The organism is Lederbergia wuyishanensis, from assembly GCF_022900255.1.
Classification (GTDB): domain Bacteria; phylum Bacillota; class Bacilli; order Bacillales; family Bacillaceae_C; genus Lederbergia; species Lederbergia wuyishanensis.
The window spans coordinates 1-57,671 of the sequence record NZ_JALIRM010000011.1; the positions used below are offsets into that span (position 1 = coordinate 1).

The 57,671-nt window shown below is 36.9% G+C and carries 57 protein-coding genes, 1 rRNA gene and 1 riboswitch (1 of these 59 running past the window's edge); of the genes, 7 read left to right on the plus strand and 51 right to left on the minus strand.

From position 1 onward, the window contains the following. The 12 genes from MT489_RS14870 to MT489_RS14925 form a co-directional block, all read right to left on the minus strand. Nucleotides 1–77, minus strand: a 16S ribosomal RNA gene (locus MT489_RS14870); the annotation flags it as partial. 321 nt (nt 78–398) lie between these two features. Next, nucleotides 399–1,952, minus strand: a complete 1,554-nt coding sequence (gene guaA / locus MT489_RS14875; protein ID WP_244682350.1) for a glutamine-hydrolyzing GMP synthase — start codon at nt 1,950–1,952, stop codon at nt 399–401. A gap of 263 nt (nt 1,953–2,215) precedes the next feature. Next, nucleotides 2,216–2,317, minus strand: a riboswitch (purine riboswitch). Nucleotides 2,318–2,379: 62 nt separating this feature from the next. Further along, nucleotides 2,380–4,554 carry a transglutaminase TgpA family protein gene (locus MT489_RS14880; RefSeq protein ID WP_244682351.1) on the minus strand — a complete coding sequence of 725 codons (2,175 nt, stop codon included), beginning with the start codon at nt 4,552–4,554 and terminating at the stop codon, nt 2,380–2,382. Further along, nucleotides 4,551–5,654, minus strand: coding sequence for a DUF58 domain-containing protein (locus MT489_RS22330; RefSeq protein ID WP_244682352.1), 1,104 nt, complete (start codon nt 5,652–5,654; stop codon nt 4,551–4,553). Before MT489_RS22330 ends, MT489_RS14880 begins: the two co-directional genes overlap by 4 nt. 120 nt (nt 5,655–5,774) lie before the next feature. Beyond that, entirely contained in the window at nt 5,775–6,731 is a 957-nt protein-coding gene (locus MT489_RS14890; protein ID WP_244682353.1) for an AAA family ATPase, read from the minus strand. Nucleotides 6,732–7,321: 590 nt separating this feature from the next. Continuing rightward, nucleotides 7,322–8,149 (minus strand): ammonia-dependent NAD(+) synthetase, encoded by an 828-nt coding sequence (gene nadE, locus MT489_RS14895; protein ID WP_244682354.1) that lies wholly within the window; start codon nt 8,147–8,149, stop codon nt 7,322–7,324. A gap of 16 nt (nt 8,150–8,165) precedes the next feature. Continuing rightward, nucleotides 8,166–9,635, minus strand: a complete 1,470-nt coding sequence (locus tag MT489_RS14900; protein ID WP_244682355.1) for a nicotinate phosphoribosyltransferase — start codon at nt 9,633–9,635, stop codon at nt 8,166–8,168. Nucleotides 9,636–9,653: 18 nt separating this feature from the next. Further along, nucleotides 9,654–10,211 (minus strand): cysteine hydrolase family protein, encoded by a 558-nt coding sequence (locus MT489_RS14905; RefSeq protein WP_244682356.1) that lies wholly within the window; start codon nt 10,209–10,211, stop codon nt 9,654–9,656. After that, nucleotides 10,208–10,801, minus strand: coding sequence for an HAD hydrolase-like protein (locus MT489_RS14910; protein WP_244682357.1), 594 nt, complete (start codon nt 10,799–10,801; stop codon nt 10,208–10,210). The genes MT489_RS14905 and MT489_RS14910 overlap by 4 nt, the downstream gene beginning before the upstream one ends. Before the next feature lie 419 nt (nt 10,802–11,220). Beyond that, nucleotides 11,221–12,039 (minus strand): carbohydrate ABC transporter permease, encoded by an 819-nt coding sequence (locus MT489_RS14915; protein WP_280518643.1) that lies wholly within the window; start codon nt 12,037–12,039, stop codon nt 11,221–11,223. Beyond that, nucleotides 12,032–12,907: a carbohydrate ABC transporter permease gene (locus MT489_RS14920; protein WP_244682358.1), complete on the minus strand. Its 876-nt coding sequence runs from the start codon at nt 12,905–12,907 to the stop codon at nt 12,032–12,034. Before MT489_RS14920 ends, MT489_RS14915 begins: the two co-directional genes overlap by 8 nt. A 111-nt stretch (nt 12,908–13,018) precedes the next feature. Beyond that, complete coding sequence (locus MT489_RS14925; protein WP_244682359.1) at nt 13,019–14,308, minus strand: ABC transporter substrate-binding protein; 1,290 nt, start codon at nt 14,306–14,308, stop codon at nt 13,019–13,021. A 148-nt stretch (nt 14,309–14,456) separates the two neighbouring features. On the opposite strand from MT489_RS14925, the gene MT489_RS14930 reads away from it, so the two are divergent. Further along, a complete protein-coding gene (locus MT489_RS14930) occupies nt 14,457–14,714 on the plus strand; it encodes a hypothetical protein (RefSeq protein ID WP_244682360.1) in 258 nt (85 codons plus the stop codon). A gap of 218 nt (nt 14,715–14,932) precedes the next feature. Here MT489_RS14930 and lacZ read toward each other — a convergent pair whose 3' ends face one another. Then, nucleotides 14,933–18,067, minus strand: coding sequence for a beta-galactosidase, LacZ type (gene lacZ / locus MT489_RS14935; protein WP_244682361.1), 3,135 nt, complete (start codon nt 18,065–18,067; stop codon nt 14,933–14,935). 233 nt (nt 18,068–18,300) lie between these two features. Here lacZ and MT489_RS14940 point away from each other — a divergent pair, with 233 nt between their 5' ends. Together MT489_RS14940 and MT489_RS14945 are read left to right on the plus strand one after the other, a co-directional pair. Then, nucleotides 18,301–18,804, plus strand: a complete 504-nt coding sequence (locus tag MT489_RS14940) for a DUF3231 family protein (protein ID WP_244682362.1) — start codon at nt 18,301–18,303, stop codon at nt 18,802–18,804. A 185-nt stretch (nt 18,805–18,989) separates the two neighbouring features. Beyond that, nucleotides 18,990–19,448: a hypothetical protein gene (locus MT489_RS14945; protein ID WP_244682363.1), complete on the plus strand. Its 459-nt coding sequence runs from the start codon at nt 18,990–18,992 to the stop codon at nt 19,446–19,448. A gap of 22 nt (nt 19,449–19,470) precedes the next feature. On the opposite strand, the gene MT489_RS14950 is transcribed toward MT489_RS14945, so the two are convergent. The 13 genes from MT489_RS14950 to MT489_RS15010 form a co-directional block, all read right to left on the minus strand. Further along, nucleotides 19,471–20,403, minus strand: a complete 933-nt coding sequence (locus tag MT489_RS14950; protein WP_244682364.1) for a hypothetical protein — start codon at nt 20,401–20,403, stop codon at nt 19,471–19,473. An 18-nt stretch (nt 20,404–20,421) separates the two neighbouring features. Next, nucleotides 20,422–20,703 carry a hypothetical protein gene (locus MT489_RS14955; RefSeq protein ID WP_244682365.1) on the minus strand — a complete coding sequence of 94 codons (282 nt, stop codon included), beginning with the start codon at nt 20,701–20,703 and terminating at the stop codon, nt 20,422–20,424. Between the two features lie 26 nt (nt 20,704–20,729). Further along, a complete protein-coding gene (locus MT489_RS14960; RefSeq protein ID WP_244682366.1) occupies nt 20,730–22,097 on the minus strand; it encodes a hypothetical protein in 1,368 nt (455 codons plus the stop codon). A gap of 27 nt (nt 22,098–22,124) precedes the next feature. Then, entirely contained in the window at nt 22,125–23,492 is a 1,368-nt protein-coding gene (locus tag MT489_RS14965; RefSeq protein WP_244682367.1) for a vWA domain-containing protein, read from the minus strand. Nucleotides 23,493–23,516: 24 nt separating this feature from the next. Further along, on the minus strand, nt 23,517–24,293 hold the full coding sequence (locus MT489_RS14970) for a pilus assembly protein TadG-related protein (protein ID WP_244682368.1): 777 nt from the start codon (nt 24,291–24,293) through the stop codon (nt 23,517–23,519). Next, a complete protein-coding gene (locus MT489_RS14975) occupies nt 24,293–24,676 on the minus strand; it encodes a TadE/TadG family type IV pilus assembly protein (protein ID WP_244682369.1) in 384 nt (127 codons plus the stop codon). The genes MT489_RS14970 and MT489_RS14975 overlap by 1 nt, the downstream gene beginning before the upstream one ends. A 20-nt stretch (nt 24,677–24,696) precedes the next feature. After that, entirely contained in the window at nt 24,697–24,909 is a 213-nt protein-coding gene (locus MT489_RS14980; RefSeq protein WP_244682370.1) for a hypothetical protein, read from the minus strand. Nucleotides 24,910–25,034: 125 nt separating this feature from the next. Continuing rightward, entirely contained in the window at nt 25,035–25,970 is a 936-nt protein-coding gene (locus MT489_RS14985; protein WP_244682371.1) for a type II secretion system F family protein, read from the minus strand. Nucleotides 25,971–25,976: 6 nt separating this feature from the next. Beyond that, nucleotides 25,977–26,909, minus strand: coding sequence for a type II secretion system F family protein (locus tag MT489_RS22335; RefSeq protein WP_244682372.1), 933 nt, complete (start codon nt 26,907–26,909; stop codon nt 25,977–25,979). Beyond that, nucleotides 26,906–28,177: a TadA family conjugal transfer-associated ATPase gene (locus tag MT489_RS14995; RefSeq protein WP_280518659.1), complete on the minus strand. Its 1,272-nt coding sequence runs from the start codon at nt 28,175–28,177 to the stop codon at nt 26,906–26,908. The genes MT489_RS22335 and MT489_RS14995 overlap by 4 nt, the downstream gene beginning before the upstream one ends. Nucleotides 28,178–28,242: 65 nt before the next feature. Then, entirely contained in the window at nt 28,243–29,370 is a 1,128-nt protein-coding gene (locus MT489_RS15000; protein ID WP_244682374.1) for a CpaE/TadZ family protein, read from the minus strand. Between the two features lie 163 nt (nt 29,371–29,533). Then, nucleotides 29,534–30,379, minus strand: coding sequence for a Flp pilus assembly protein CpaB (gene cpaB, locus MT489_RS15005; RefSeq protein ID WP_244682375.1), 846 nt, complete (start codon nt 30,377–30,379; stop codon nt 29,534–29,536). Nucleotides 30,380–30,423: 44 nt separating this feature from the next. Then, nucleotides 30,424–31,155 (minus strand): hypothetical protein, encoded by a 732-nt coding sequence (locus MT489_RS15010; RefSeq protein WP_244682376.1) that lies wholly within the window; start codon nt 31,153–31,155, stop codon nt 30,424–30,426. 873 nt (nt 31,156–32,028) lie between these two features. Here MT489_RS15010 and MT489_RS15015 point away from each other — a divergent pair. Beyond that, complete coding sequence (locus MT489_RS15015; protein ID WP_244682377.1) at nt 32,029–32,145, plus strand: YjcZ family sporulation protein; 117 nt, start codon at nt 32,029–32,031, stop codon at nt 32,143–32,145. 74 nt (nt 32,146–32,219) lie between these two features. On the opposite strand, the gene MT489_RS15020 is transcribed toward MT489_RS15015, so the two are convergent. Further along, entirely contained in the window at nt 32,220–32,804 is a 585-nt protein-coding gene (locus tag MT489_RS15020; RefSeq protein ID WP_244682378.1) for a uracil-DNA glycosylase, read from the minus strand. A 7-nt stretch (nt 32,805–32,811) separates the two neighbouring features. Further along, nucleotides 32,812–32,955, minus strand: a complete 144-nt coding sequence (locus MT489_RS15025; RefSeq protein ID WP_244682379.1) for a hypothetical protein — start codon at nt 32,953–32,955, stop codon at nt 32,812–32,814. A gap of 139 nt (nt 32,956–33,094) precedes the next feature. Here MT489_RS15025 and MT489_RS15030 point away from each other — a divergent pair, with 139 nt between their 5' ends. Further along, nucleotides 33,095–33,694: a DUF421 domain-containing protein gene (locus MT489_RS15030; protein WP_244682380.1), complete on the plus strand. Its 600-nt coding sequence runs from the start codon at nt 33,095–33,097 to the stop codon at nt 33,692–33,694. 183 nt (nt 33,695–33,877) lie between these two features. Here MT489_RS15030 and MT489_RS15035 read toward each other — a convergent pair whose 3' ends face one another. From MT489_RS15035 to MT489_RS15065, 7 genes are all read right to left on the minus strand, one after another. Beyond that, nucleotides 33,878–34,807 carry an alpha/beta hydrolase gene (locus tag MT489_RS15035; RefSeq protein WP_244682381.1) on the minus strand — a complete coding sequence of 310 codons (930 nt, stop codon included), beginning with the start codon at nt 34,805–34,807 and terminating at the stop codon, nt 33,878–33,880. A 29-nt stretch (nt 34,808–34,836) separates the two neighbouring features. Further along, nucleotides 34,837–35,190, minus strand: coding sequence for a hypothetical protein (locus MT489_RS15040; protein WP_244682382.1), 354 nt, complete (start codon nt 35,188–35,190; stop codon nt 34,837–34,839). Nucleotides 35,191–35,256: 66 nt separating this feature from the next. Continuing rightward, nucleotides 35,257–35,409 carry a hypothetical protein gene (locus tag MT489_RS15045; RefSeq protein WP_244682383.1) on the minus strand — a complete coding sequence of 51 codons (153 nt, stop codon included), beginning with the start codon at nt 35,407–35,409 and terminating at the stop codon, nt 35,257–35,259. A gap of 60 nt (nt 35,410–35,469) precedes the next feature. Then, on the minus strand, nt 35,470–36,738 hold the full coding sequence (locus tag MT489_RS15050; RefSeq protein ID WP_244682384.1) for an alkaline phosphatase: 1,269 nt from the start codon (nt 36,736–36,738) through the stop codon (nt 35,470–35,472). 168 nt (nt 36,739–36,906) lie between these two features. Continuing rightward, nucleotides 36,907–37,770 carry an aldose epimerase family protein gene (locus MT489_RS15055; RefSeq protein WP_244682385.1) on the minus strand — a complete coding sequence of 288 codons (864 nt, stop codon included), beginning with the start codon at nt 37,768–37,770 and terminating at the stop codon, nt 36,907–36,909. Between the two features lie 23 nt (nt 37,771–37,793). Beyond that, nucleotides 37,794–38,612 (minus strand): histidinol-phosphatase, encoded by an 819-nt coding sequence (locus MT489_RS15060; protein WP_244682386.1) that lies wholly within the window; start codon nt 38,610–38,612, stop codon nt 37,794–37,796. 198 nt (nt 38,613–38,810) lie between these two features. Beyond that, nucleotides 38,811–40,160, minus strand: a complete 1,350-nt coding sequence (locus MT489_RS15065; RefSeq protein ID WP_280518645.1) for an aminotransferase-like domain-containing protein — start codon at nt 40,158–40,160, stop codon at nt 38,811–38,813. A gap of 134 nt (nt 40,161–40,294) precedes the next feature. On the opposite strand from MT489_RS15065, the gene blaOXA reads away from it, so the two are divergent. Beyond that, nucleotides 40,295–41,107, plus strand: coding sequence for a class D beta-lactamase (blaOXA, locus tag MT489_RS15070; protein ID WP_370876399.1), 813 nt, complete (start codon nt 40,295–40,297; stop codon nt 41,105–41,107). Nucleotides 41,108–41,157: 50 nt separating this feature from the next. On the opposite strand, the gene MT489_RS15075 is transcribed toward blaOXA, so the two are convergent. From MT489_RS15075 to MT489_RS15140, 14 genes are all read right to left on the minus strand, one after another. After that, nucleotides 41,158–41,514 (minus strand): hypothetical protein, encoded by a 357-nt coding sequence (locus MT489_RS15075; protein ID WP_244682388.1) that lies wholly within the window; start codon nt 41,512–41,514, stop codon nt 41,158–41,160. A 156-nt stretch (nt 41,515–41,670) separates the two neighbouring features. Continuing rightward, complete coding sequence (locus MT489_RS15080) at nt 41,671–42,651, minus strand: SPFH domain-containing protein (RefSeq protein ID WP_244682389.1); 981 nt, start codon at nt 42,649–42,651, stop codon at nt 41,671–41,673. 83 nt (nt 42,652–42,734) lie between these two features. Next, the gene (locus MT489_RS15085) at nt 42,735–43,508 is read right to left on the minus strand and encodes a TPM domain-containing protein (protein ID WP_244682390.1); all 774 of its coding nucleotides are present in this window, start codon (nt 43,506–43,508) and stop codon (nt 42,735–42,737) included. Next, nucleotides 43,502–44,530 carry a TFIIB-type zinc ribbon-containing protein gene (locus MT489_RS15090; RefSeq protein ID WP_244682391.1) on the minus strand — a complete coding sequence of 343 codons (1,029 nt, stop codon included), beginning with the start codon at nt 44,528–44,530 and terminating at the stop codon, nt 43,502–43,504. The genes MT489_RS15085 and MT489_RS15090 overlap by 7 nt, the downstream gene beginning before the upstream one ends. A 67-nt stretch (nt 44,531–44,597) precedes the next feature. Continuing rightward, nucleotides 44,598–45,278, minus strand: a complete 681-nt coding sequence (locus MT489_RS15095) for a PspA/IM30 family protein (RefSeq protein WP_244682392.1) — start codon at nt 45,276–45,278, stop codon at nt 44,598–44,600. Between the two features lie 75 nt (nt 45,279–45,353). Continuing rightward, the gene (locus MT489_RS15100) at nt 45,354–45,668 is read right to left on the minus strand and encodes a DMT family transporter (RefSeq protein WP_244682393.1); all 315 of its coding nucleotides are present in this window, start codon (nt 45,666–45,668) and stop codon (nt 45,354–45,356) included. A gap of 1 nt (nt 45,669) precedes the next feature. Then, nucleotides 45,670–46,008 (minus strand): DMT family transporter, encoded by a 339-nt coding sequence (locus tag MT489_RS15105; protein ID WP_244682394.1) that lies wholly within the window; start codon nt 46,006–46,008, stop codon nt 45,670–45,672. 116 nt (nt 46,009–46,124) lie between these two features. Further along, nucleotides 46,125–47,192, minus strand: coding sequence for a phosphotransferase enzyme family protein (locus MT489_RS15110; RefSeq protein ID WP_244682395.1), 1,068 nt, complete (start codon nt 47,190–47,192; stop codon nt 46,125–46,127). Nucleotides 47,193–47,424: 232 nt separating this feature from the next. Further along, on the minus strand, nt 47,425–48,114 hold the full coding sequence (locus MT489_RS15115; protein ID WP_244682396.1) for an LrgB family protein: 690 nt from the start codon (nt 48,112–48,114) through the stop codon (nt 47,425–47,427). Beyond that, nucleotides 48,107–48,475 carry a CidA/LrgA family protein gene (locus MT489_RS15120; RefSeq protein ID WP_244682397.1) on the minus strand — a complete coding sequence of 123 codons (369 nt, stop codon included), beginning with the start codon at nt 48,473–48,475 and terminating at the stop codon, nt 48,107–48,109. Before MT489_RS15120 ends, MT489_RS15115 begins: the two co-directional genes overlap by 8 nt. 2 nt (nt 48,476–48,477) lie before the next feature. Then, nucleotides 48,478–49,491, minus strand: a complete 1,014-nt coding sequence (locus tag MT489_RS15125) for an AI-2E family transporter (protein ID WP_244682398.1) — start codon at nt 49,489–49,491, stop codon at nt 48,478–48,480. A gap of 121 nt (nt 49,492–49,612) precedes the next feature. Beyond that, nucleotides 49,613–51,433: an ABC transporter substrate-binding protein gene (locus MT489_RS15130; RefSeq protein WP_244682399.1), complete on the minus strand. Its 1,821-nt coding sequence runs from the start codon at nt 51,431–51,433 to the stop codon at nt 49,613–49,615. A gap of 60 nt (nt 51,434–51,493) precedes the next feature. Continuing rightward, on the minus strand, nt 51,494–53,002 hold the full coding sequence (locus MT489_RS15135; RefSeq protein ID WP_244682400.1) for an ABC transporter permease: 1,509 nt from the start codon (nt 53,000–53,002) through the stop codon (nt 51,494–51,496). 13 nt (nt 53,003–53,015) lie between these two features. Further along, nucleotides 53,016–54,398 (minus strand): ABC transporter permease, encoded by a 1,383-nt coding sequence (locus MT489_RS15140; protein WP_244682556.1) that lies wholly within the window; start codon nt 54,396–54,398, stop codon nt 53,016–53,018. 233 nt (nt 54,399–54,631) lie between these two features. Here MT489_RS15140 and MT489_RS15145 point away from each other — a divergent pair, with 233 nt between their 5' ends. After that, entirely contained in the window at nt 54,632–56,371 is a 1,740-nt protein-coding gene (locus MT489_RS15145) for an ABC transporter ATP-binding protein (RefSeq protein ID WP_244682401.1), read from the plus strand. 416 nt (nt 56,372–56,787) lie between these two features. On the opposite strand, the gene MT489_RS15150 is transcribed toward MT489_RS15145, so the two are convergent. Together MT489_RS15150 and MT489_RS15155 are read right to left on the minus strand one after the other, a co-directional pair. After that, nucleotides 56,788–56,976: an FIMAH domain-containing protein gene (locus MT489_RS15150; RefSeq protein ID WP_244682402.1), complete on the minus strand. Its 189-nt coding sequence runs from the start codon at nt 56,974–56,976 to the stop codon at nt 56,788–56,790. 7 nt (nt 56,977–56,983) lie between these two features. Continuing rightward, nucleotides 56,984–57,671 carry the 3' portion of a family 16 glycosylhydrolase gene (locus tag MT489_RS15155; RefSeq protein ID WP_244682403.1) on the minus strand. Its footprint extends 107 nt past the window's final position, so 688 of the gene's 795 nt are visible here — the last part of the coding sequence; its start codon lies beyond the right edge, outside the window; its stop codon occupies nt 56,984–56,986.

Consider the following 57,671-nt stretch of genomic DNA (forward strand, 5'->3'; position numbering starts at 1 on the left):
CCATCCATTCGCTCGACTTGCATGTATTAGGCACGCCGCCAGCGTTCGTCCTGAGCCAGGATCAAACTCTCATTGAAGTTTGTAGCTCATTTGCTGGCAATGGTTTAAAACCATTGTTTAAAAATATTTTTGACGTTTGTTTCGTTCAGTTTTCAAAGATCAATCTCAATCACTTCGTTCAGAAGCGACTCTATTAATATATCATCTTTACTATCAGCAGTCAACCTTTTTTGAATAATATTTTTAAAGCGATGTGTTTCGTTGACTGTTTAACTATAGTACCATTTGAGATGAGTTCCGTCAATTAATTTATTAAAAAAACTTATTTCCTTTATTATCCTAATATAATAAAAAGACCTATCAGTCAAAACTAATAGGTCTCCTCTAGTATAAACCTCTTATTCCCACTCAATTGTAGCAGGTGGTTTGCTTGTAATATCATAAACTACACGGTTTACATGTTCTACTTCATTAACAATCCTTGTAGAGATTTTTTCGAGCACGTCCCATGGAATTCTAGCCCAATCTGAAGTCATCCCATCGATTGAAGTTACTGCTCTGATTCCGATTGTGTGATCATACGTACGGGAGTCGCCCATTACACCGACACTTCGAATATCAGGTAGCACCGTAAAGTATTGCCAAATTTCTCTTTCTAAGCCAGCTTTTTTAATTTCTTCGCGTAAAATAAAATCTGATTCGCGAACAATTTCTAATTTTTCATCTGTTACTTCACCTAAGACACGAATTCCAAGTCCAGGACCTGGGAATGGTTGGCGCCATACAATCTCATCTGGTATACCAAGTTCAGTTCCAAGTGCTCGTACCTCATCTTTGAACAAAGTATTAAGTGGTTCGATTAATTTAAATTGCATATCTTCAGGCAAACCGCCTACGTTATGATGGGATTTGATAGTTTGAGCTGTTGCCGTTCCACTTTCAATAATATCCGTATACAGTGTCCCTTGAGCTAAGAAATCAATGCCTTCAAGCTTAGCTGCTTCATCATCAAAAACGTAAATAAATTCATTTCCAATAATTTTACGTTTTTGTTCTGGATCTGATACGCCTTTTAACTTGCCAAGGAAACGGTCGCTTGCATCAACCTTTATGACATTCATATGGAAACCTTCAGTAAATGTCTTCATAACGCTGTCAGCTTCGCCTTTACGCAGTAAACCATGATCGACAAAAATACATGTCAATTGATCGCCGATAGCTTTATGAATCAATACCGCTACTACAGAAGAATCTACCCCTCCGCTAAGTGCACATAAAACTTTCTTCCCACCAACTTCTTGACGAATTTTCTCCATTTCTATTTCAATGAAGTTTTCCATAGACCAGTCACCTTTACAGCCACAAATTTCAAACACAAAGTTTTTCAAAATTTCATTACCGTGAATGGAGTGGCGTACCTCTGGATGGAATTGAACAGCATACAATTGCTTTTCAACATTGCTCATGGCAGCAATTGGACAAGATGGACTAGTGGCATCTACAGAAAATCCTTCAGGGGCTTCCTGAACTAAATCACCATGACTCATCCAAACGACTTGTTCATTCGGCAATCCTTTAAATAAAGACGCGCCTTCTTCGATTTGAATTAACGCTTTCCCGTATTCACGATCTTTTGCTCTTTCTACATGGCCACCATAATGAACTGTCATAAGTTGCATGCCATAGCAAATTCCAAAGACTGGTATTCCTAAGTCAAATAGTTTTTCGTCACAACGAAAGGCGTTTTCGGAGTAAACACTATTTGGTCCACCCGATAATATAATCCCTTTCGGATTCATTTCTTTAATTTCTTCAACAGAAATAGTATGAGGGTGCAATTCACTATATACACCAAACTCTCGAATCCTTCTGGTGATTAATTGATTGTATTGACTTCCAAAGTCTAGGACTACAATCATTTCCTGATCATGCAATTCCGCTTTTCCTGACATGTTAGACCCTCCATAATATTAAGATAGGCTGTATTAAACTAAAATGATATCCTCTTCGACGCACGAGGTGTGCTGTAAAATGAGGTATTGTCACAGGACGAGCACCCTTAGCAAGCTAAACTTCGCTCTAAACAAGGTGTTGGCAAAATCAATCTTCTACTTTAATATAGCCAAAAAATAAAAAAAACTGAAATCCAGCCCTCTTTTACTAAGAAGGCAGAATTCCAGTATAAAAGAAGACAGAACAAATAGGATGCTCGTCCCATGGAAAGACCTGCCTTCATAGTAAGGTCATTTAAGGTGACCTCGTAGAGACTCCCATACCATATTAATGGGATTATATGAAGTTTCGCCGGATAACCAGGCGTCGTCATGTATTTTATTCGATTTAACCTGCGTTTTATTTTAAACCTGATTTAAATCATGGTCAACCAGTTGTTTTTTTAATTAAATTTTCCCATAACTCACTAGCATATTCCCATTCTGATTCGAGCGTATCTCCTCTATAGATTGCTCTCTCATAACATTGTGTCAAAGTGCTCATATCTTTTGTATCAAAATGAAAGTCTACATAGTTCGCATATTCACGCAGGGTCTGCCCAATATTTCGTTTTACACCGAAACGATCTAGCTGTTTTAATAACTCTTCATATGCATGAACGAGGGTGTCACTACTATTCTTTCCTTTATATTTCCACAAAAGTACATACGGTATCCACTTACTTCTTTGCCAATAGAGCCAAGACACTATAACAATTGCTAAAAATATAATCAAAATAATAATATATTTACTTTCCCCAATAAAGGAAGAAACTTTAGCAGTACTTTTTCTTGTTGTTTTATCCTTTTTTACTTGTTTATTATTTTCTTTTTCAAGATTCTCTTTCTTTTCCAAATCAACTGGGTTCGAAGGCTGAATTGCTGGTGTTATTGGGGTAGTATCCTTTTTTTCGTCATTGAGGACAGTAGCAAAGCTTGTGAACCCAATTGTAGGTTCAAATGGAACCCACCCTTGTGTTGGGAAAAAAACCTCTACCCATGAATGTGCTTCATTATTCGTCACTTTGTATACTCGATCCGTACCATCAGTCTCTCCATAGTATTGTCCTGCAGCGTAACCTTTTGCCCATCTTGCAGGGATTCCAATTGAACGAAGCATTACAACCATGGAGGTTGAAAAATTATCGCAATAGCCTATTTTCGTATCAAATAAAAACTGATCAACGTAATCTTGATCTTCCTCTGGAATTGCAACATCGGTTTGATCGTATACAAATTCACCACTTTTAAAATACCTTTCAATTGCTTTTGCCTTATCATAAAAATTATCGTGATCTTTCGTTATTTCCTCCGCCAAATCACGAACTCGATCAGGTAAAGTTTTCGGGACTTGAGTATATCTCAATGTAAATACATAATCTAAGTCACTTGTCGAATGAGTCTCACGCATTTCTTTTAAACTAAAAGCTGTTCTTACGTAATCTATCTCGTATTGCTTAAGCTTAGTAGGATTATTATCAGCATCAAATGATTCAAGCTTTTCTCCTGAATCGAATTTAAAATAACCATCTTCATTGCCATATACCGATAAAAAACCATAAGGCAGGACGATATGGGGATAGGTAATTTTAAAGTCAAATCTTGCTTTTCGAACCGGTTCATCTGAAGGATTTAATTTATAGATATCTCCAGATAAAAATTGACCATGTCCCGGTTCACCGATTTTCTCCCATCCTTTTCCCGTATATTCATCTTTCGTTTCCACTTTCCAATATTGCTTCGTAGGAGTTTTTACGATAAAAACAACTCGGTTATCTCCTAAAAAAGGACCGCCTAATTTCGAATCATTTGGGCTATATCCAATCCTTGAAACTCCGGATTGTCTCGGAAAAACGTTCTCCGCTTTCGATTGAATAAATGGAACGGGATCCGGCCAAATCGGACCTGCTTTAGGAGAAGCATAACCAATAAAAACACTCGCTACAATCATAACAATAAGGGGAATGACCCACTTACTCAATAGATTGCTTCGGTTTCGAATTTGCTCTTTCTCAAGCAACCTCTGAAAAAATAATATACCTAGTAATGCAAAACCGATGCCCACAATTCGAACAATAGCCCACTCAGCGTTATAAACGGTAAATGTATCTAAAACAGTCACATAAAGAATGGTCATAATATAAAAAATAAATATTCTTTTCCTGATCATAAGCCAATATGAAAGCAAGTAAGTCATAATCCATAGCAAAACAAAGAAAAGCAGCGTTCGAAACATATCCGATAAATCATCTACATTCCAAGACAGCAACATTTTTACGTTCATATATATGTCATTGAAAAAGACATAAATCCATTCAGTAAAAGTTGTATGCCCACGACCAAAAACGATATAAAGAAATACGATGATTAAGCCCGTCTTTAACAATTGACGAAACCAAGTGTAGACCGGAAGAATATTTAAGGAAAGAGAAGCAGCGATAAAAATAACGAAATAATGGATTTCACCCGTATGGGTAATCTGATCAAGTGGACGAATCCATTCCCACACTAAGAAAAATCCCAGAATATATAAGATTAAGGTCGATTGGAAATTCTTATTCACGCACGCTTCACCTCCGAAAAAGCTGTTCGAAACTCATCTTCATACAACGAGATCATAATGATGCCTTTTTGCATAGCCGAAGATTTTATTATCAATTCCTCTTGGCTAATAGGATCATTCTGCTTTTTAATGTAGTAAACAATAAAGGTCCCCCTGCGCCGCATATAAACACCAGCTTGGTCAACCAATTCTTTACTTAAAACGGAAGTAACAACAATCATGACAGCTGGCTGTGTAAAAAGAATCGATTCTGTTTCAATGATATTTGCTAAAGGAACAGAACTATCCGCTTTTACTTTTGCTAAATGAAGGAATATCTGCTGTTGTTGCTGATCCCCGCCTCTAATAGGGAAAAATGTTTTATCATCCCCCGCTGAAAAAAGACCGATCTGCCCTCCGTATTTAAGAACGGATTTTGTAATAGATGCTACAAATTTAACCGTTTCTTCAAAGTTTTTCGTTTTTGTTCGATCTAAAATAATCAGAAGGTCATTCGTTTGCCTAATCTCAAATTCCTTTGTCATCATATCATTCGTACGTGCAAATGCCTTCCAATCGATCCATGAAAAACGGTCACCTGGTTGGTATTGTCTAATCCCAGCAACAAGAGAGGTGTCCTTTTGAAATTGCATAGCAGAAACAGTACCACCTTGTTCAAATTGACTTTCCAATGAGCGATATTCAATTTCCTCATGTTGTGGGTAGACTAATAATACTTCCCGGCAATCAACCCACTTTTCTTTTTCTACTAACCCAAGAGCATCTCCAGTTTTAAAACGTATCGCTTCAAAAACATGTTCCCCTCGCGGAATTTTATCAATTTTATAATAAAATTCTAAATTTCTTTTAAACCCAGGGAATAGAATTTTCTTACTTTCTCGATAATAAAATTCATCCGGAACCCAATCTGCAACCACTAAAAAAAGCAATGGAAACGGGAACTTTCGATTCAATGAAATTTTTACTGTCACTTGATCCCCAGCCGTCAATTGCAACGGAGAAAAGACTCTCTTAAGTTGAAAATCATTTAATGGATAAATTAATAGAGCAATAGAATAGATGGCAAAAGGAAGAAAGCTGAAAAATAAAAACCAGCTCACAAATCCTCCTTGAAACATCGCAAATGAATAAGTTAAAACTAAAAGCAAAAATAAGAAAATCAGACCAAAAAAAGGTTTGAATCTTGCTAAAAGACGATTCCGTTTAAATAACGATTTCATTTACTTAACAGCCCTTTTAATTGGGACGTGTGTTCTTTCAATGATTTCTTCCAAGATGTGTTCGGTTGTGATTCCTTGATATTTTGCATCCGCCCTTAAAATGAGTCGGTGAGAAAATACAAATGGCGTCAAATACTGTATGTCATCCGGAATGACATAATCACGTCCAGATAAAAATGCAAGTGACTGGGAAGCTTTCATAAGTGCAATAGAAGCACGAGGGCTTGCACCTAAATACACATTTGGATGATTTCTCGTTCGATTCGCGAGTTCAACGATATATTGTTTTAATGTTTCTTCTACAAATGTTTCTTTTACATGTTGCTGAAGCTCTCTTAATTCATCTAGCGAAATAACTGGTTGTAAGTCTTCAATTGGCGGTACTTTTTGTGAGCGCGTTAAAACTTCTACCTCTTCTTTAGCCGTTGGATAGCCCATTTTCATTTTTAATAAAAAACGATCCAACTGAGCTTCAGGCAATGGATAAGTACCTTCATATTCAATCGGGTTTTGCGTAGCCATGACAAAAAACGGCTTTTCTAATTGTAAAGTGACACCATCAACAGTAATACTTTTTTCTTCCATACTCTCCAAAAGGGCTGATTGTGTTTTAGGGGAGGTACGATTGATTTCATCCGCAAGAATGATATTTCCTACAATTGGTCCAGGTCTAAAAGTAAATTCCATCTCTTTTTGATTATATATTGATACCCCTAATACATCGGAAGGAAGTAAGTCAGGGGTAAATTGTATACGTTTAAAAGAAGCGTTTACAGATTTAGCTAAAGCCCGTACCATCATCGTTTTCCCCACTCCAGGAACGTCCTCAAGCAGTACATGACCTTCTGCTAAAAGGGCTAAAAGACTAAGTCGTGCCACGTCTGTCTTTCCGATCATAACTTTTTCAATATTTTGTAAAATCTTTTTAATTTGCTGTTGCATCATATCGCTGTTCATCTACATCCACCCGCCGTCTCTATTTTTTGTCTTGCCAAAGCAGCTCACGACTGCAAAACTTCTCGTTGTGTTTCTTTTATCCTAAATCTTTGACCGTGAAGTTTGCACTACATAAAAAGCAGTTGCGTATTTTCTTTTTTCTAACTCAAGGCACCATCAGCTCGAGGTTAAATATCCTGATACGCTAAAAGTCAAAGTACAGACTTTTTACATATCAGAACATTTGCTTGTCAAAGGTAACGAGAGCCTTGCGTTTTTCTTTGTCTAACTCCGGCGCCTATCGACTAGTAAACTTCCCGTCCTTTTCTTTTGCGTAAGTCAACATCGACTCGTTCCTCGTCGTGTTTCCTTTATCTCAAGTCTTGGGTCGAAAAAGGAACGTCGACTAGAACCACCACGTCCTGTGGCGACGTCGACGGACCCACATCCTGTGGGCCTATACGTCGATGGGCTGGGCGCCTTCGTTTTTCGTAATACCATTTATATTCTGTCTAAATCAGGAAAATCCTCCCGTAAAATGAAAGTAGAAAGGACAGGATAAAAGTATCAGTGTTCTAGATACTTTATACCTGTCCCATTTATTCGTCAATCTACTTCCAAAAATTATCAAATATTGTAATTGGCAAATGTCGTTTATGTGCCGATTTTCGATATAATGCTTCGATTGTATTTTTTGCAGTATCCGAAACTTCTTTTCCTTCAAGGTAATCATCAATTTCCTCATAGGATACACCTAGAGCCACTTCATCAGGAAGTAGTGGACGATCATCCTCAAGATCCGCCGTCGGAATCTTCATATATAAATGTTCCGGACAGCCAAGTTCCTTCAATATTTGCCTGCCTTGTCTTTTATTTAACCTGAATATCGGTACTAAATCAGAGCCGCCATCACCAAACTTCGTAAAAAATCCTGTCAAAGCTTCGGCTGCTTGATCAGTACCAAGCACAACGCAATTATTCATAGCTGCAATACTATATTGAACTTTCATACGCTCACGAGCTTTTTCATTCCCTTTTGTAAAATCGGTAATGTCAACCCCGGCTTCTCGCATTGCTTCAACACTTGCATCCACTGCATTTTTAATGTTCACTTCATACGTCACACTTGGTTGAATAAATTCCAATACGTCATCTACATCACTTGCATCGTTTTGCTTTCCATAGGGAAGTCGAACCGCAATAAATTTATACTTTTCTAAATCCCGACCTTCGTTCAATTCATCAACTGCCATTTGCGCAAGTTTTCCTACGAGCGTTGAATCCTGTCCTCCTGAAATCCCTAACACAAATCCGTTAAAGAATATATACTTTTTCATATATTCTTTCATAAAATCGATACTTTTACGGATTTCTTCTTGTGCATCTATTTTAGGAAGAACTTTTAGTTCGTCAATAATTTGCTTTTGGAGTTCATCCATCACGATACCTCCTGACTTATAATCTTTTTAATTTACTAACCTTTTCCTTAACTTCTTCAATATTTCTCATTTTATTATTCCAGCATTTTTGACTGAGGTCGACTGGGTACTCCTCAGGATTAAGAGACCTTTTGTATTCATCCCATAATAAGCTAAGACACTCTTTCGCATAGCCTTGAATTTCCTTAAGCTCTGGCAATTCGTACACAAGCTTGCCTTGGTCAAAAATCATTTCATGTAAATTAATTGCATCGAAGTCGGTCACAAACTTACTAATATAAGTATGAACGGGATGGAACATTTTAAGCCGTGGCTCGTCTTCCGGTTTCTCATCCCACAGCGTAATATAATCCCCTTCTGATTTACGGTTTATCCTATTTACTATACGATAAACCTTTTTTCTACCAGGAGTCGTTACTTTTTCAGCATTGCTGGAGATTTTAATCGTATCTTCCATTTCTCCATGTTCATTTTCAATCGAGACAAGTTTATATACTGCTCCTAAAGCGGGTTGATCATAAGCTGTAATTAACTTTGTCCCAACACCCCACGAATCGATTCTTGCCCCTTGCGCTTTTAAATGTAAAATTGTATATTCATCGAGGTCACTAGAAGCAAAGATTTTCGCATCTGTTAACCCTGCCTCATCCAGCATTTTCCGTGCTTCTTTTGATAAGAAAGCCATATCTCCACTATCAAGACGAATTCCTTTAAAATTAATCTTGTCGCCGAGTTCTTTCGCCACTTTTATTGCGGCTGGCACACCTGATCGTAATGTGTCATACGTATCTACTAAAAATACGCAATCACGATGAGATTCAGCATATTTTATAAAAGCAGTATAATCGTCTTTGTACGCCTGTACCATTGAATGTGCATGAGTACCCGCAACAGGCATATCAAAAATTTTACCAGCACGAACATTACTCGTACCATCAAATCCACCGATAAAAGCTGCTCGTGTTCCCCAAAGTGCCGCATCCAGCTCCTGCGCCCTTCTTGATCCAAATTCCAAGGCGATTTCATCCCCAACAATTTGTTTGATTCGAGAAGCTTTTGTAGCAATCAATGTTTGATAATTCACAATGTTAAGCAAAGCAGTTTCAATTAGTTGTGCTTCCACAAGCGGCGCTTCAACCTGTAGAATAGGTTCATTGTTAAAAACAACTTCCCCTTCTTTCATCGAACGAATCGTTCCAGTAAATCTTAGATTCTTTAAAAATTCGATGAATTCCTCTTCATATCCGATTTCCTCTTGTAAATACTCTATATCAGTATCACTAAAGCGAAAATCTTTGATATAATGAATGACTTTTTCCAATCCTGCAAAAATCGCATAACCATTTGAAAATGGCATTTTTCGAAAATAAAGATCAAAAACAGCTTTACGGTTATGAATCCCGTCTTGCCAATACGTCTTCGCCATATTAATTTGATATAAATCTGTATGCAATGCCAAACTATCGTCTTTATAATGATCGTTCATGTAAACCACTCCATCATTTTAGCTTCCTGATACAACTTTTGCTCCTAGAGTTTGGACAAAATGACCTAATGCCCATTCGTGACCTGCTTGATTAAAACTTGCTACAGCATCCTCGTGAACAACAATTTGGAAGCCTTTATTGTACGCATCAACAGCAGTATGCAATACACAAATATCTGTGCAAACACCACAAATATGCACTTCCTGGATTCCCCGCTCACGGAGTTTTATTTCAAGGTCTGTACCTGCAAACGCACTATACCTTGTTTTATCCATATAATACACGTTTGAATCATTCTTATGCTTTTCATATAGTTCGGAAAGTTTTCCGTATAAATCTCTACCATTAGTTCCTTCAATATTATGCGGCGGAAATAGTTTTGCTTCTGGGTGATGTTCGTTTCCTTCCGTATGCTTATCAATGGCTAAAACAACAAAATCTCCATTTTCAATAAATTTTTTTGTTAAGGAGACGATATTCCCCTCAATTACTTGCCCTGGTTGACCGCACGTAAGTCTCCCATCTTCTGCTACAAAATCATATGTATAGTCCACGTTTAGAAGTGCTTTTTTCATGAATTGCTACCTCCTCTTAATTTTTCAATTAATGACGTAGTGTACGAATCGATATGTATATCTGCTTCGATATCATCATTTTGGAACGCACAAGTTTTTAACCCCACCGCCTTGGCAGGAATTAAATCAAGCGCCCGATCACCAATTGCCCAATCTAATTGATATTTATGATGAACATATTCATATGCAGCTACTTCAGGTTTTCTAGGAAAGCCATCATCATCAGGGCTGACGATTTCATCGAAATACTCAAGTAATCCCCATTTCACTAGCAACTCCTTCGTCGATGCTCTTGTGCGATGTGTCACAATTACATTTACTTCAGCTGCAGCCAAAATGATCTCAATTCCTTTAAATGGAGGACTTCCTGCTTCTGCCTCGGCATGATCCAATTCTTTAAATCTTTCACGAAAGTCTTCCGATATGCCAAAATGCTCAAACGCTTCCTTCGAAGTTCTTTTGAGCCAACGAAGCGCTTCTTTTTTATCTACTGATTTCCCGTGAACTTCTTCGTATACAGAACAAAAACTATTTAAAATTGCGGGATATGTATCAAAAATTGTTCCATCTAAGTCCCACAATAGGCGCAATGGGCATCACTCCTGACGTTCAAACTTAAGATTTCTAAAAACTTACATTCATTATATAATATCCCTCATTAATTTTCATTGGAATATTTAGAAAAGTATAAGGTGCACTTGCTACTTTAGACAAACAAAGTGTTCTATTAACTTTTAGTAAAGTGGTTTTAGACCTTGCATAATTAGAAAGCGTGCTCTAATAAAAATCATCTTAAGGAACTAAAGCGCAAGGCTCGTAGCCTTAGGCAACAAGCAAATGTTCAGAGAAGCAAAAAGTCCGCTTTTTCACTTTTAAACTTCGCGGGTTTATGACCTCGAGCCGATGGCGCCTGAAGCTAGACGGAAACTACCTTTTATCCACAACTTTTCAAATTTATTATTTCCTAAGCAATAATAAAAAGCCTGTAGGGATTCCCCCACAAGCTTTGTTATTTAACCGATCCCATCATTCCTGCTACAAAGTGCCTTTGCATGAGGAAAAACACTAGCGCTGTTGGCAAGGTGGCAATCACAATCGCTGTCATAATAACGCCATAGTCAGGCGAGTAACCCGCTCCGAGATTTGAAATAAGCAACGGGATGGTTCTTTTTTCCGGAGTTTGCAATATGACTAGTGGCCATAAATAATTATTCCAACTAGACATAAAAGTAATGATAGCAGCTGCTGCATAAGTCGTTTTCATCGTAGGGAGAAAGATGCGTAAAAAGATTCCGAGTTCGCTTAAACCATCAATCCGTCCTGCCTCAATTAGTTCTTTAGAAAACATTTTTGCGCTTTGTCTAAAGAAAAAGATAAGAAATGCTGTCGTAATTGTCGGTAAGACCACTGCCGCCAATGTATCAATACCGAACATCGGAGCAACTTGTGAAATGCTTCCGAACATACGATACAAAGGAACCATTAAGGCTGCAAAGGGAATCATCATTGATAACAAAAGGAAATTAAAGACCGCATCCTTCCCTGAGCTCCTATATATTTCAAATCCGTACCCCGCTAATGAAGCAATTAATAGAGCCAAAATTGTTGTTGATATAGAAACGATGAAGGAATTAATTAATGCAGGTACAATTTCAACGGTCGTAAATAAGTTTCTAAGATTTTCCCATAAATAATTCCCCGGAATTAATCTTCCCCTCGTAACATCAACTGATTTATTTGTCATGCTTATAATCATCCATATAAAAGGAAAAATCGAAACAAATGCAGCTATACATAAAAAAAGATAGATTAAAAATCGTTTAAACATCACGATCACCTGCCACTTTAAACTGTAATATTGAGAACAATATAATCAAAATTACGATTATATACGAAACCGTTGCTGCGTACCCAAAGTCTGGCGTGTATTTAAATGAGAGATTATATATGTACTGCGAAATCGAGGTTGTGGAATTTCCGGGACCGCCTTTCGTAATATTCATAATCTCATCAAAAATTTGCAGCGTTCCGATTGTCGAAGTAATTGAAGTAAATAGAATGATTGGTTTTAACAAAGGAATAGTAATTTTAAAAAACTGGTGCACACCGGAAGCCCCATCAATTCTGGCTGCTTCATAAATGGATGGGTCTACGTTTTGCAGGGCAGATAGATAGAAGATCATATTATATCCAGTCCAACGCCATGTTATCGCGATAATAATTGTTATTTTCGCCCAAAATGGATTCGTCAGCCATGGAATCGGATCAGGAATTAAGGATAATGACAATAAAAACTTATTCACTAAACCGTTTGTAGCAAATAAATATTTAAAGATAACGGAATACGCAACAAGAGACGTAACACAAGGCAAAAATATCGCTGTTCTAAAAAATCCTTTATATTTTAGTGATCGATCATTCAATAGCACTGAAATAAATAAAGCCAAAATAATCATGATTGGAACTTGAACGATTAAATAAATAAATGTGTTTGTGATTGCAGCAATAAAAGTAGGGTCACTAAATAATCGAATATAGTTATTTAGTCCAACAAAATGCAAATTCGCGCCTGCTCCAGACTTAAATGATAAAATTAGCGCCTGAATCATTGGATAAAAGTAAAACCAACAAATAAAGATGACTGAAATTAAGACAAATGACCAACCAATAGTATTACTTTTCAACCGATAATTCACGGCTTTTTCACTCCTAACCTGAAGCTCTCTTCTCAAACAATCTTGGGCAATACACTTATTATGACGAACTCAAAACTGAGGGACTTCCAAAGTGATTGCCCAATGACTCTTTTATTTCAACTGTGCCTCTGCTTGTTGCTGTGCATCATTCATGACATCATCAATATCTTTTCCATTTAAATAATTTTGCATTTCTGCAATTAAAATATCTTCAATCGCATACGTATGGATTCCGTAATTTACACCTGGAATTTCAGCCATCCATTTAGAGAAGTCTTGAATAACCTTTTGGCCACCAAAGAAATCATCGCCACTTTTATACGCTTCACCTTCAGTAGCTGGTTTATACGTACCTAGAGCCCCTACTTCTTTTACGAGTTTTTGATAAAAATCTTTATTTGAACCAAAAGTTTTTCCGAGGAAATCAGCCGCTTTTTCTTTTCCATCTATGTTTAATACATAAAATGAACTTCCACCTAAGTTTGATGCATTGACTGCTCCTTGAATTGGTAATCTCGGAATCGGAACAACTGCCCATTTACCTGATTGAGATGTTTCTGCTTTAATACTTGGAGTAATCCAGTTCCCCGTTGGAACCCCTGCTATATCACCATTATTAAAAGCAGCTAAGAATTGGCTCCAATCAGAAGTTGTTACAGCAACTTTTTCATCTAATAAGGTTTTATAAATTCTAAATGCTTCTTTTAAAGCCTCATTGCCTGCTAAGTTTGGGGTTACACCATCGTTTTTCAAATACCATGAACCAGCTGATTGAATCATCATGCGAATCGTTCCTAAATCATTCGGATCAAGAGTCAAGAAGCCTTTCCCTGTTTTATCCCTAATCGTTTTTCCGATTTTAATGAATTGGTCCCAATCAATATTACGAACATCTTCGACAGTCAATCCAGCATCCTTCAGCATATCCGTACGAACATATAACCCTGTAACTCCAGTATCAAACGGCAATCCGTATTGCTTTCCGTTGAAACTAGTTGGAGCAATTTTATAATCGGCAAAATCTTTTGTATTAAAATAATCTGAGATTTCATAAAAAGCATCTGGATATGCTTGTAAAAAGCTTTGTGCACGATAATCTTCAATCAATACAATATTAGGCATTCCTTTCATCGTTCCCGAACTTAATCCTGTGTTAAGCTTTTGAACAATATCGGGTTGCCCGTTTTCGATAACCTTTAATTTAAAATCCTTATCTCCTGTATAGTTGGCCTCAGCCAGCTTTAGAGCCGCAATATTAAATTTTGGATCCCATGCCCAAGCAGTAATTTCATTAGTACCCTTATTGTTTGTATTCTGGGTTCCTCCTTTATCCGAGGATCCAGTAGAACAAGCCGTCACTATAAACATAGTCGTTAACATTAATAAAAATATTTTTTTCAACATAATCCCCCCACTATGGTTTAAAATCTTAAACTTAGTTTGGAAATTATTTCAGATATTATGCATGGGCGAGTGCAAAAGGGCTATACCCCAATTCAACGACGTACTTTGACTCGAAACATGTCAGCGTTGATAGCGTTGTAGATAGATGGAGTTGTGCCTCGATACTAGCTCTATCAAGACAGATAATGGAGAAACATCGGAGATCTGTCTCGATTATAGCTCTATCGAGACAGTAAAAGGAAAATCAACAGAGTTCTGTCTCGATTCTAGCTCTATCGAGACAGTGAAAGGAAAATCAACGGAGTTCTGTCCCGATTCTAGCTCTATCAAGACAGAAAATGGAGAATCATTGGAGTTGTGTCTCGATATTAGCTCTATCAAGACAGATAATGGAGAACTTTGATGATTTGTCTCAATACTAGAACTATCGAGACAGAGAATGGAAAATCATTGGAGTTGTGTCCCAACCTTAAACTATCGAGACAATGAACGAGAAAACATTAGAGTACTGTCTCTATTCACCTGCATTCCTCAATCAATATATATTTAATTAACACAAATGAAAAACGGTCTCGATTGACTCCAATCGAGACCGCATTCCAAATTCCTAACCTTAAGACCTTATTTCGTAATTGGACTTATCGTAAATGAATAGCGATATACTTGGTCCGCATATATTGTAAATTCTGGGTGCGTTTTTTGGCTCCAGCTATCATCGCCGCCTATACCCATTTGTTTGTAATTAATTCTAACGACAGATTGCTTACTATCTGGCAATTTATACGAGTGACTAGCTTCTTCAAGTTCAAAAGGAGTATATGGAAGAACATTCGCTTCTATTGTTGGATGACCGGAAACCTTTAAACCGTTTCCTATCTCATCTCCAATTGAAATCCATCTCACTTCAGTTTTGTTTCCACATTCTTGTGGTTTTAAATACGGAACATATTGATCCTTTACTTTTCCTTCGTATAGACCAATTTTCGCTCCTTTTTCTTTATCAATGTAATTCTCATGAGGGCCTTTACCGTACCAATTCAGGTCTTCAAAGCTAGAATCCATCGAGAACAGAATACCGACTTCTGGAATTTCCGGTAAATCACTGCCTGGTGTCAATTCATAATTTACATTTATCGTACCTGAATGATCAATCGAATATGTGATCTTACATGTCGAAGTATTCAACGTCGGAATGTTGTACGTTACAGAAACATTAACCGTATGTTCTGTTTCTTCAACATTGAATGACTGCAGCTTGCGATTCTCACCAGCTTCGCGCCATGTAGCAGCTCGTTGGTCCAATTTATTACCTCTATCATTATCTGTCATTGCTCTCCAGAAGTTTGGAGCAAGTGGCGTTTTGAGCATTTCCACTCCTGCAATCTGATAAGAAGCAAGATCGCCAGTAGATTTATTAAAGCCGATTGAGAAATTTTCTCCCAATATACTCATTCCAGAATTTTCTTCTTTCGTTTTTAATCCACCTGACACAGCCCCTGAAACCTCTTCTTTAACATCACGTTTCAAAACAAATTGTTCAAACGCTATTTCATGACCTTTTTCAGCCCAAATTGTTGCTTCCTTAAGTCGGAAACTTACGGTTAAAATAAGTTCTCCTTGAGAAGCATCAAAGTCCTCTAACGTAAAACCAAGTTGTACGTTTGTAGTGGACTGCGGATCAATCGTAACATTCGTTACACCTGTTTTAATACCTTCCCCATTTCCTGTAACTTCCCAATGAAGTTCAACATCACTTAAATCAGAAAACAGATTCTTATTTTTAATCGTAATTTCGCCTTTTTCAAGATCAGCATCATAAAACTCTACATTTTGATAGCATTTTTTCACTTCAAAAATTTTCGGAGTCACTGTTCCATCTGCGAAAATTAAGCCGTTCCCAGAAAAGTTTCCATCATGAGGAGACTCTCCGAAATCCCCTCCATAAGCTAAAAATTCAATGCCATCCTCTGTTGTGGTTCGAATAGCTTGATCCCGCCAGTCCCAAATAAAGGCACCTTGTAAAATAGGATACTTATCAAACAACTCGGTATATTGATACAAGTTTCCACAGGAATTACCCATCGCATGGGCGTATTCACAAATAATATAAGGCTTCGCTTGTGTAGAGGACTTTTCCGCTTCCAACGCGTACTGTTCGACTAATGTAGGTGATTTATACATCGTACTTTCAATATCAGAAGCTGCTTCAGAAGGACGATAATGGAATACCCCTTCATAATGAACAAGGCGAGTTGGATCGATTTCTTTAAAAAAGTCATGCATCTTTAAGAAATTGTCCCCACCAAATGATTCATTTCCAAGTGACCAAATGACGATGGATGGATGATTTTTATCACGTTGAAACATCGAATTACAACGGTCTAAAACATTTTCTGTCCATTCAGGCTTGCTTCCAGGCAATGTATCTTCTAATTCTTGTTGGCCGTAATACCATGTTCCATGTGTTTCTAGGTTATTTTCATCAATAACGTAGAGACCATACTCATCACATAGTTCATACAAATAAGGATTATTTGGATAATGGGATGTACGAACCGCATTAATATTATGCTGCTTCATTAAGGTGATGTCGTGAACCATATCTTCGTAATCGATCGCACGACCTTTATCCGCTGAAAATTCATGACGATTAACACCTTTAAAAATAATTCGCTCGCCATTAATTTTCATTAGCCCATCTTTTAATTCAAATTTACGGAAACCTACTTTACAGCTTAAGGTTTCAACAACTTCTCCAGCTGCACCTTTCAAACTCAACACAAGAGTGTATAAATTCGGATGCTCCGCACTCCATTTCAATGGATTTTTAACGAATGTAGAAGTTGATAAGGTTACATCAGTTTTATCTGAAATATCCACTTGAACTACAAGTGGGCTCTGTAGCACAGCTTGTTGATTTTGATCAAACAAGATCGCTTCGAAAACTGGATTCTCAACACTTTCTTCAAAATAATTAGAAATCTTTGCCTGGATATTTAATTCTGCATTTTGGTATTGTTCATCAAGGTCTGTCGTAACAAAGAAATCTTGGATGTGAACGCTAGGTGTTGAATATAAATATACGTCCCTAAAAATACCGCTCATTCGCCAAAAGTCCTGATCCTCGAGCCAGCTCGCATCACACCAGCGATACACTTCCACAGCTAGCTTATTTTCACCCTCTTTTAAATATGGAGTCAAATCGAATTCTGCAGGCGTGAATGTATCCTCACTGTATCCGACTAAATCTCCATTCAACCAAACATAAAAGGCTGATTCTACACCTTGAAAGCTTATGTATACAGGTTGTTCATTCCATGAATCTGGAACAGTGAACGTTTGGATATATTGTCCAACAGGATTATAGTTTGTTGGAGCAAATGGCGGCTTAATGTCTTCTTTTTCAATCCAAGGATAACGAACATTTGTATATTGCGGATAATCGTATCCTTGCAGCTGCCAATGCGCTGGAACTTTTATCTCATCCCAACCATTACTATCAAAATCAGCTTGATAAAAGTTTTTAATCCTTTTATCAGGATTTTCAGAAAATGAAAATTTCCATTGTCCATTTAATGACTTGAAATACTTTGATGACTTGCGATTTCCTTCTAAGGCTTCTTCAACCGTCTCGAATGGCATTAACGTTGCATGAGCTTCTAATCGGTTTAATTGAAAAATCTCAGGATTGTTATTCCATTCTGGATATCCATTTTTCGGTGGGCTATAAACGTATTTTCCCTTTTGCTTTCGCATTCATAATACCTCGCTTTTTTCGTTTATTCTCTTTCGACTTTTTAATTTTACACCTGAATACATAATTGTTCTAGTTTCAGAATCCTTATGAAAATTTTATTTTCGATATATAGGAATTGACTTTTCGACTACCAATTTAAAGCATTTATGTTAATCAAAAAATAAATGTATGTTTGGCTTGATGAGACAGAATATATAACTGAAATATAAAATATATCGTTAGGAGGATTCAGGTGGGAATATTAAGTGGAAATCCAAAAGATGAACCGATGCACTATGGCGAGGTTTTCGGATTATGGACTTATCTAATGTCAACGAAAGGTCTACTTACTTGCTATCAAATATATTTAAATCATGCAGGAGATTCAGATCTTCAGTCATTGTTGAATGAAGCGAGCCAATTAACGACACAAGAAGTAAAGGAAATCGAATCGCTATTAAAAGAAACTGGCGTAGCATTACCGCCTACTCCTCCAGAAAGATCGAAAGCTGCATTAGAAGACATTCCACCAGGGGCTAGATTCCTTGATCCGGAAATTTCCACACTATTAGCTAGAGATATCGCTGCCGGCCTACTTTCATGTAGCACAGTAATTGGGGAATCTATTCGTGAAGACATCGGTATGATGTTCTTAAAATTTCACACAGAAAGAGCAACGTTAGGGGCTAAATTACTTAGACTTGTTAAAGAAAAGGGATGGCTTATTCCTCCACCTCTTCATATAAGTTCTAAATAGGGTTAACATTATTTCTCTTGAAATTTCACTTAAGTCCACTTTTTTCATAGAGTGGGCTTATTTATGTTCAAGTGAAGAAAATGTTATAAAAAATACGAATCAATCAATAGTCAAATAAAAAGGAATATGAAGCTTAGTAGCGAATCTAATAATACTAAGCTTATCAGGGAAGGACAGAGAACCCTTTGAAAATTGATGAAGATAAAGAAAAACTACATATATGGCAGCCGGTTACGAATTTAAGGGGAAAATACCCATGGGACATTAATTTAACAAACGTAATCAGACATAATGATTATTTAAAAATAACTCTTGAAGACTTTCATAATAATAATCAACTTGATATCGTTTATGACCAAAATATTACGCCATTAGAATACTACGTTTGGGCCTTTAGATTTTCAACTGAAATTGGCAGACATGATCTACGTTTTACAGAAACAGATAGCAGTGGCCGAATTGATCCTGAGGCAGCTTATTTTTGTAAAATGGAAAATTCCAGGTTCCTAAGAATGTTTGACTCAAATCCTATGTATAATCGCAAAACCCACCCTAACTTAGAACATCATCTTTATATTACTGGAGATGAAGTATTTGAGGTTTTATCCGATTACGAACCAAGATTCATAGAAAAAAAGAAATAAAGCTCCCGTAACATTGGGGGCTTTATTTAACCTTTGATTTCTGAAATCTGCTCAAAAATGAAGGCTTCTTCACTACAATCCACTTTTTCCTTAAAAACTGTTCCGCCTGCATCCTTATGTAATCATCAGGTATTTCTTGCAGTTTTTTAATATAGCTTTTCGGCGTGACGAAAAGCGTGTCATGAGATGTGTAAACTACTTGTTGGTAGTCAATTTCATCACTTATTTTATCTATTATTTTCTTAGCTGTACCTTTTTGGAAGGTGTCGAAATATTTATTAGTAACGTCATTTTGCAATAGAGTCCTTACCATTCGCAGTTTATCTTGGTTTTGCATGAGAAGAATTCCTTTTCGCCTCGCACATTTTTTGAATTGCGATGTTGCAAATAGTAAGGATTTAAAAGTAGCCTCTTCCACTTTGAGCGTATCCCGCACCTCATCCATCAAGACAGTAAGCTCACTTGCATATTCGTTCATTTTTTTCTCTGGCTCTTCTACTTCCTTTAAATAGACAAGCATTTGATCCAAATCACCGAATAATTTAGAGAGCTTCCCGTGTTCCTTGAGATAGCCTTCCTCCATCGTTTCCTTTATATCTACTAAATTCGCTTCGCCGTACTCATCTTTTTCATAGGCAAATGCATATTCTATTTCCTTCTCACTGATCATAACCGTGTAAAAGGTAAGATATACTTGAAGACAGTAAAGTGCGATTTCCTCATTTTCAACCACTTTACCCTCTTCATCGAAAATATGAAACTTATGAAAATGAATTGCCGCTAGATTATCTGCTCGACCACTATAAATCCCTAATAATCGATACGAATGCGAATTGTAAATAATGGTTGGACTTATAAAGCCAACTTCAAATGGGCCGACAAAAGGATCGGCCCACTTTTTTTCTTTACCTGCAACGATTATCATTTCGGAAGGTGGCATAACTTTTGAACTCATGACAATCATTCCTTTCTCTTACAACCGCGTTAACGCCAGGTAGCCAAAAATCACAAGTATGACTACGATTGTAGTACCTACCGTTTTGAAGCTAACAGTTTTTACCCTTTTTCGTATCTCACTATGAACAATAAAAAATACTCCGACTAAACAATAAATAATGGATACATACTTAAAGGTTGTATTACCGAAAAAAGGTTCAAGATTATTCTTATCTGCATAAATTACTGTTCCGAGTACTCCAACAATAATCGTCACAGTGAAAAAATACCCCAAAAAACTCCAAGTACGATCGCTCAAAGATAACACTCCTAACAGTAGCTAGCTTAGTAGAATTTCCACCAAAATAATCGTTGATACCAATATTTCACTCCAGCAGAACATTCATATTTAAAATTATTCCACGCGTCTACGTATCCGTTCCATATATTTTTCAAGCGGTTGTCTGGGTGCATATCCGGACTATTCCAATATATTATATCTTTATAAGTCTCCGTTAAAAACTTTGGTGGGTACTTCTTAGCAAAATCAACTAATAATCCTGATAGACCAGCTTTATTGATCCACATATTCATTGGAATTAATGTACCAAAAACTAAGGAACTTATTCCGACATTTCCCCAGTTTATCCCTTCACCTTTTACAAACTGTTTTCCCACTTCTAAAGCAGCACCAGTTCCGGCTCCATATATGAGCCAACCAACTCTTTCCCATTTCACCGCTTGGTTTACCCTCGTCCACAGACCAACACCTACGAGGGATGTGAAAAATGCAAAGACCGCATTGATTCCCATAGATTTCGGATCCCAATTTCCGGTTACAAAATCAAAAGCCAAAGATACACCTGCACCTTTTAGACCAATTCCAAATATATGTTTGGCAAGTCCAACCCAACCGCCATGAACAAAACGATAAAGATTTGTCATTAATAAACCTTTAGCCACTTGCAGTCTGAACCATAAGCCTACTGCGCGCGCTGCATTCATAGTAGCGTGAAATGCTGGAACTAATGCTCTAGTCATGACAAACCGCCAACTAGTGCTTAACGCGAGTCCAAGTTTGCCAATCCCAAATCTTATTATATTACCAGACCACGTAAGAAACGCAGCCATTGCACCTGTTTCTACTGCAAAAGCGAGCAATCCACCTGCAAGTGCTCCACCAAAAATCCACCCAGCAGCATGTAGCGGATTAAATGCATCCGTTCCACCATACAAGAGAAAATACACGACCCCAGCGATTATGGCTCCAATTGCTGCTACAATGGCTACTGCGACAGTAATTATACCACCTACAACCAACAAAACAATAACAGCAATAACCGCTAAAATAATTCCAATCGTAACGATTAAGTCCTTCACCCAATCAGGCAAAGCATCCCACGCTGATGCAATCAATTCTCCTACTTTGGATAAAAATTCGGTGAAGGCTTTCCAACCTGTTTTTACACCTTCAATTGATTTATCAAGAATATCTTTAAAAAAGTCCCCTATTTTTTTCCAATTCCAATCTACTGGATTAAGAGAGATGCCACCATGATGTCCTCCTATCTGTTGCTCAGTAGGAGTCAAGCTATTCTTTTCATACTCTATATCCCCAACATTGCTAGCAGCTATTGTTGTAGCAGGGACCGAGACTAAAAGTAGTGTTAGTACCATTAGGCTCTTTAACAAACGACTAGCCCAATCTTGCATCCGGAAACCTCCTTTTACAGGGTCCTATCAATTTTCTTGCTTGTACTTTTCATTAATTTCCTTTTCGATTTCCTTATAGCTTTCGTGAGCTAGTTTCAGGAGATCATTATATAACTCGTTTTCAGCGTTATTCGTTAAATCATACCGAGCACTACGCAGCGTTTTAAAAATATTCCTTTGTTCAGTTGAAATTTGGTCATTTTTATATAAGAAGAGAACTGCGTTATCTAGATTACGAATTTCCAATGAACTTTTTTCTGCAAATTCATTTTTATAATCAAAAATCGTTCCTTCTCTTTCTAAGACGGTATCAATATTTTGCGATTCAGCGTTTACCTTCCAATTCAGCCATTTACTCGCCATTTCCTCTGAACGATCAAATTCAGCTTGTAGCTGTTCCACATTACGTACAGTTGAATATGTCCCATCCGCTGCCTCTGCAATTTTCTTCAGTTCGTTTTGGCCGTTACCGTCTACATTAAAGCCAATAACATTAAGGATTGGGGTAACTGATGATTCAGCAAGCTCCTTTGCTGCCTTTATAGGGTCGCCATCACATGTCTCAACCCCATCGCTCACTAAATAAATGATATTCGTATTCTTATCTCCACTAAAATTTGCGAAGTCTTCCTTTGCTTGTATTAATGATTCAGAAATAGGAGTCCACCCGCTCGGTTGAAATCGATTAAGAGCATCGTTTAATTTCGCTTCATCAAATGTTTGCATCTCATATAACAGTTCGCTGCTTGAGCAGGAAAGTTGTTTATCACTATCTGATCCTGTTCCTTTATGACCGTATACCCGCAAGGCTACTTTCGCTTCCTTGGGGAGATTAGAAGAAAAATTTTGAATCGACTCTTTTGCCCAATCCATCATCGACTTTCCATCAATCACCTCTGCCATACTGCCACTCGCATCTAATATGATTTCTACATTATAGTTTTCTTTAAATTCATATCGAGGATCACTAATGTCAGGGTTTCCGAAGTCCCCTTTCTTCCAGTCTTCAACTACAGCTTTTGGATCGGGATATTGCTCAGCAAAAAGCGATAGGAGTTTAGACCAATATTTTTTTACCTCTTCTTCTCCATCTTCTTCTTTTAAAGGAGGCAGTTTTGCTAATTCCTCTTCAATTGCGGCCTCATTATCATCGTAAAAAGTTCCGGCAAAAAGGCCTGGTTGGTACACTAATAATGATTGTGTATCTTCCGGAGGGGTTGGAGCATCGATGATTACTTCTTTTTCTTCCACTTTGTCACTTTCTGACTCTTTGTTCACTTGTTCAGTTGGCTCGATTTTTTTCTCCTCAGCTTCAATTGAATGATCTTTGGAAGAGCAAGCACTTAGTGTTAGAGCGAAAATGATAAGTATGAAAATTGACAACCTTTTGTGCAAAATCTTCTAACCTCCTAAATGCAATTATTTACATTTAATGTCAATCCCTTTTGGAGTCTTAATGCTTGCCTCAGCTTCTGCATATACATCTTGTTCTCCAGCACCGAAAGATTGATCCTTAACTGTAATGAAAGATGCTGATTTTTTTACTCTAGCCATCACTTTAAATTCTTTGCCTTTAAAAATAATCTCAACATCATCTTCTGCACCGTTTTTAACAGCAAAATATTTAGCGGCATCCATCCATCGCGGCTCTGATCTTTCAATCGCTTCACATGCCACTTCGTTAATTTCCTTCACTTCTCGGCTAAACCATGCTTTATACCAAACATTTTTGAAAAAATATCTTAAGGCAACATTAGCATCTACTTCTTCATGTGGGTACCTGACTGCCTTCCTTAACTCACTAGGAATTTGCATCTTATCCAAAACCCACTCCCATATTGCATCTATTTCTCTTGCTGTTAATGATGGTGGAGGTACTGGATTACCCTCTTCATCTTCTTCTGTATTTTCATCCGTGATTTCGTCGATCTTTTCCTGCACAAATTCATTTGCTACTTCTCTCAGCCGGTCCATCCGGATTTCAATTTCTGACTTTAATTTTTCGTCATACGCTTCTTTTATTTCATTAGCGGCTGCAAGCACAGCGGCATCTGCACTCGTTTGACTTACCCGTTTATTTGCATATGTTGTAAAAAAATCAAAAAAGATGAAACTAATGAAAATAGCCCCTACTAATAACCCAATAATAACGAGAAGGGTATTTCCTTTTTCGTTACGTACGTAGCGGCCAATCATTAGTCATCCACCTCTTCTTTTGGCATGGAAGCACTCGCTTTTAATTCATGGTCTAGTTTTCCAATAAACGGAATTTTGATGGTTGGTACTTTTGCTTTTACGGTAACTGTTACTTCTTTCCCGTATGAAGTCGAACCTTCTGATGCGGAGCTGCTTACTTTGATTCCATGCGCAGCTCGGTTGACGGCAGCACTATAATCACCGCCAACCGCCGCAACACGAGCACCATCCCTTGCAGCAGATTCCGCCACAACGACTGTATACGCCACTAAAGCAACTTGCCAAATAAATAATAGCGCCATCACAATCATTGGAAACACAGCTACAAATTCAATTAACTGTGATCCTTTTTCATTTTTGGCATGTCGTAATACTCGTTTCATACTTTACACTTCCAATCTCATCAATCACCGCTCAAACTATTAATCATTTTAACTAGTTGGTTTTTAACCGCGGTCCCCATAGTAGAATCGCCTTTCATCGTAGCAGCGATTGCCCCCATTATCGCAAGCACTAACATTCCAAGAGCAATCCACTCCAACGCCTGTGCCCCTTTTTCATTTTTCACATACTGATCCCACTTCATTTTCGTTGAAACGTATAATTTTGTTAACATGATAATTCCTCCTAAATTTTTTAAAAATATTGTTTCGCTAGATTGTTAATGAATCTGCCTATAGGCGATAGATCCTTCCGAACGGGAATAGACTCAACCCGAATGGGAATACCCCAAAATCAAGCTTAAAACCACACATCCAGTCCAAACGCTTCAGGATTGTAAAGCATATTTAGAAAGAGCAAGCCGATGATCAATAGAAATACGGCTGGTGCGACTAGGAAAGTAGTAACGAGTGTGACTTGCGGGCTTGCTTTTGCAGCTTTTTCCTTTGCACGGTATCCTCTCATGGAGCGCAAGTTTTCGGCTTGAACTCGAAATGTCGTGGAAACGGGAACGCCAAGGTCTGATCCTTGAACCAATGAATTGACGAGCATTTCCAATTCTTTCGACGTGTTGCGATCCAAAATGTGCTGAAAAGCTTGGCGTCTTGGAACTCCTAAATCTATTTCTCTATTAAAACGTTGGAATTCCTCACTAAGTGGGCCATCCATTTGGTTCGTCACTTGGCGTAACGCGGCATCCAATGATACCCCTGCTTGCAAGGTTATACTTACGGTATCTAGGAAATCGGGCATCATCGTGCTAATCATTTCTTGCCTTTCCTTCGCTAAATACATGATCCAGAGTGACGGAAACATAAACCCCGTGATTGGGAAAATTACCAACAATAAAAGCGCAAATGGCATTCCTAAAAACGAATAGAGGATAGAGAATGTTAACAAGCCCATTCCAAGAACAAATCGTAACCCGTGTAATCCTTTTTGCGTTAACCCCATTGGATTTCCGGCTCGCACAATCATCTGTTCATCTTTTTCAAAATCAAACATCAATTTGTACTTTTCGGCTGTAGGACCAACGTATTCAGCTGCTTTAATAAGTGGCTTCCATATGATTTCGGATAATTTCTTACGACTTCTCTTCAATTTTGATTTCTGTAAATGGACAAGCAATTTTTCTTTTTTTGCAATATACAACCAAATAAAGATAAAACCAATGAGGACAAATATTAATATTATGATGATCAACAATTGGACGAGTACTTCAAAATAAGGACTCATTGTGAGCTACACCCTTATCGTTGTTATTTTTCGAATGACAAGGAACGCAAGAAGCTGCATTCCAATAAAAATGGTTAATAAGACGAGTCCCCATTTTGTAAATAGTGGATTTAAAAATCCTTCAATGAATAAATTCATCATCAACGCCATCATCAGAGGCATAATTGGAAGTATGAGAGCGATAAACCTCGCTTCAGCTGTTACAGTGTCGACTTCCTTATTCACTCTTGCCCTCTCCTCAAGCGTATCGGCCATAATGCTTAACACTTCTGCCAAATTACCGCCAACCCGATGCTGTATGATTACCGTACTGACAAAAATGTTTAATTCTTTACTGGCGAATCTCTCCCTGAGCTGATTCATAACATCTTCAAAACTTGTACCTAGACGTAGCTGCTGAACCATCCCTTTAAACTCAGGCCCAATCGGCGCTTTTAATTCTTCACCGACCATTTCAATACCTTGAGGAATCGTAAGCCCAGCTTTCATCGTGTTACTCATCATGCGACAAACTTCAGGCAGCTGCCGATTCAACTTTTCCGTTAATTGGTTTTGCCTCGACCTCAGGAAAAGCTTGGATCCAAACCAAATGATTAAGTAAGCTAACGTAATATTGATAATAAAAATGAGTTTGAACAGAAAATGTCCTGCAAACAGAAATGCACCGAAAAGTAGAATGCAAATTCCTGCATATTCAGATGGTTTCAATTGAATATCTGCTTGAATCAATTTCTTTTTTAAATCTTCCGCTAATTCCGATTGATCATATTTATCTCCGATTAATATAATCGAACTTTTTCTTTCTTGACTTAATTCAGTGTTAAACCATTTCTCTATTTTCTTGTTTGCTTTATTTGCATTTTTATAATTTAAAAAATAGTAAATCGAGATAAAGAGTGAAAAGAAAGTAGCACTACCCGTTAATAAAATCGCATTCACAACAACACCCCTTCCTTAAATAGCGTTGCTGGAATATCAACACCAAAAGACTTCATCCGCGAATACACCTGAGGTACATACCCTGTCGATACAAATGAACCTAATACTCTTCCTTTTTCATCAATACCATGTCTTTCAAATTTAAAAATATCATTCACTTCGATTGCACCATTTTTTTCTGTAATTTCTGCAATACTGACAAGCTTTCTTTTTCCATCAGGCAGTCTTTCACTTTGAACAATTAAATCAAGTGCTCCGACGAAATATTGACGAACGACATCAACCGTAAGAGACAGTCCAGACATGATAACCATCGCTTCAAGACGACCAAGTGCGTCCTTAGGAGAATTGGCATGGACAGTTGTAAGTGAACCTTCATGTCCCGTATTCATCGCCTGAAGCATATCAATTGCTTCTGACCCCCTCACTTCCCCGACAATAATTCTATCTGGGCGCATCCTTAGGGCATTTCGTACTAGCATACGGATATTTATTTCACCTTTCCCTTCCATATTGTTAGGGCGTGCCTCCATCCGCACTAGATTATCATGTTCAAACTTCAATTCAGCCATATCTTCAATAATGACTACACGTTCGCCAAACGGAATGGAACTAGATAAAACATTTAACAGCGTCGTTTTCCCGCTACCTGTTCCACCAGATACTAAAATATTGCATTTCGCCTGTACCGCTGCCTGCAAAAATTCACTAATCTCTTCTGTGAACGTTCCAAAATTAATTAAATCATTGTGGGAAAAAGGATTTTTATTAAACTTTCGAATCGAAAGCACAGGTCCATTTAAACTAATCGGCGGTATAACGGCATTTACCCTACTTCCATCGTGCAAGCGGGCATCGACCATCGGGGAGCTTTCATCAATCCTTCTGCCAATCGGAGCGATAATACGATCAATAATATGACGAATATGCTCCTCATCCTTGAACCTTACGTCGGTCTTAATTAATTTCCCTTCCTGCTCGATATAAATTTCCCGCGGACCATTTACCATAATTTCAGTGATGCTGTCTTCTTTCAGAAGTGCCTCCAACGGGCCATATCCAACAGATTCGTTAATAATCTGCTTTACGAGAGCTTCCATTTCTTGCCTCGGAATAATAGCCCTTTCTTCTTCAATCATTCGATACACTAATCGTTCGATTGTTTGCCGCATTTCTTTCGGCGGTAGGGTCGTAATCGTTTCAAGGTCCGATTCTTTTATTAAACGGTTTTTATAATGCTTTGCCCGCCTTTCCAGCTCCATGTCCATTACATTCCATTCATCATTGGAATGCAGCGGATATTCCTTGATTTTTTCGAACCATTGCACGCAAGTCACCCTCCTCTAACAATCGACTTTTTAACCATCTTCCTCACATCTTGTGCAGTTTTGGATACACCTTTATCGTGTTTTTTATAATAAAATGGTCTTCCCATATTGATAAAAGGTTGGACTCCATAAAAGTCAGCGCGAACGCTGCCTGCGATTGGCAAGTCAATTAAAGTGCTGATGTTTTTTTCTGTCAGCTCACTTTTGTTATTATTACGGTTGATAATGATCGAAACATTATTTTTGTTACCGATTTGATAGCGGCGAAAATGGTTCATGGTATGTTTTAAACCGCGAACTGATAAGCTATCCGGATTCAGTATGTAGTATATATGTGTCGCTTCATTAAGTGCCGTAAAGGTAGTTGAATTAAAAATAGACGGTAAATCTATTATGACTTGATCAAAATGATTTCTGCATGTTCTTATGATTCTAGTAATCATCTCATCTGTCGCCAATTCTACTTGTTCAGGATTAGCTGGGCTTAACAAAACATGAATACCCGTATTTTCTTCCCTAACAGCAACATTTTGAATATGATTAATCGAAAGTTCGTTAATAACAGGAAGTAGATCCATATATGATCTTTCAGGTTCAATCCCGAAAACGACCTCAACTCCGCCAAATTGAACATTAAAATCGATTAAAATCACACGTTGATCACATTGCATTTGCAGATTTTGCGCTACCATTGCAGCAATCAATGTTTTTCCAGTACCGCCTTTTGCACTGTAAAATGCTCTTACATCACCTGAACCTTCAAAAGCAAAATAATCGCTTCCTGAACGGCCGCTCACAAAGTTCGGTAAAGGCTTTTGTAAAATCGAAACTAATTTTTCGAGTTCATCTGGAATGATAACTAGCTCCTTTGCTCCTAGCTTCATCCATTTTCGTGCATTTTCAAAGGAACGATCTCTGACCAATCCAATTAATACACTGGTCATCGGAATATGTGCAGGTGAGATTGCATCTACCATCAATTCATCTATCAAAAAATAGGAAATATTATCTTCTGGAACATGAGGACCTTGCCATTCGTTTGTTTCCTGAATGTCAAAATTGTATAAAATCCTTTTTATATCCGTTAATAATGATTCATCATCTGTAACGACCAACGCATTTGTACTTCTCATGTAAAAACCTCATTTCGGACTGATTCACTGCTTTTATTTCAGTAAAATAAAGAAAATTTAATAGAGTCTGTATATTGATCAAAGATTTTTATTATCCAGTTACCCAAGCCATCTTCTAGAGGTTAAAAAACTGGAATTCGAAGTAGCGAGTTAACTTAAACTTCTATTTTTTATCTCCATCATTTTCTTTCTTTTCATCTTTTTTCGGTTCTTCTTTTTTCACTTCTTCTTTTTTCGGTTCTTCCTTTTTGTCACTCTCTTTAGCAGGAGATTGGGCAGGTGGATTTTCTTTTACTTCCGTGTTTTCCTTAACCTCTTGGTTAACTGGCTCCTCTTGAACTGGAGTTTGTTCAACCTCTGAATCTACTTGACTATCATTCATTTCGAGTTGATTTATTCTTAATACTCGAATTTGATCTGCTGTATTTTGCATATGGATAAGCTGCTCAGCCTGCTCAATGGTTAATGATACTTTGATTGCCATGCTAGTATTGCCTTTGTCTTCAAGACGAACCGACTCGCTTTGGATGACATTGATGTTGTTCATAATTCGTTTTGTTTCTATCTTTCCTTCATTATCCGATTTGTAAGAAGCTATAATGTCGACCTTATCGCCCACGAAGATCTCTTGGTCCATGATGACGTTCTCGGTCGGATTTAACCATACAACGCGATAACCTTCTGGAATATCGACCCGGGATCTAATTAAATTTTTTGTAATGAGATCGCCCTTTTTCATATTTACAATAAAAAGATGGTCTTCCATTTCTTTCTCACTCGTTAGAAATGAAGAGACAGCACTGGACTTGGGAATACTTAGCCAATCGATCATATCAGGGGTAATTTCGGTATAAGCAGATACATCCTTTTTCGCAACTGCCACTTTAACGGACTGCCCCATCAGTTCCTTCGCTTGGGATACCTGACTATTTATAAACCACCCCGTCATAATTGCTAGTAAAAAAGCAATCGTTAAAAATATAAAAGCTTTTCTTTTCGCACTAATCATTGCGTTCCTCCATCATACATACAAGATTCATATATTAATTATTTCTATTTCATCGTAATAGCCTGAATAAAAGGAATTCCTACTGGCAAAGACATGGAATCAATTTGAATATGCTTTTTTACGTTAGGTAGTTCCGTATCAATCCCTTTCGTTACTGCCCAAATTTGATTGACATCCTCTTTTTCACTAATATACTTCCACACCCCTTCCAAATTCCCCGATTGGTGTGTTTTAATTCTTCTGTTCGGAAGCATCTCCATAAGTAAAAATATATTTTTTTTATTTTCCTTATAAATTGCATTATATTTATCCGCTCGGATAACCTTCGCAGGACTTGGGGATATGACCCAACTAGATATTTTCTTTCTTACATTTTGAATATGATTCATCATATCGTTGTAAGATGCACCTTTATGTATTTCGCTTAAAACCTCACTTTTTAAAAACAAATACTCAGCTTTACTACCATGAATAGGAATCGGCCATAACATGTTGTTAGGTAAAAGCCAATTCTGAAGACGATCTAACATTTCATTTGACCCAAATCTTGCATCATAAAAATAGATGATTTTATCGTACTCATTAAAAAGCTTAGAAAAATACTCCAGCTCCTCATCTAATGTCGGAGCTTTAATGGAAAGTTTCTTAGAAGCTAATCCTGGTTTAAAAAATCTTAATGCATCTTGAAGTTGATTATATTTCCCTTTTAGAGATATTTTCTTAATTGATTCATCTTCTTCATGAAGACTTATCATTTCATCCACAAGTAATAACATGAAAAATACTCCTTATTCACATTGAAAAATGTATGACTTTTCACCCTTCATTTACTAATATCACGAGTTCACTATCCGGTCAATTTGGTCCTAAATTCATAAAAATTTTCCATTGGTTAATTTTTCCTAGACAACATAAAAAAAGCGAGTTTATTTAAGGTCTATCGTATTAGTTTTAATTAAAGAAAATAGGGTACAAACAAGATTTTTTACCATTAACTGTAAGAAAATTTTCTTCGAATCAAAAAATCGGGTAAATATAATCATTTTTTATAAAAGGATTAAAAAAAAATATATAGACTCCAAAAACGTAATTCATAGTGTTCCAATCACCAAAGTAGCAGATGGGTCTTGTTCCTTTTTTCATAATTAGCAGAAATATTAAAGCTGACATTTGTTCTTCAATGTCAGCCTTTTACCATAAATATTCTATTATCCCTTAAATAAATCGGTATCGATGTTACATCTTTTAGCCTCTATGTCATATTGACAGCCTAGAACTTTAGAATCCTTTGGGGCTTCTGGGTTATATTTTAGAGCTTTTTTATAATTCCTGTTTGTGGATAAGCTGACCAAAGGATCATCTCTTTCTTCAAGTCTTTTTTACTATCAGCGGCTTTATTAAATGCCGAAAATATGGCTTGGTCTTGTGTAAATAAATAGCAGGAACGTAATCGATTTGCTCATATTATCAAACATTTTTTCTATAAATTCTGCATCAATTGCAAGTGATGATTCACAGCGAGAAATGGAACTGTTATATTTTCCTAGATTTGCAACTCACAAAAATGGGCATTTTACTATCGTTCATTTAACACATAGAGACGAATGGTACATAGAATATGATATCCAGATTAAAGGAGGTGCCTAGTTATGACTGTAGGCTTCGGAGGAGCATATGGAGGAGGTTTTGCGTTAGTTGTTGTATTGTTCATTCTCTTGATTATCATTGGCGCATCATTTGTTGGTGGCTGTGGAGGTTTCATTTAAGATCCAGTAACCATTAACATAAATAAAAATGAAAAAAGGCTTTTCTTTCTATTTTATCGTAGAAAGAAAAGCTTTTATTTTTCCAATAGTCGACGATAACATTCCACAAATCCCTTCCAATCTTCTAGAAAGAATGGCCATAAATTGGGACGGCGCCTAACGGCAAGTGGATGATACGAAACGGCAGTTTGAAAGCCTTGGACCTCATTCCATTTACCACGAAGGATCTTTACTTCAGCATCAGGGTTTCTGAAAAAAGCTTGTACGGCCACATTTCCTAAACAAAGTATAAGATTGGGTTTCGAAGTTAGAAGTTGTTGTTCCAAATGCCCCATACAAATTTCTCGGGTCACATCTTTATCATATTTTCGGACTGGTCGCCTTTTTAAAATATATGTTACATATAAGTCAGACATTTTTAAGCCTGATTCGTATGCAGCTTTCTGCAATGTTTGTCTCGTTCCACATACAGCTTGATTCCCTTCTTTATCTTCCCGCGCTCCGGGATTATCAAGGATGACCATAATGGAGGCATTTGGGTTTCCTTCTCCCCACACCATTCGTGTTCCTTGCTTATATAAATCACAATCTTTACAATTCAAATAGTTGTTTGGGGTGGGGATTTCCGGCCATATTTCAGGGCAAAAATCAGGCATCATTTAAGACCTATTCATATATTTCATCTGCATTTTTATAGCGAAGTTTTTCAGAGTGAATAACTTCCTTCTGTTTTACATTTTTTGGAGTTTCTTCTGTTTTCGGATTTACTTTTTCATTTTCTTTTATAAATTTTATATCCCATGGCTGCATTTATTTTCACTCCTCATAATAAAAAGTCAGTATATGTTCTCCGAATGAACAAACTTTAATCCTTCCAAAAAAATACTTGTATGTAAATTATGAAATGGCAAAAAATAATTTCTAACTTAAATAAAAGAGGGTTTTATGAATGGACTTAGATATGATATGGAAGGTTCTGGTGATATTCGCTATTGGTACTTTATTTTTGAGAATAAGCGGAAGAAAAACAATTTCTCAAATGACGATGCCAGAAGCGATCATTATGATTGCCTTCGGTACGATGCTAATACAACCAGTAACAAGTAAAAGTATTTGGACCACTATGATCGTGGGAGCAATTTTCATATTAGCACTCGTTGTAACAGAGTTGATTCAAGTAAAATCTGATTTGCTTGAAACGATTATATCTGGTAAGTCCGTTGTCGTCGTTGAAAAAGGGAAACTAAATGAAAAAAGTTTAAAAAAATTAAGATTAACAGTTGATAAACTAGAGGAACGGCTTCGCCAACTTGGGATTGCATCAATTAACGACTTAGAAATGGTAACGGTTGAAGTGAATGGAAAATTAGGATACACCTTAAAACCTGAAAAGCAACCAGCTACAAAGGAGGATATTCAAGCTCTCATACAATTAATACAATCTGGTAAAATGTCCAAACAAATTATTAATAATAAATCAGAGCAAAATATGTTTTCTGAAATCACAAATCAACATTCTGCGGACCCGCCTCCTAAGTATTTGCAATGAGGCAAGTCCATGTTTGCGTTTCGACTATAGAAATGATTCAAATTGGAACTATGTACTTTTAGGATTTTCATGGAGGGAAGCTGTATGAAATCTTCAACTTTTTCATTTTCACTTAAAATCAATAGTACTTGCTATTTTTGTTGTACTTCCTGAACTAAACCCGTTATTCTTCAAAAAATAATTTCATTTTATTTGTAGCTGTGTCATAATCCACTTCTGTACTAGCAGAAATACCTCATGCTTATTGATTTCATTTAACATTTCATGTCTTCCGTCCTTAAAAAAGGTGGACTCAATGTTTGAAAGTCCAATTTCTTTATATTGCTCGATAACCTGTAATACTTTATTGCCTCCAACAGGATCTTTATCTCCGCTGAAAAATAACATAGGCAAATCTTTCGGAATGGATTGATTTAGATTTGGATTATGTATTTTTTCTAATCCTTCAAAAAGATCATAAAAAAATCCAGAACTGCAAACAAAGCCACAACGCGGATCATTTATATATTTCTCAACTTCATTTTTGTCGCGTGAAAGCCAGTCAAATGTTGTTTTAGGATTTTCTATTCCTTTATTGAATGAACCAAATGAAAGGCGATCCAGAAAAGGGCTTGGTGCCTTTGTTCCTTTTATACTCCCCTCCCATTTTGCTATAAGTTTTCCTAATTTCCCCGCAAAACCAGGGCTACCCGCAGTGCCAGAAAGAATCACACCCAGAACAGAAGAGGAATATTGTTGTATATATCGTCTTACTAAAAAGGAACCCATACTATGGCCCATCAAAAAAATTGGGATATTAGGGTATTCATCACGAATCGATTGATTGATACGAAAAAGATCATCTACAACACGATCAAACCCATTTTCTTTTGCAAAGAAACCAATAGTCCCAGATTTTTCACCTGTTTCGCCGTGTCCACGATGGTCATTTCCATATACGAAGATCCCGTTCTGAACTAGATGTTCTGCAAAATCTTCATATCTATCAATATGTTCGGCCATTCCGTGAGCTAATTGAAGGATGGCGACTGGTTTAGTATCAGTCTCAACCCATTTTTTTATATAAATTTCTACTCCGTCCTCCATCATTAACCAATTGATAGAAGTACTCATCCAATCACCCCTTCTCCATATTTTAGAACTTACCATTTCATAATAGAAAACCCTATATCACCCATTAATTTATAGCTTTTTTGATTTGTTCCGTCCTTGTTTTGAGTAAAAAATTCAGCTTTTCCATGAATAATGTACTTTCCCTCTGGAAATCCATTCTTAACAATTTCCTTAACAAAATCGATGTATTCTTTTTCATCATTTTCGTCATAACCACCAGAAAAGCGATATCTCTCACGAATTGGTTGACCTTTATGAAGATTTGTCGTGACTAGGGGCTCATCCATTCCATATGCGACTTCAATTCCCCTCGTTTTCTCCTCCATTGGAAAATAAAATGGTGAGGCTGCATGATAAATTTCAATTGATTCTTCTGGGCCCACATAAGTAAGTTCGGCGAAAACGGCAATATCACCATTTTCATATACATCTTTTTCACTAAAAAGTCGTTAAATAAAATCGTCTTCCTTTACTTCCACTTCAGCTGGTGGCAATTGAATGTTATTTGCTCTTTGGGCAGAATGATTGTTGACGTTTGTCCCACATGCAGCTAAAACCAGCATGTTTATTACTATTAGAAAGATATAAGCATATTTAATCAAAAAAATCCCTCCCTTTAAAGATACGACGTACCAATCTTAAGGAGGGTTACATATTATTCACTATGGAAATTTAATATTCATCACCCTTGCCATTAATTTTGGCAACTCCGTATTTTCTTGCAATCCTCTAAATATTTGTGATCCTGGACCATATGCATACACAGGAATATCGACGCCTGTATGTTGAGATGTAGTCCACCCAATTAGTGCACGCTCAGATACAATTCTATTTATTGCTTTTACTGGTTTATCTGCTTGTTCTATTGTATTAATTTCTTCTTTTGTTAAATCGATTCCTGCATATTTTTTCATTATTTCCTTTGCGTTTCTACGATTTTTATCCAATTGCATCTCCATATAACGGCCGGAGGATTTTACATTTCGAAGCACATCCAATTTAGCATCGTACTTATCATACGCTCCAACAGACATGCCGCCATTATCATGGTCGCCTGCAATAACTACGAGCGTGTTTTTATCTTTTTTAGCAAAATCTAGTGCAGTCGCTACTGCTTTTTCAAAAGCTTCAATATCTTTCATTGCCCACGCGGCATCATTATCATGCCCCGCCCAATCAATTTGGCTGCCTTCTACCATTAAGAAGAAGCCTTTTTTATTTTGTTTCAAAATCCGCAATGCAACTTTCGTCATTTCGTCGAGACTAGGCTCACTTGTCATATGGCGATCTAATTCAGGAACCATCCCTTCTCCAGCAAACAAACCTAGCAGTTTTTGTGGTGTTTGCACATTACTTAACTCCATTTTATTCGTAACAATTTCGTATCCTTTCTCTTTCCCTCTCTCCAATATTGAATTGAAATACTTTCTCCCGCCACCGAGAATGACATCCACTTCATTATCCATATACTGTACCGCAATTTCAGACTCCTGCTTACGAGACGGAACATGCGCAGCAAATGCTGCTGGTGTCGCGTATGTAATGGTTGAAGTCGCAACAAGTCCTGTCCCCTTACCAGCCTCTTTCGCTGCCTCCAATATCGTTTTTAACTTTTTACCATCTGGAGACATACTTATCATCCCATTGTCTGTTTTAAACCCAGTTGCCATAGCAGTTGCCGCTGCAGCTGAATCCGTTACAGGTGAATTGGCAGAGTACGTTCGATGCATCCCGACTAGCATTGAATCCCAAACCGCTTCTTTTCCTTTATACAATCTATAATTAGTCGCATAGGAAGTAGAAAAACCGTCAGGAATCATGAAAATGACATTTTTTGCTGCATGTTCCTTTGCTTGCACTTGTGCTATAGGAAGTATTGAAAAAATAATTAGAAAGAAAATAAGCCACATATTGAAAAATCTCAGTTTCATTCACTTTACCTCCTTCATTGTTCAACAGTTTATGTTTTGTATGGGAAGTTTTTTTATACAAAAGCTAAACGTAAATTAAGAAAGAAGCTGGTTACTAGATCATTCATCATTATTTTAAAAGAACAATTTTTCGATTCAAGGACTAAAAAAACAGTAGACCTACTCGGCCTACTGCACACTAATTGTTAAAAATGTTTTCAACGAATCGCCTTTCCCGACAAAATACAATTCATCTTTTCTGTTCATTTCGTCTGTCTGTGCTATCCATGGTTCAACACACACGAAATCCTGACCTTGCTCCGTCCATAAATACACATACTTGAATTCCTCGCCATATGACATCGTAATTTTTTTATCGATTTCAGGCAATGTAAAAGCAATTTCCTTTTTCTTTGCATCCAGCAATATAAAGGATTCCTTTTTGTCAGACAGATCCAACCCATCCGCAACATTTTTGATTTCATAATCATTATCATCACGATACGTTTTTGCATCTGTTTCGTATGTAAGGTTTTTATCAGAAGTCTTGAAATACGGATGGAACCCTGGATAAATAGGCATTTTTGTATCCGATTTATTCACATATTCCTGTAAAATCTGTAACTGATTGTCCTTTAATACATATGTATAAATCACTTCAAATTCGAAAGGGAAGGCACTTTTAGTTTCTTCGTTGCTCGTTATCCGGAGCGTAATGGATGCTTGGTTTTCAGTATTTGTATCAATGACCTCCCATGGAAGATTTCTCGCAAATCCATGGTTTTTCATTTTGTATACAGTACCTTCCCATTCGTATTCGCCATTATTCAATTGGCCAGATATCGGAAATAGAATAGGAATTCCACCACGAACATTCGCCTTCTCATCATAGAATGTTTTTTTATTTAAAAATAACGTTTCTACTCCTTGTACGCCAAACGCTGTAATGATACCGCCTCTTTCAGGCGCCACCTTTAACCAAGAATCTGACTTCGTATCTTTTAAATGATAAATCGTGTATTGCTCATCTTTTTCTGTTGTAATCTCGTACATTCACTAACAACCTTTCTGTCATATCATATAGAAGTCAGGTATCTTTTCTTTTCCCGAAAATAAGCCCACTCTTTGAATCCGATTTCTTTTAATCTTGCCCTTACCAATTCAAAATCATCACCGACACGTTCAGGATCATGAGCGTCTGAACCAAATGTTACGTTAACCCCATGATACAATGCCCGTTCAAGAATTTCATCCGCTGGATACCAGCCTCCGCAATCTTTCGTACTCCCTGAAGTATTAATTTCTATCGCTACATCATGTTCAGCAATAATTTTTAGAGTTTGGTCCACTACATCCGTTTCAATAGAAGAAAAGTCTGGATAAAATCCTTTCATTGCGTCAATATGGCCTAAAATTTGGAAAACACCACAGCTTGCAGACTGTTGAATTAGTTCGTAGTATTCTTCCTTTGTCCGAACTCTTTCCTTTTCCGTCAAGCCTTCCCAGCGATTCTTTTTGAAAATACTTATTCCATCTACAAAATGAACAGATCCAATTATGTAATCGAAAGGATAAGCATCAAAGTATTTTCGGTATATGTCAATGTGTTCAGGGAAATAGTCGGATTCAACTCCTAAAAGGACATCAATTTTACCTTTAAACTCTTCTTTTAGCTGTAAAACTTCCTTTACATATTCAGGAAATGTACTCTTAGCCATTGCAATCCCCGGCTGAAGCTGGTCCTTTTCACTCGCGAAATAAGGTGAATGATCGGAGATACCAATCATATCCATCCCCTTTTCAATAGCTGCTTCAACATAATCGCGAATATTAGCACGGGCATGCCCACAACGGAGATGATGGGTATGATAATCAAATTTTAGATGGGAGTTCATATAATTCCTCCAATTCAAATAATTTGTTTCTTCTATACTATCATACTTCCAACTGAAGAATTATGTACATTTATTTCTCGAGATGTGAGATTCCTACCGAGTATCTTCAGGTTGCTTATAATAAAAGGATTACCGGCGCTTTATAATTCTCTACAACGGACACAAAACTGCATTCTTTTCATTTTTCACAATTCCCTCTCAAATCTCTTTTAATTCCATTTTTAAAATAGAGGATGCGATTTTTTCTATTCCTATATGGATATACTCTTCATCCACTTGTGAAACACTTAAGCGAATCACATTTTCTTTTTTATATTGAGGCAAGTACATAATACTGGCATCTTGCACAAGCACATTTTCCTTCTCTAATACTTCCACAAGCTTTTTTGCATTTAAATGTGATGGGATTTCAACAGTTGAGTAAAATCCGGAATGCGAGCAAGAATAAGTATTGGCTGGTAAATACTCCATAAAAGCTTCTTGCAATAACTTTCCTTTTTTATGATAGATTGTTCTCATCTTCTTAATATGAGCATCATACATACCGCTTTTTATATAAATCTCTAATGCACCTTGGGTGAGTAATGGAGTATGTAAATCGTCCGCATATTTTGCACGTATAAAGTGTTTCTTCATTGCTTCAGGTATAACTGTTATCCCCAGTCGCAATCCTGGAAGCAGTACTTTCGAAAAACTTTTCGTATAAATTACCCGACCTGTAGGGTCAAAAGCAAACATTGGATCCCGTTTGGAGTTAATATCCAAGTCACCCATATAATCGTCTTCCACAATGTAAACATCATACTTTTGAGCTAACTCAACTATTTTCTTCTTCTCTAAATTCGTATAACTATATCCAGTTGGATTATGAAACCTTGACACGATATAAAAAAATTTAATGTCCTTTTCTTTAAACAGATATTCCAAATAATCGAGGTCAATCCCTTTATTCGTAACCTCAATTCCATAAACTGTGGGATTTTGTACTTGAATGGACTCTATGAAAGCATGATGCGTTGGCTGTTCGAGACAAATATTATTTTTTCCATTTGGAAATGGAAGCGAGACAAAAAGATTTAGTGCTTGTTGAGAACCTGTAACAACACATATTCTTTCTGCTGAAGTAAAGACTTGATGGTCTTGCAAATGCTTGGCCAGCTGATCCCGTAATGACTGCATTCCTTGAATTTCAGAGTAAGAAAACATCTCTTCTTTATATATGTCAATCGCTTGATTCATACAATGCTGAAAATCACGAAATGGCATTATTTTTTTATCCGGTCCCGCTGATAAAAAGTCTATGATTATCGATTTTGCAGATTTCTTTTTGCTAGGTTGATAACGATCTACAATATAATATCCACTCTTCGGCACCGCATAAATAATATGTTTCTTTTCCAACTCCTCATATGCCTTTATAACGGTATTCCGACTACATGAAAATTCATTAGATAACATTCGAATAGAAGGCAATTTACTTCCAGGCTTTAATTTTCCTTCCGTTACTCGCTTATCTATCTCCTTCATAATTTCCTCATATTTAGGCAATGTTGAAATCCTCCTCCACATCTGTATGGGTACAGTGTATAATTTCATTCCTATGAAAATGAGTTCCCCACAAGTATACTTTACCTTACTTCAAAGTTTTACAAAAAATCCAATAAATCAAAAATTTAAGGAGGATGAAGATGAGAGTTTTAAAGACTTTTACTATTTTAGTAATGTTGTCACTGGCAGCAGTATTTTCTATGAATACCGTAACAAATGCGGCCCAGATAAACATCAATGAAGACAAATTAGAAAAAATATTTAAAGGAGTAGAAGGAACAACGGTCATTAAAAATGTAAAAACTGGAAAAACATATATCGTGAATGAAAAAAGAAGCAAGGAAAGATTTACTCCGGAATCTACTTTTAAAGTGCCAAATGCCGTAATTGGGCTAACAGTGAAAGCTGTAAAAAACGAATACGAAGTGAAAAGATGGGATGGAATCATTAGGGAATTCGAAGCGTGGAATACCGATCATTCATTAGCTTCTGCAATGAGGGAATCTGCGATCTGGTTTTATCAAGATATGGCAAGAGATATAGGGGTTAAACAGATGCAAAGTAATATTGATAAAATGAACTATGGAAATCAAGATATTTCCGGAGGCATCGATACCTTTTGGCTAGATAGCAGCTTGAAAATTTCAGCCCATGAACAAGTATCTTTTATTGAAAAGCTCGTCAAAGAAGAATTGCCTTTTGATAAACAAGTATTGAAAACCGTGAAAAGATTGATGATTAACGATGATCAAGATAGTTATGTCATCCATGGAAAAACTGGCACGAGGCTATCAGATCTAGGTTTAGGTTGGTACGTCGGATATGTTGAAACATCAAAGGATGTATGGGTTTTTGCAACAAATGTGGACGGTAGTGGGACGGTTGCAAAGAATATTACACGTGATTGTTTGCATGAGTTAAAAATCTTTAATAATCAGGATAAATAATTGGACAAAAAAATAGAGGGTGGCAATTTATTTAGCCCCCTCTTTTTTGATTATTTGTACACCATTTGCTCATTAGGAATCATTGATGAGTTTGAATCTTCTCTCCCTTTTACTTTATCAATTTTATCGATAAACATTTGAAAGACCTTCTTCTTCTCCTCTAAATCTCTGATTCCTTCTTTTAGTTCGTTGAACCGTTCTTGAAAAGGAGAGTGATACAGATGGCGAATATTTCGGATTATCTCTTCATTTACAGTAGATTGAATCACTTGTTTCGTGATGCTGAATTTATAAGAATATACTTGTAACTCTCTTTTTATTTCCTCATATTCTTTATCAATGTCGACTAAAATTTCGCCTATTTCTTCTTTCCATTCTTCTAAGGATTTTTTTACATGGGCTTCCATACTCAAACTCCTTTTTCTTAAAGCTTTTTCCTACAACGTTTAAAAATACAAAATGATAGCTATCATACATTTTATCGTTTTATCTTTTCAATTAGATAACGGTAGAGTTACAGCTTATCAACATTTGAAGAAAAAGGAGTTACAGATACAGTTCATTTACCCTAGTTTCTGCCCACAATTTGAACAGAAGTTCCCGCCGCTCGTTTTTTGACCGCAGTTCGGACAGAAATTCGGAATTTTATTTCCACCCGTATTATTTCCTTGAGCTGACTGATTCTGATTCTGATTCTTATTTTGATTCATGTTTTTCAACATTTCATTAGCGACATTCATTCCCATCATCATACCAGCCATATCTGCAGCCGCACCGCCGCCTTTTACTTTTCCAGATGCAATACCATCTGTCATCTCAACTTGCTGATACTTTTGGATATCACCAATCATTCCATGGGATGCCGTTTTAGTAATCATCTCTTGTATTTTCTCTGGATAATTAAAGCTCATAATATTAAACCCTGTAATTGTCATACCGCTATCAATAATTTGCATGTCAAGGTCTTCCTGAATCCCTTTGGCAATTTCAAAAGAGTTAGCTTGAAGATTAAACATATCTTTTCCTTCTCTACTGATCCACTTCATCAACAGCTGATCAAGAATTGAAACAATCCTAATTTTGATGTCTTCAACAAGATAACTATTTTTGATCCCGGCAATTTTATCGATTAAGGCAACGTAATCATTCACTTTAAAGTTAAACGTACCGTTTGCACGGATCGGCATGCCGCCTGGAAGCATTGGAGTTGGAATATTGATAGCATTCTTCGTACCCCATTTAACTGTAAATTCCTTCGTATTCACAAATAATACTTCTACTCGCATACCACTGTTAAACCCAAATTTAAAGCCTTTTAGAGTTGATAAAAATGGGATAATTTGAGATTCAATATTATAATCCCCTTCATCCGTAAAAATCCCTTCGATTTTACCATTATTTATAAAAATAGCGTCTTGTCCCGGACGAATAATCAATCTACTGCCTTTTTTAATTTCACGGTTACTCCATTTCCAAAAAATCATATCGTCTCTGAATTCTTCCCATTCAACGACGTTAGCAAATTGATTTTTAAATAATGACATATCTTATCAATTCCTTTCTATTTGATTTGGCTAGATTTTGATTTTCGCTCTAATCCAGATTGGTTAATTTAGCAAGCTTTTTATTAAAATTTACCTCGGCTTCCGCTGTAGGAGTGACCGCCGCTTGTAAATCCACCACCGCCACCACGGCCTCCTCCTCCACTGCTTTCCGTCGGTTTTCTTCGTTTCGTTGTCGTAGTTCTAATAAAGACATCTCTTTTATCCAATACCCTTGATTTATTCCTGTCTTCGTACGTACTGCTATTAATCGTAATTCTCCCGCCTGAATTATAAGCCATTATTCCAACAATTATTCCTGCTACTCCAAGTGAACAAATGATTTGGAACCATATATTGAAAAATAAATTATCAGGATCTACACCAGGGCGAAATCCCATATATTTATATGAAGTTTTAATAAAAGTCTCGAATGCGTGTTCATAGTCTCCGCTAGACAAATCTGGGGTGATTTTATACCGTATCGAATCTAAACGACTACTGTCTAAATATTTCTCAGCTTTTTTAAATCCTGCTAAAAAAACATCGCGCTTTTTCATATCAATTGCAAGAATGACAGTATTCCCATGTGGCTTATCATATCCGGGAGCTGTTTCATCATAAAAATCTCCCATATAATCTTCAATATCTTTTCCGTCAGCATCATTCGTAGTCAAAATTATGAAGTCCGTATCCCGCTTTGCTCCATATTCATTAGCCAACGCTTCCAGCCTTTGAATTTGATCATTATTTAATAGTCCAGCATGGTCATAGATTTTCTGTTCTGCTGCATGAGCATTAATGGAAAATGGCCATAGAATCAAAAGAAAAGCAAAAATAAATAAATATTTTTTCACCATAAACCACCACCTAAAGCAAGCGAAATGAGTTTTAGTAGGATGAAAGTTGAACCCGCTATGCCTCCGAACCACATGCCTACTTTTGCCATACTTATAGGAGGTTTTCCAACTACTTTACCCGTCTGACCATTCATCGCAAAAGTATGCTCTGCATTATCATAGTCATAATAGACCATCCATACAGGAAATAGAGTGTAAACACTTTTCATTTTTTTCGTATCTATCTGCTTATTTTTATATGAAACCGTAGAATATCCGGAAATTGTAGAACTAATATATGAGTCTATAAATCCTTGTATTTTTGACTTTACTCGTGGTAACAATTCCTTATCATCAAAATTATACTTTTCCGCAAGATACCCTGCGAGATAAGGAGTTTTAAAATCTTTTAAATCCGTATAATGATATGGTTCAAGTTTATCCATCATTCCATCAACCATTTTTTCCGATGCATCTACTGGTACCTTAATATAATCAAGATTAATATGACGATATACATCAAAAAATTGTGTCTCCGTATAAATATAATCTCCTCGAGTATACGTTCGAACCTTTGTCCCCGTAGCGTTCACCTTTACTCTACTATTTAAATCATACAACCAAAAAGGAACATACATACCTGTGATATTTTTTATTCGATCCGCATTCATGAAACCTTTTGGCGTAAGACGCCCATTTTTACACCATGTCTTGAATGCTTGAATTGCTTCGTCCTTACTAATGGAAAAGGGAATGACCTTTCCGGGAGCAAGTATCCCCGAAAGCCGATCGGCCAATACTACCGCAGCCCCACAGAAACTACAATTGGTTGCAGTTGTATCTGCATCGGTAATGACAACAGCACCGCAGTTATTACAGTGATATTCTTTCGCCTCCCCTTCAGAAAACGTAGTTTTGATTAAATCTTCATCAAAGTTTTCTATGTTTTCCGTTCTCCCACAACTATGACAACGAAGCGTACCCGTTTCACTGTCAAAAGTCATATCATCGCCACAGTTCGGGCATTTATATTGTAAAATCATCCTTTTCACCTCTTTCATCTACGAAAGCTGTAGCCTAAGCTACAGCTTTCGTTTAAGGATTCTTATTTTATTCTTTGTTTTTCAATGATGTTTTTAGTGCGGCCAACTCATCGTCAACGCCTGTATCATCACTATCATATTTTGCCGCCAAGTCCTTTATGTCATCTTTAGGACTAGTATTCAACTCTGCCATAGCGGTTGCTTCGTCAAGGGCTTTATTCACCTTGTCTTCCATTCTTTCAAATGCAGAAATGGAATTACCTGCTCCTGTTATCGAAGACCCGATTTTATTCAATCGTTCTTGCGTTTTTGCAACAGCCATTTTTCCTTTAAGCATTGTTCTGCGCGACTCGAGTTCACTGATATCTTCTACAAGCTTATCGTGCATTTGTCTCATTTTAAAGGCATTATTGGCTGCCAAATTATATGCTTCTTGTAATTCAGATTGCTTGGAAACTAATTGTGCTTTTCTTTCTAAAAACTTTCTCGCATCATCGTCATTTCCGGCTTCCACAGCTTTTATTGCATAGTTTTGCATTTTTTCAATATCCGCTTTACACTCATCAAGAGATCTTTTCGATCTTTGTTCTTCAGCCATGACGGAAGCTGTTTCCGCCTTTACTTTTCCTAAATCACTGTTGAGGTTCCGCATGTATTGATCAATCATTTTCTCCGGATTTTCGGCCTTGTCTAATAACGCATTAATATTACTCGCCATAATGTCTCTAAACCTTGATAAGATTCCCATAATGCCCTCCTCAAATTTTTAACTTTAATGTATATACCCGTTTCATTCAAAAAAAGTTTCATTTTTTATAAAAAATTAACCAAGCAGTTTTAATCCTACTGCGCCTGAGATGATACACAATAGGAAAACAATTCGCTTCCAGCCCGCTGATTCCTTGAAAAATAGTATCCCCATGATAACAGCACCTGCAGCACCGAGCCCAGTCCAAACGGCATAAGCAGTTCCTAATGGGATATCCCTCATAGCAAGAGAAAGAAAAACAAATCCAAGTCCAAATGTAGTAACGATAAGAAACAGTCTGCCGATTGATTTTTTCTGAAGAAAAAGGTTAATGCTCATTACTCCAAATATCTCTCCGAAGCTGGCAATAACAAGATAAATCCATGCCATTTTATTTCTCACCTGCTTCTTTTGAAGTTTCTGTTTCTGTTGTCATTTTAATTCCAATGACTCCAACAATAATTAAGCCGATAAATAAAAACTGATAAATAGAGAAATCTGCATGAAAGAAAATAATATCGACGAGAACAATTAAAGCAGCCCCCGATCCCGTAAATACAGCATAGACCGTTCCAGCAGGTAATTTTTCACAAGCTTTAATAATAAAAAAGAAACTAAACACTATCATGATAATGGTTCCAATCCATTCTAGGGTTGTCGTTGAATATCTAAGTCCAACAACCCAAAAAACTTCTACAATGGTAGCAAAAAGAACATAAAGCCAACCCACTTAAACGATTCCTCCATAAAATGAATTGGCTTTATTTTAACACATACAAAGGTATTATGTTTTTGAAGAGTTTGGAAAACCAAAATGATTGTTCTGTCAAACATACGATAGAATCTTCAACTAGAAAAAGCTTCCTGCCATTTATCTAAGTCTTTCATAATTTTTAACGCCCATTCAACCTGAGAAAACATTCCATTAGCGTGATTTCGAGCTGTTTCCTCATCATCAAGGGAGACAATCCACCCTCCGATTGACCAAAGCGGCTGCCTTGCTAGTGCTAAAGGAAGGGCTTTTCGTTCAGTATCTGATAAAGGTTCACCTAAACCACTCTCATAAGCTTGAACCAAACTGCTTAGACGAGCGATGCTCTCCTCTGTTGTCATGCACTTGAATTGAAAGGATAAAAAATATAGAGTCAGTGCAAGATCATCAATCCGTGCTCTTTCTCCCATAAAATCAAAGTCAGTGACAAGAACTACTTGATCTTGTTGAAAAAATATATTATTATCCCAAAAGTCTCCATGAACAAGCTGGCGCGGGAGGGTTGAAACTAAGGGAATTTCTTTACCATATAAAAGATCTGCTAACTCTTCCGCTGCATCAGCAAGTTTCTTCTCTTCATCTGATAAGTTTTCCCATCCTCTAATACGGTCGATTCCTTTAAACGAATTGGCACGTACATCTTCAGGTTTGATGTAATTTGCAAAGAGTGGATATTTTGCTTCGTTACTAACCTGGATATCTTTTAAAATCGTATGAATTTTACCAAGTATAGGGAGACCTTTTTTAACACGGTCCCAATTATTCATTTCTTGATCGCTTTCAATATGTGGTTCCATTTCAACTAGACGGTGGTTGTATACTATATAAGATTGTCCATCTTTAGTTAATATCGCTTCTGTGGTCGGTACTCCCTCTTCTTTTAATTTTCTACGCACTTTTTGAATATCCAGGAGCCTTTCCTTGTTAACGTAAGGCCGATAAACGCGAATAACGTAATTCTGATTGTTAGCGGTTACAAGTAAGTTTAAATTTGAAGATCCTCCTAAGTCGATAACATCATTAGAGATTCGTAGATTGAAAGCATTACGGATTGCTTCAAAAAGATCTTTTGTAGGAATAGCCCTAAGACCTCGCCTCCCACCTCTCGCATTGTCCGATGCATCATTAGGATAATTAACCATTACTTTCCCCTCCTTCATAAATAGTGGATTACGATTTTATTTTTAGATTAAGATGTAAAAGACTTAGTAGTTAATGCTGTTATTGGTGACCTTACATTAACTTTTCTCTATGACTAAGGTCACCAAAGCTACTATTGGTGACCTCCCGTTCATTTTTCTTATTGACTTAGGGCACCAATACAACTCTGGTAACCTTACACTTTTTTCAGAATATACTTACTCAAAAATATTATTACAATAATACCGCCACAATAATCGGGGTAATCACGGATGTAAAAATAGCGCTAAGTACCATTGCCACTGTACTGGCGGCTCCTTCTCTTAAATCATTTTCCATTGATCGTGCGGTGCCGATTGCATGCGATGCACTCCCCATTCCGAGTCCTTTGGCTAGATGGTGGTCAATCCGGACCCATCGAAATATGGAATGACCCATGACAGCACCTCCAATTCCAGCTACCATGACTAACACGGCGGCTAAAGTTGGAGATCCACCAATGCTAGCTGCGATGTCCATAGCAATCGGTGAAGTGACTGATTTAGGTAAAACAGAAAGTAAAAGAATGTGGTCCAATCCTATCCATTTTCCCAACACTAAGCTACTTGTGACTCCCAAAACCGAGCCGAAGAAAGTACCAATCAAAATAGGAAAAGTATACTCCCTAAGTATTTTTCGATGCTGATAGAGTGGATAAGCCAATGCGACAACAGCCGGTCCTAAAAATCCTTCAATCCATTTTCCACCGATGAAATATGTTTCGTACGGTATGCGAAATAACAATAATCCTATAACAAGGACGATGGTTGAGGTTAGTACCGGTAAAGTGAGCGGATGAGGAAACTTTTGACTTAACGTTTTAGCGGCAAAAAACACAATGAATGTAACGAAAACGGCAAGTAATCCTATTAAAATATCATTCATTTTCATACCGCCTTTTACGAAGTAACTGTTGAGTCAGCATACCCGTAGTAATCATTACCAAAGCGGTGCTAATCAAAATTATAATAATCAATAGAACTCCTTTTATATTTAATAATTCTGGGAAACTAATAATTCCAACCGTTACAGGAAGAAATAGTAAGGGCAAATATTTAATGAGCAGGAAAGATCCTTTTTCGATCCATTCCTGCTTAAAAATACTTGTCGCTAGCAATATAAATAATATGAGCATGCCAATAATACTGCCCGGAATGAAGAGATTCAACGTCTTTTGAATCCAACTTCCGAGCATAAAGATAAGATATAGAAGCGCAATCTGTAAAATTATTTTAACTATCTTCACTTTCAAGTCTCCAACTGCGGTTCTTTATTTGTTACACCGAGAACATCCAATAAGAAAACAAACACTGGAATTCCGATAATAAGTCCCCAAACTCCAAAGAAATTTTGAGAAAAAATCAAGACGATAAATGTATAAAATACAGGTAGATCAGTCTTAGAGGACATTAATTTGGGATTTAATATATATGCTTCTATAGCATGAATAATCATGATAGCCACAACGACGTAAAGCACTTTTACAAAACCGCCAATTGTATAGGCAATCAGACAAAGCGGAACTAACGATATTATTACACCAGCTACAGGAATGAGGCCTAAAAAGAAAATCATAATGGCCAAGCCAAATATTTGAGGAAACCCTAAAATCACTAAAGATATTACCGTTAATCCACAATTTACAATAGCAATAATAAATTGAGCTTCAATGACTTTTCCAAACGTACGTGTAAACTTTTGTGCAAAAAATTCAATTTCATAATAAAACGGAGCAATCTTACTATCTTTAAATTTAGCTGTAAATTCTTTTAGGCGCACTTTTTCTAATAAGAAAAACAAACTTAAAATTAACGCAATCAATACTTGAATACTTGTTTTACTAATATCACTAAAATATCTCAGCAAGAACGAAAGTCCATTTTCCAAATAAGCAGTGATTTGTTTACTCGCAATAATTGATTCAATATAATTAATCACTACATTATCATGCGGCTCTGCATAAAACGCGGTTATTCTCCTCACCAATTGAGTAATTTCCAATGTAATAATTGGTAAATATTTCACAAGTCCCCACGTCAACAATCCGACAATTAACGTATATAGCATTAGTGCGAGTATTTTCCGGTTTATAGGAATTCGTCTTGCCGTAAATTCTACTAGCCGATCCATTAAAAATGCAAAGATGAATGTGAGTAAAATTAAATTAATCATACTCCTCATCAAATATAAGATAAAAACGATTAATCCAAAAATGATGAATCGTTTAACGCCTTTTTTTTGAAAGAACTCTTGCATACTCATCCGTTTCATTTCCCCTTATTTCAATTCCTACTATTTTATTATCAACATAAAAGCCCACGATTACAAGAGTTCTGATAACAAAAAATCTACTCCAACATGTAATTGGAGTAGACTAGAGATTTTATTTTTTAATTTCTTGATATTTTCCTAAGAATTCTTTCGCTTTCGCAGAATCAGCCTTGAGTTCGTTTCCTGTTTGTACGAGCGGGCTAACAGTCGAAGAAGCTTTCATTTTATTACCTTGATAGAAGTTGATAAACTCATCTTGATTAATAGAGTAAAGAATCGCTTTTCTTAAATCTTCGCTTTTTGCAACTTCGCGATTTGATGTATTGACAAGCAAGTAAGCTACTGCATTACTCTTATTTTTTTGCAAGTGAAGTTTGCTGTCACCTTCAACTAAATCATATTTTGTTTCAGGAACACCATTGAATAAATAAATTTCACCATTTCGCAATGCCGATAATGCACTATCAGCATCAGCAATGAAGCGAACTGTCACTTGAGAAATTCTTGGTTCGAAATCTGTTCCCTTCATATATGCAGGGTTTTTATAGAAAACTGCTTCATAATCATTTTTATAAGATAAAATATATGGACCACTTGCGTAGAGATGGTTATTGTATTGGTCGCCTTCAGTTACTGTATTTTGATCTCCGTAAGGAATATCTTTCGCTGGGTCAAATGAAGCAACATCATACGTATTAATGCTTTCCACTTGTGCTTTCGATACAATACCTGCAGATTGATGCGCCAAATAATTCAATACTTGTGGGAATGGCTCCGTAGTCGTAACTTTTACAACTTGGTATTTACCATCTTTATTGTTTGCATCCTTTTTATCTGTAACTAGTTCTTTAATTTTTACATCTAATCCATCTTCAAGTGCTTCTCGGATTGTTCCGTTTCCTCCTGATTGCTTCACGGAATCAAGCTCGCTTAGGTCCGTTACAACTTCAGCATCCTTAATATGCTCATGTAAGCTATATGTGCGGTGATCTGGTACAGAGTCTTTGTCTTTTGCACGGTTTAGTGAGAATACTACGTCATCCGCACCAACACGCTCACCAGAATCGACTGCTTTTTTATCAGTGATTTTCGCAAAATTAATATCGTCTCTTAATAAGAAATAATAATCTGAGTTTCCATCTGCAATGCTGTGATTCAATGAAAGTGAGCCGTCAGAAGTTACAACATCATCATCTGTTAAATTCACAAGACGAACATACATATTTGTATTAAGTGTATTGATTGAACCATCATTCCCCTTAATTGGGTCAAGTGATGTCAATGCTCCAATAGCTTGTTGGACGATTAATGGATCGGTTTCTCTCTTTGATTTATCTGTAAAATCAATTGTTTCCCATGCAACGGCACGAGATTTTGCTAGTCTTACAGTATCCACGTTTACAATATCCTTGTTCACACCTTGTGCTTTAAAAGAATTATAAAGTGGTACAATATATGCTTTATCAAAAACAAGACGATCTTCAAATTTCTTATACGTATCAGCGAATTGATCTGGTGTTTCTGTAGCTGCTTGATCAATTAACTTATCTACTTCTTCATCTGACATAATGCTATAATCTCCACCACTTTTGAAAAGTGAGCGAACCGCATAATCAGGATTTCCTGTTACAGTTGTCCAACTAGAAACCGCTAGGTCATAGTTTCCTGCATCTTTTTGCGTTGTAAAGCTACCATAGTCTGGTTGGATATTTAATTTTACGTCAAAACCATTTTTAATAAGCTGATCGCGAACGATGTTCATATCGTCCTCACTAGTGCTCATTCCAAGAATTTCAATTGTTGGTTTTGATGTATTTGCAGATTTATTACCTTCATTGGATTTTTCATCATTTTGAACATTGGATTTCGTATTGACACATCCAGCCAACACGAGAATAAATGCTAATAATAATGGCAATATGCCTCTTTTCATTTTCTTTCCTCCTAATAATAAATGTAAAAGCGTCTTATAGGCGCTGAAACTAAACAAAATTTAATCAAGCTTCGGATCTAAAGCATCCCTTAACGCATCACCCAAAAAGTTAAACGACAATACGAGCATGATAATCGCTAGCCCTGGGAAAATAGCCAGATAAGAATGAGACTCAAGATACGTACTACCAACTTTTAAAATATTTCCCCATTCAGGGATATGCGGCTCAACTCCAAGACCAAGAAAACTTAAGCTACTTGTTGCAATAACGGCAGAGCCAATTGTAAGGGTAGCTTTTACAATCATAGGTGCAAGTGAGTTCGGCACAATTTGCTTGAAAATAATCGAAAAATCGCTGGAGCCCAATGCTCGGGCTGAATCAACATATTCGAAATTAGATACCATCAGTACATTCGCCCGCATTGTTCTGGCGTAAGTAGGAATCGACCCAACACTTAGTGCCAAAATCAAATTCATCGTATTAGCACCAAATGCTGCGATAATCGCAATCGCGAGCAGAATTCCTGGAATCGCATATAAAATATCTAGCAAACGCATGATGACATTATCTGTGCGCGGGCTGTAATATCCTGCAATCGCTCCTAATATTCCACCGACAACTGCTGGGATAATCGTAGAAATACATCCAACGATGAGTGAAATTCTTGCTCCAAATACGATTCGGGAAAATAAGTCCCTACCAAAATTATCAGTTCCGAGCGGATATGCTAGACTTGGAGTTTGCAATAGGACCTCATAATTATTCTCAGTGGCCATGTCGTAATCAAACGTAAAAAGGCTGCACACAGATACCGAAAATACGAAAACGATAAAAAACATTCCTAACATTGCAGTCGTGTTTCGAGTAATTTTCTCCCAAATCACATTCCACTTGCCGATACTTGGTTTATCGCTGTTGCCTCTTTGAGTCAACAAGTTAATCCCGAGCAATAACGCAAATAAATTCCCCGTTAACGAAGTCACCATTAGCACAATTGCAACAACATTCATCCATTTCGGGACTCTCTTCCCTTGCTTTGCAACTAATATAAGTACCACTAAATAAAATGCACTTATTACAAGCAAAATGAGCATCGCCAGTGGAAATGTATCCGTAACATAAGGTTTAAACAGATTAAGAGCCGAAAGAGCTATGATAAAAATCTGGTTAACCAACATGTAATAGGCGAAGGTATATTCCGGTGTTTTCTTTTCTTTTATAAGATTAAATGCAAAAGCAACGACAAACAGATTTCCAGTAAGTAAACTGAATAGCTGAACATACCCTAATCTTCTCGTTGATTTTTTTATATAACCTTCTTTTTTCAAATCTTTTTTGATGACGAGCGTAATCAAAATTTGCAATAAGGTAAATAGAAGATATGCGAGAAAAACACTGAACAGCATAGGTTTAATCGTTTTTGCAGTAAAATTGAAACTATTAATAAAAAGAATAACCGTTAGTACTAAGGAAGAAATCCATGTGAAATTTGCTTGTGTGTATTCTGTTGATAGTTTTATAGCATGTTTTTTATGAAAACTGCTTATTTCTTTCACGATACTTGCCATCGCTACACCTGCTTCAATATTGTTTCATTTTCGAACGGATACGCGGGTCGAAAAATGCATATAAAATGTCTATCAAGACATTTACTAATGAAATCGTTATGGCAATATAAACAACTCCGCCCATAATACTCGGAATATCAGGAATAAACTGTTTATCTACGATGTAACTCCCAATCCCGCTTATATTGAACACCTTTTCCGTAACTGCCGCCCCACCAAGCATCCCGCCGAAAAGAAGACCAATAACTGTAATGATGGGAATCATCGCATTTCCAATTGCGTGCTTCCATAAAACATGACGCTGATTAAGACCTTTTGACTTGGCGGTAATTATATAATCTTCATTAATGACCTCTAGCATAGACGAACGTGTCATCCTTGCAACTGAAGCCGTCAGTCCCGTACCAAGCACAACGACTGGCATAATAATCGACAGCCAGTTTTGTGGGCTGTAAGTTGCCGGAAACCATTGCAATTTTATAGAAAAATTCAAGATAAAAATAAGCCCTTGCCAAAAACTCGGTATTGATAATCCAATAAGAGCGATAAACATAAACGAATAATCGAAAAACGAATTGGGTTTTGTTGCTGATACGATCCCAATTGGAATCGCGATTACAACAGCCATAATCAATGAAAAAATCGTAAGTTTAAACGTAATAGGAAATTTATTCGCGATACTTGTTGCTACATGTTCATTTCCGGTAAATGACTTCCCAAGATCAAATGTAGCAATTCCTTTAAGCGCATCCCATAATTGGATAAAATAAGATTGATCCAGACCATATAATCGGTTAAAATTCGCAATTTGTTCCTTCGTTGCAGCTTCACCGAGTATATTTGCTGCAGGATCAAATGGAGATAGATATAAGATTGTAAAAACGAGTATAGCTACACCAAGAATAACGAATATACTCATAATCAATCGTTCAAAAATATATTTTAGAATGGCATTACTGTACAAAAGAATAACTATATACATCGGCAAGCCTGGAATAAATGAAACCATTAAAAAAAGCGGGTTCGAGATTAGACTTTGAAATACAGCTTCAAACGTTAATCTTTTTTCCCCTTGTTTTTCAAGGTTTTCATTTGTTTTTTCCAATAATGTCTTCTGATATTTTTCTTCTGCCCATTTCTTCGCTTTCTGATCAATCTCATGCTGATTTATTTTTTCTTTAAAAAATTCTTGTTTCCGTACAAGCTGATTTTGAAATTCTCGCTCTAATGCTTCCTTGTATCCAGTTGCGAGCAAAGATTTCTTTGTTTCTTCTAATATTACAAAATAGGAATCATTTTTTCGTTTATATAGATAGAAGAAAAACACAAATATATGAACAGGCAAGCCTAGTATCCAAAGCAAGTATTTATAAGAAGGACGTAACTGCATCTTCATATATGTACGGCTTAATAAGGCTTGAACACTTTCACCTTTTTGAGTTTTCTTGTTCGTCTCCATGACCCCTTTCAATAATGATTCCCTCCCCCATATTCCGTGATGTTTCTTTCTATGTCAGGACCACACTTTTAGTATATAAAAGTCTAATTGCATTAATCCGACCGGTATAGTATAGTTTATTTTAGCTTTATTAGAAAGTCAATAATTAGATTTTTTTGGCGGTGGAAAAATTGGAGCCTATTTTAAAAGTTAAAGATTTACGCGTATCTTTTCATACCCGAGACGGCGAATTCGAAGCTGTTCGTGGCATAAATTTTGAAGTAAGAAAAGGCGAAACACTTGGGATTGTAGGAGAATCAGGTAGTGGAAAAAGTGTTACCGCGAGAAGTATCATGCGACTCCTTCCTTCACCTCCTTCATATATGAAAGCAGGAGAGATTACCTTTCTAGGTGAAAACCTGGCATTTAAGACAGAAAAGGAAATGGAAGCAATCAGAGGGCGGGATATCGGGATGATTTTCCAAGATCCTATGACTTCGTTAAATCCTACCATTCGAATTGGAAAACAAATTTCTGAAAGCCTGATTAAGCATCAAAAACTTTCAAAAAAGGAAGCTAAGAAAGAAGCAATTGAAATTTTGAAGCTCGTAGGAATACGTAACAGTGAAGCACGTTATAATCAATATCCACATGAATTCTCTGGTGGGATGCGACAAAGAGTCATGATCGCGATTGCCTTAGCTTGTCGCACAACATTGTTGATTGCTGATGAACCAACAACTGCCCTTGACGTGACGATTCAAGCACAGATTTTAAACGTTATGAAAGATATTCAGGAAAAATTCGGGACATCTATTATTTTAATTACACATGATCTCGGGGTTGTGGCTGGAATGTGCGACCGTGTAGTCGTCATGAAAGACGGGGAAGTAGTTGAAACCGGTACAACAGAAGAAATATTTGAAAGCCCGAAGCATCCTTATACTAAAAGATTATTAAATGCATTACCTCGATTAGATGAGAAGAAAAAGCCGAAAAAAACTCCATTAATTTTGGGCACGGTTGATAAAGGGACGCCTTTACTTGATGTCAGATCTTTAAAACAATATTTCGATATGGGTAAAGGAAATGTGTTAAAAGCGGTCGATAATATTAACTTTCATATAAAACCTGGAGAAACACTTGGACTTGTTGGAGAATCGGGTTCAGGAAAATCAACGACTGGCCGAGCTATTTTAAGGCTTTATGAACCAACAGACGGTGAAATCCTATACCAAGGAATGGCGGTCAATCGTCTGTCAAAAAGTGAAATGAAAACGATGCGTCGCCATATGCAAATGATTTTCCAAGACCCGTACTCTTCACTTAATCCGCGATATAAAGTACTAGATATTATTGGACAGGCTTTAGATATCCATCAATTAAGTGGAAGCAGTGCAGAAAGAAGAAAAAAGGTAGAGAAGCTGCTTGATATGGTTGGGCTTGAACCTTTCCATGCCGATCGCTATCCACATGAATTTTCTGGCGGACAGCGCCAACGAATTGGGATAGCAAGGGCACTTGCAGTAGAACCAAAATTTATTGTTTGTGACGAGCCACTGTCTGCACTCGATGTTTCGATTCAATCACAAGTCGTGACATTACTGGAAGACCTTCAGCAGCAACTAGGATTAACTTATTTATTCATCGCCCATGACCTATCAATGGTGAAGCATATAAGCGACCGCGTTGCCGTTATGTATGCGGGAAAAATTGTAGAACTTGCAGAAAGTGAAGAATTGTACAGCAACCCACAGCACGAATATACAAAATCGCTTCTTGCTGCCATTCCCATTCCAGATCCAAAAGTAGAATCACAGAAAAAAAGAGTATTAATGACGGAACAAACGGATGAAGATAAATATGGATTACAGAATTCTGAGCTAGTAGAGGTGTCGAAAGGACATTGGGTAGCAATACCGAGGAACTAGTAAAAACAACCAAGAGATTCATACTATAATAGATTATTTACAATAGACTAGGCTTACCCCCCATTAATAGTAGAATGGGAAGATACTGTAATGACAACATTTGAAACAATAGCATTGTTGCTTCAACTCGGCTTACTAATCGTGTCAAGTTATCATTCAACAAAAAGAAATAGGCCTCTTGAGTTCAAGATGGAGAAGCCTACTTTCTTCTAACCTATTTGCCGCGCCCTTGTTGGGGAACTTCTATTGTATTTGACCGTAGTTGCTGGAATAACTGCGGTCTTTTTTTATTATCCATTATTTAATAGAAAATATTAATGGCCAACATTTTCAAAGTACTTCCTTTGAGTTTCTACAACTATTCAGACCATACCTGAATCAATGCTTCAGCATTTTCTATTAGGACTCTTTTTGCATCAGGAGCAATATTTTTTGAATCCCTTATTATTTATGCGTTTGATAAAATCTTCCATTGTCTTGATAGCTTGTTTTTGATGTCCTTTTTCATAATGCTGCTCAGCCTGTTTTAAACTGTTCAATAATTGATTCTTAATTGGACCACTTACATCTCCAGCTGCAATAAAGTTTCCTAGTTGTTCCTGCACATACTTTTTAACTCACAGTAGGAGTTTCTGTGCTATCATCATCTTTTTGAGGAGTGAACTTAATATAATCATAATAAGCTCGTACACTGCTACCAGGATAAACAAACTCTCCTGTCCACGTTCTTGCAGCGGCACCAGCACCGGACCACAAGTTGGCCATGATAGCGGAAGGTTCGGAAGGTAATTCAATTCCATTACCATCTACAGTACGAACCAATTTACCATCTACAAACCATTTAATATAATTTGGAGACCACTCTATAGCATAGTCGTGGTAGTCTTCTGAGGAGTCAAATCCTAGATCAATGATTGCATGAGCATTTATTCCCCGTACTCCCTTTACAAAAAAGTTTGTTTCTAACTTGGTCGTATCCTTTCCTAAGATTTCAATATCAATCTCATCTGCATGCTTAGAATATGTGAATAAAGAAGTGACGAGACCAACACCCTTAGCGGCTTTTAGTCGTCCCTCTATACGTCCATAGCTATACTTTTCAAGAGTGGAAAACTCACCAGAAGTATAAGGTTTATTATGATTATTTGGGGCATCGTCTAGTCGAAGCATCATTTTCCCATCAGAAAACTCTACATGATCTTTTAACCACGCCACGCCAAAATCTGCCCCATTTGCCCAACCATCCGACCTATACCACAAAGTTGGATCAAATGTATCAAAGTGATCTTTAAACCCCATA

Coding starts and splice junctions, on each gene's coding strand:
- MT489_RS14915 (WP_280518643.1), bottom strand. CDS start 12,039: ATGTTTAAACGATTTTTAATCTATCTTTTTTTATGTATAGCTGCATTT.
- cpaB (WP_244682375.1), bottom strand. CDS start 30,379: ATGATTAGTGCGAAAAGAAAAGCTTTTATATTTTTAACGATTGCTTTT.
- MT489_RS15095 (WP_244682392.1), bottom strand. CDS start 45,278: ATGGGAATCTTATCAAGGTTTAGAGACATTATGGCGAGTAATATTAAT.
- MT489_RS14995 (WP_280518659.1), bottom strand. CDS start 28,177: ATGGACATGGAGCTGGAAAGGCGGGCAAAGCATTATAAAAACCGTTTA.
- MT489_RS15025 (WP_244682379.1), bottom strand. CDS start 32,955: ATGCAGCCATGGGATATAAAATTTATAAAAGAAAATGAAAAAGTAAAT.
- MT489_RS15020 (WP_244682378.1), bottom strand. CDS start 32,804: ATGATGCCTGATTTTTGCCCTGAAATATGGCCGGAAATCCCCACCCCA.
- MT489_RS15015 (WP_244682377.1), top strand. CDS start 32,029: ATGACTGTAGGCTTCGGAGGAGCATATGGAGGAGGTTTTGCGTTAGTT.
- blaOXA (WP_370876399.1), top strand. CDS start 40,295: ATGAAGATGAGAGTTTTAAAGACTTTTACTATTTTAGTAATGTTGTCA.
- MT489_RS15085 (WP_244682390.1), bottom strand. CDS start 43,508: ATGGTGAAAAAATATTTATTTATTTTTGCTTTTCTTTTGATTCTATGG.
- MT489_RS14960 (WP_244682366.1), bottom strand. CDS start 22,097: ATGCAAGATTGGGCTAGTCGTTTGTTAAAGAGCCTAATGGTACTAACA.
- lacZ (WP_244682361.1), bottom strand. CDS start 18,067: ATGCGAAAGCAAAAGGGAAAATACGTTTATAGCCCACCGAAAAATGGA.
- MT489_RS15110 (WP_244682395.1), bottom strand. CDS start 47,192: ATGGTTAATTATCCTAATGATGCATCGGACAATGCGAGAGGTGGGAGG.
- MT489_RS15090 (WP_244682391.1), bottom strand. CDS start 44,530: ATGATTTTACAATATAAATGCCCGAACTGTGGCGATGATATGACTTTT.
- guaA (WP_244682350.1), bottom strand. CDS start 1,952: ATGTCAGGAAAAGCGGAATTGCATGATCAGGAAATGATTGTAGTCCTA.
- MT489_RS14985 (WP_244682371.1), bottom strand. CDS start 25,970: ATGAGTCCTTATTTTGAAGTACTCGTCCAATTGTTGATCATCATAATA.
- MT489_RS14970 (WP_244682368.1), bottom strand. CDS start 24,293: ATGATTGGCCGCTACGTACGTAACGAAAAAGGAAATACCCTTCTCGTT.
- MT489_RS14980 (WP_244682370.1), bottom strand. CDS start 24,909: ATGTTAACAAAATTATACGTTTCAACGAAAATGAAGTGGGATCAGTAT.
- MT489_RS15125 (WP_244682398.1), bottom strand. CDS start 49,491: ATGAGTATGCAAGAGTTCTTTCAAAAAAAAGGCGTTAAACGATTCATC.
- MT489_RS15100 (WP_244682393.1), bottom strand. CDS start 45,668: ATGGCATGGATTTATCTTGTTATTGCCAGCTTCGGAGAGATATTTGGA.
- MT489_RS15135 (WP_244682400.1), bottom strand. CDS start 53,002: ATGGCAAGTATCGTGAAAGAAATAAGCAGTTTTCATAAAAAACATGCT.
- MT489_RS14900 (WP_244682355.1), bottom strand. CDS start 9,635: ATGAACGATCATTATAAAGACGATAGTTTGGCATTGCATACAGATTTA.
- MT489_RS14930 (WP_244682360.1), top strand. CDS start 14,457: ATGGAGTTGTGCCTCGATACTAGCTCTATCAAGACAGATAATGGAGAA.
- MT489_RS15140 (WP_244682556.1), bottom strand. CDS start 54,398: ATGAAGATGCAGTTACGTCCTTCTTATAAATACTTGCTTTGGATACTA.
- MT489_RS14975 (WP_244682369.1), bottom strand. CDS start 24,676: ATGAAACGAGTATTACGACATGCCAAAAATGAAAAAGGATCACAGTTA.
- MT489_RS15050 (WP_244682384.1), bottom strand. CDS start 36,738: ATGAAACTGAGATTTTTCAATATGTGGCTTATTTTCTTTCTAATTATT.
- nadE (WP_244682354.1), bottom strand. CDS start 8,149: ATGGATGAACTCCAAAAGCAAATTATTGACGAACTAAAAGTTCTTCCT.
- MT489_RS14890 (WP_244682353.1), bottom strand. CDS start 6,731: ATGAACAGCGATATGATGCAACAGCAAATTAAAAAGATTTTACAAAAT.
- MT489_RS14905 (WP_244682356.1), bottom strand. CDS start 10,211: ATGAAAAAAGCACTTCTAAACGTGGACTATACATATGATTTTGTAGCA.
- MT489_RS15075 (WP_244682388.1), bottom strand. CDS start 41,514: ATGGAAGCCCATGTAAAAAAATCCTTAGAAGAATGGAAAGAAGAAATA.
- MT489_RS15000 (WP_244682374.1), bottom strand. CDS start 29,370: ATGAGAAGTACAAATGCGTTGGTCGTTACAGATGATGAATCATTATTA.
- MT489_RS15030 (WP_244682380.1), top strand. CDS start 33,095: ATGGACTTAGATATGATATGGAAGGTTCTGGTGATATTCGCTATTGGT.
- MT489_RS15035 (WP_244682381.1), bottom strand. CDS start 34,807: ATGAGTACTTCTATCAATTGGTTAATGATGGAGGACGGAGTAGAAATT.
- MT489_RS15080 (WP_244682389.1), bottom strand. CDS start 42,651: ATGTCATTATTTAAAAATCAATTTGCTAACGTCGTTGAATGGGAAGAA.
- MT489_RS14950 (WP_244682364.1), bottom strand. CDS start 20,403: ATGAGTTCAAAAGTTATGCCACCTTCCGAAATGATAATCGTTGCAGGT.
- MT489_RS15010 (WP_244682376.1), bottom strand. CDS start 31,155: ATGTTATTACTTGTGGATGAAATGATAAGTCTTCATGAAGAAGATGAA.
- MT489_RS15055 (WP_244682385.1), bottom strand. CDS start 37,770: ATGTACGAGATTACAACAGAAAAAGATGAGCAATACACGATTTATCAT.
- MT489_RS15130 (WP_244682399.1), bottom strand. CDS start 51,433: ATGAAAAGAGGCATATTGCCATTATTATTAGCATTTATTCTCGTGTTG.
- MT489_RS15060 (WP_244682386.1), bottom strand. CDS start 38,612: ATGAACTCCCATCTAAAATTTGATTATCATACCCATCATCTCCGTTGT.
- MT489_RS15115 (WP_244682396.1), bottom strand. CDS start 48,114: ATGAATGATATTTTAATAGGATTACTTGCCGTTTTCGTTACATTCATT.